This is a genomic window from Microbacterium sp. LB12 (assembly GCF_037150835.1).
GTDB lineage: Bacteria > Actinomycetota > Actinomycetes > Actinomycetales > Microbacteriaceae > Microbacterium.
Window position 1 is genome coordinate 169776 of sequence record NZ_JBBCPF010000004.1, and the last position, 56100, is coordinate 225875.

The 56100-nt window shown below is 69.8% G+C and carries 52 protein-coding genes and 1 tRNA gene (2 of these 53 running past the window's edge); 28 read left to right on the forward strand and 25 right to left on the reverse strand.

Translation table 11 applies throughout. The features are described from left to right. From WFM69_RS09390 to WFM69_RS09435, 10 genes are all read left to right on the forward strand, one after another. On the forward strand, positions 1-337 hold the end of the coding sequence (locus WFM69_RS09390; RefSeq protein WP_337003926.1) for a mannose-1-phosphate guanylyltransferase. 779 nt of this gene lie to the left of the window's left edge; the window shows 337 of its 1116 coding nt (coding positions 780-1116); the start codon falls outside the window, past its left edge; the stop codon is at positions 335-337. A 160-nt stretch (positions 338-497) separates the two neighbouring features. Beyond that, the gene (locus WFM69_RS09395; protein WP_337003929.1) at positions 498-1619 is read left to right on the forward strand and encodes a BMP family lipoprotein; all 1122 of its coding nucleotides are present in this window, start codon (positions 498-500) and stop codon (positions 1617-1619) included. Positions 1620-1727: 108 nt separating this feature from the next. Beyond that, entirely contained in the window at positions 1728-3242 is a 1515-nt protein-coding gene (locus WFM69_RS09400) for an ABC transporter ATP-binding protein (protein ID WP_337003931.1), read from the forward strand. Continuing rightward, complete coding sequence (locus tag WFM69_RS09405) at positions 3239-4558, forward strand: ABC transporter permease (protein WP_337003933.1); 1320 nt, start codon at positions 3239-3241, stop codon at positions 4556-4558. Before WFM69_RS09400 ends, WFM69_RS09405 begins: the two co-directional genes overlap by 4 nt. Next, positions 4558-5841, forward strand: coding sequence for an ABC transporter permease (locus WFM69_RS09410; protein WP_442928394.1), 1284 nt, complete (start codon positions 4558-4560; stop codon positions 5839-5841). The genes WFM69_RS09405 and WFM69_RS09410 overlap by 1 nt, the downstream gene beginning before the upstream one ends. Positions 5842-5852: 11 nt before the next feature. After that, positions 5853-6248, forward strand: coding sequence for a cytidine deaminase (locus WFM69_RS09415; RefSeq protein ID WP_337003937.1), 396 nt, complete (start codon positions 5853-5855; stop codon positions 6246-6248). Then, on the forward strand, positions 6245-7540 hold the full coding sequence (locus WFM69_RS09420) for a thymidine phosphorylase (RefSeq protein WP_337003939.1): 1296 nt from the start codon (positions 6245-6247) through the stop codon (positions 7538-7540). Before WFM69_RS09415 ends, WFM69_RS09420 begins: the two co-directional genes overlap by 4 nt. Positions 7541-7590: 50 nt before the next feature. Further along, the gene (locus tag WFM69_RS09425) at positions 7591-8706 is read left to right on the forward strand and encodes an adenosine deaminase (protein WP_337003941.1); all 1116 of its coding nucleotides are present in this window, start codon (positions 7591-7593) and stop codon (positions 8704-8706) included. A 2-nt stretch (positions 8707-8708) separates the two neighbouring features. Next, positions 8709-9818: a polysaccharide deacetylase family protein gene (locus WFM69_RS09430; protein ID WP_337003943.1), complete on the forward strand. Its 1110-nt coding sequence runs from the start codon at positions 8709-8711 to the stop codon at positions 9816-9818. Positions 9819-9850: 32 nt separating this feature from the next. After that, entirely contained in the window at positions 9851-10717 is an 867-nt protein-coding gene (locus WFM69_RS09435; RefSeq protein WP_337003946.1) for a carbohydrate kinase family protein, read from the forward strand. Positions 10718-10720: 3 nt separating this feature from the next. Here the strand turns inward: WFM69_RS09435 and WFM69_RS09440 are convergent, their stop codons facing one another. From WFM69_RS09440 to WFM69_RS09485, 10 genes are all read right to left on the reverse strand, one after another. Next, on the reverse strand, positions 10721-11467 hold the full coding sequence (locus WFM69_RS09440; RefSeq protein WP_337003948.1) for an alpha/beta hydrolase: 747 nt from the start codon (positions 11465-11467) through the stop codon (positions 10721-10723). 9 nt (positions 11468-11476) lie between these two features. After that, a complete protein-coding gene (locus WFM69_RS09445) occupies positions 11477-12442 on the reverse strand; it encodes an SDR family oxidoreductase (protein WP_337003950.1) in 966 nt (321 codons plus the stop codon). Further along, on the reverse strand, positions 12442-13392 hold the full coding sequence (locus tag WFM69_RS09450) for a bile acid:sodium symporter family protein (RefSeq protein ID WP_337003952.1): 951 nt from the start codon (positions 13390-13392) through the stop codon (positions 12442-12444). Before WFM69_RS09450 ends, WFM69_RS09445 begins: the two co-directional genes overlap by 1 nt. Beyond that, the gene (locus WFM69_RS09455; RefSeq protein ID WP_337003954.1) at positions 13389-14681 is read right to left on the reverse strand and encodes a flavin-containing monooxygenase; all 1293 of its coding nucleotides are present in this window, start codon (positions 14679-14681) and stop codon (positions 13389-13391) included. Before WFM69_RS09455 ends, WFM69_RS09450 begins: the two co-directional genes overlap by 4 nt. Positions 14682-14768: 87 nt before the next feature. Continuing rightward, positions 14769-15926: a mannitol-1-phosphate 5-dehydrogenase gene (locus WFM69_RS09460; RefSeq protein WP_337003956.1), complete on the reverse strand. Its 1158-nt coding sequence runs from the start codon at positions 15924-15926 to the stop codon at positions 14769-14771. After that, positions 15923-16357 (reverse strand): PTS sugar transporter subunit IIA, encoded by a 435-nt coding sequence (locus tag WFM69_RS09465; protein ID WP_337003958.1) that lies wholly within the window; start codon positions 16355-16357, stop codon positions 15923-15925. Before WFM69_RS09465 ends, WFM69_RS09460 begins: the two co-directional genes overlap by 4 nt. After that, positions 16354-17994: a PTS mannitol transporter subunit IICB gene (locus WFM69_RS09470; RefSeq protein WP_337003960.1), complete on the reverse strand. Its 1641-nt coding sequence runs from the start codon at positions 17992-17994 to the stop codon at positions 16354-16356. The genes WFM69_RS09465 and WFM69_RS09470 overlap by 4 nt, the downstream gene beginning before the upstream one ends. After that, complete coding sequence (gene ptsP, locus WFM69_RS09475) at positions 17991-19676, reverse strand: phosphoenolpyruvate--protein phosphotransferase (protein WP_337003962.1); 1686 nt, start codon at positions 19674-19676, stop codon at positions 17991-17993. Before ptsP ends, WFM69_RS09470 begins: the two co-directional genes overlap by 4 nt. Further along, positions 19673-19954 carry an HPr family phosphocarrier protein gene (locus tag WFM69_RS09480; protein WP_337003964.1) on the reverse strand — a complete coding sequence of 94 codons (282 nt, stop codon included), beginning with the start codon at positions 19952-19954 and terminating at the stop codon, positions 19673-19675. The genes ptsP and WFM69_RS09480 overlap by 4 nt, the downstream gene beginning before the upstream one ends. Next, positions 19951-20268 (reverse strand): PTS sugar transporter subunit IIB, encoded by a 318-nt coding sequence (locus WFM69_RS09485; protein WP_337003966.1) that lies wholly within the window; start codon positions 20266-20268, stop codon positions 19951-19953. Before WFM69_RS09485 ends, WFM69_RS09480 begins: the two co-directional genes overlap by 4 nt. Positions 20269-20438: 170 nt before the next feature. Between WFM69_RS09485 and WFM69_RS09490 the strand changes: the two genes are divergently transcribed. Beyond that, on the forward strand, positions 20439-22361 hold the full coding sequence (locus tag WFM69_RS09490) for a BglG family transcription antiterminator (RefSeq protein WP_337003968.1): 1923 nt from the start codon (positions 20439-20441) through the stop codon (positions 22359-22361). A gap of 21 nt (positions 22362-22382) precedes the next feature. On the opposite strand, the gene WFM69_RS09495 is transcribed toward WFM69_RS09490, so the two are convergent. The 3 genes from WFM69_RS09495 to WFM69_RS09505 are packed head-to-tail and all read right to left on the reverse strand — an operon-like array spanning position 22383 to position 25149. Then, positions 22383-22646 (reverse strand): HPr family phosphocarrier protein, encoded by a 264-nt coding sequence (locus tag WFM69_RS09495; RefSeq protein ID WP_337003970.1) that lies wholly within the window; start codon positions 22644-22646, stop codon positions 22383-22385. A gap of 2 nt (positions 22647-22648) precedes the next feature. Further along, a complete protein-coding gene (locus WFM69_RS09500) occupies positions 22649-24319 on the reverse strand; it encodes a phospho-sugar mutase (RefSeq protein WP_337003972.1) in 1671 nt (556 codons plus the stop codon). After that, the gene (locus WFM69_RS09505) at positions 24316-25149 is read right to left on the reverse strand and encodes a purine-nucleoside phosphorylase (RefSeq protein WP_337003974.1); all 834 of its coding nucleotides are present in this window, start codon (positions 25147-25149) and stop codon (positions 24316-24318) included. The genes WFM69_RS09500 and WFM69_RS09505 overlap by 4 nt, the downstream gene beginning before the upstream one ends. Before the next feature lie 48 nt (positions 25150-25197). On the opposite strand from WFM69_RS09505, the gene WFM69_RS09510 reads away from it, so the two are divergent. Beyond that, positions 25198-26646: an NAD(P)H-quinone dehydrogenase gene (locus WFM69_RS09510; RefSeq protein ID WP_337003976.1), complete on the forward strand. Its 1449-nt coding sequence runs from the start codon at positions 25198-25200 to the stop codon at positions 26644-26646. A 65-nt stretch (positions 26647-26711) separates the two neighbouring features. Here WFM69_RS09510 and WFM69_RS09515 read toward each other — a convergent pair whose 3' ends face one another. Both WFM69_RS09515 and WFM69_RS09520 read right to left on the reverse strand, forming a co-directional pair. Beyond that, positions 26712-28478: an acetyl/propionyl/methylcrotonyl-CoA carboxylase subunit alpha gene (locus tag WFM69_RS09515; protein WP_337003978.1), complete on the reverse strand. Its 1767-nt coding sequence runs from the start codon at positions 28476-28478 to the stop codon at positions 26712-26714. A 78-nt stretch (positions 28479-28556) separates the two neighbouring features. After that, positions 28557-29195 carry a Maf family protein gene (locus WFM69_RS09520; RefSeq protein WP_337004231.1) on the reverse strand — a complete coding sequence of 213 codons (639 nt, stop codon included), beginning with the start codon at positions 29193-29195 and terminating at the stop codon, positions 28557-28559. Positions 29196-29218: 23 nt separating this feature from the next. Between WFM69_RS09520 and WFM69_RS09525 the strand changes: the two genes are divergently transcribed. The 5 genes from WFM69_RS09525 to WFM69_RS09545 all read left to right on the forward strand — a co-directional run bounded on the left by WFM69_RS09525 (position 29219) and on the right by WFM69_RS09545 (position 34909). After that, positions 29219-30466, forward strand: coding sequence for a class I SAM-dependent RNA methyltransferase (locus WFM69_RS09525; protein ID WP_337003980.1), 1248 nt, complete (start codon positions 29219-29221; stop codon positions 30464-30466). Positions 30467-30508: 42 nt separating this feature from the next. Next, positions 30509-31168 (forward strand): response regulator transcription factor, encoded by a 660-nt coding sequence (locus tag WFM69_RS09530; RefSeq protein WP_337003982.1) that lies wholly within the window; start codon positions 30509-30511, stop codon positions 31166-31168. After that, positions 31158-32393, forward strand: a complete 1236-nt coding sequence (locus WFM69_RS09535) for an ATP-binding protein (RefSeq protein WP_337003984.1) — start codon at positions 31158-31160, stop codon at positions 32391-32393. The genes WFM69_RS09530 and WFM69_RS09535 overlap by 11 nt, the downstream gene beginning before the upstream one ends. Then, the gene (locus WFM69_RS09540; protein WP_337003986.1) at positions 32390-33397 is read left to right on the forward strand and encodes a hypothetical protein; all 1008 of its coding nucleotides are present in this window, start codon (positions 32390-32392) and stop codon (positions 33395-33397) included. Before WFM69_RS09535 ends, WFM69_RS09540 begins: the two co-directional genes overlap by 4 nt. 312 nt (positions 33398-33709) lie before the next feature. After that, positions 33710-34909 (forward strand): ROK family transcriptional regulator, encoded by a 1200-nt coding sequence (locus tag WFM69_RS09545; RefSeq protein ID WP_337004233.1) that lies wholly within the window; start codon positions 33710-33712, stop codon positions 34907-34909. A gap of 13 nt (positions 34910-34922) precedes the next feature. Here WFM69_RS09545 and WFM69_RS09550 read toward each other — a convergent pair whose 3' ends face one another. From WFM69_RS09550 to WFM69_RS09565, 4 genes are all read right to left on the reverse strand, one after another. Further along, positions 34923-35165: an acyl-CoA carboxylase subunit epsilon gene (locus WFM69_RS09550; RefSeq protein ID WP_337003988.1), complete on the reverse strand. Its 243-nt coding sequence runs from the start codon at positions 35163-35165 to the stop codon at positions 34923-34925. Then, entirely contained in the window at positions 35162-36751 is a 1590-nt protein-coding gene (locus WFM69_RS09555; RefSeq protein ID WP_442928472.1) for an acyl-CoA carboxylase subunit beta, read from the reverse strand. Before WFM69_RS09555 ends, WFM69_RS09550 begins: the two co-directional genes overlap by 4 nt. A gap of 90 nt (positions 36752-36841) precedes the next feature. Then, a complete protein-coding gene (locus WFM69_RS09560) occupies positions 36842-37780 on the reverse strand; it encodes a hypothetical protein (protein WP_337003992.1) in 939 nt (312 codons plus the stop codon). Positions 37781-37858: 78 nt separating this feature from the next. Then, positions 37859-38551, reverse strand: a complete 693-nt coding sequence (locus tag WFM69_RS09565) for a phosphocholine cytidylyltransferase family protein (protein WP_337003994.1) — start codon at positions 38549-38551, stop codon at positions 37859-37861. 238 nt (positions 38552-38789) lie between these two features. Here WFM69_RS09565 and WFM69_RS09570 point away from each other — a divergent pair, with 238 nt between their 5' ends. The 3 genes from WFM69_RS09570 to WFM69_RS09580 are packed head-to-tail and all read left to right on the forward strand — an operon-like array spanning position 38790 to position 42455. After that, positions 38790-40607: an ABC transporter ATP-binding protein gene (locus WFM69_RS09570; protein WP_337003996.1), complete on the forward strand. Its 1818-nt coding sequence runs from the start codon at positions 38790-38792 to the stop codon at positions 40605-40607. After that, entirely contained in the window at positions 40583-42148 is a 1566-nt protein-coding gene (locus WFM69_RS09575) for a hypothetical protein (RefSeq protein ID WP_337003998.1), read from the forward strand. The genes WFM69_RS09570 and WFM69_RS09575 overlap by 25 nt, the downstream gene beginning before the upstream one ends. Positions 42149-42188: 40 nt before the next feature. Next, on the forward strand, positions 42189-42455 hold the full coding sequence (locus WFM69_RS09580) for a DUF3039 domain-containing protein (RefSeq protein WP_028503536.1): 267 nt from the start codon (positions 42189-42191) through the stop codon (positions 42453-42455). Positions 42456-42457: 2 nt separating this feature from the next. Here WFM69_RS09580 and WFM69_RS09585 read toward each other — a convergent pair whose 3' ends face one another. Further along, entirely contained in the window at positions 42458-43783 is a 1326-nt protein-coding gene (locus tag WFM69_RS09585; protein ID WP_337004001.1) for a nicotinate phosphoribosyltransferase, read from the reverse strand. 63 nt (positions 43784-43846) lie between these two features. On the opposite strand from WFM69_RS09585, the gene murI reads away from it, so the two are divergent. The 4 genes from murI to WFM69_RS09605 all read left to right on the forward strand — a co-directional run bounded on the left by murI (position 43847) and on the right by WFM69_RS09605 (position 47089). After that, positions 43847-44677: a glutamate racemase gene (gene murI, locus WFM69_RS09590; RefSeq protein ID WP_337004003.1), complete on the forward strand. Its 831-nt coding sequence runs from the start codon at positions 43847-43849 to the stop codon at positions 44675-44677. Positions 44678-44732: 55 nt separating this feature from the next. Then, a complete protein-coding gene (gene rph / locus WFM69_RS09595; RefSeq protein ID WP_337004005.1) occupies positions 44733-45470 on the forward strand; it encodes a ribonuclease PH in 738 nt (245 codons plus the stop codon). Between the two features lie 2 nt (positions 45471-45472). Then, a complete protein-coding gene (gene rdgB / locus WFM69_RS09600; protein WP_337004007.1) occupies positions 45473-46066 on the forward strand; it encodes an RdgB/HAM1 family non-canonical purine NTP pyrophosphatase in 594 nt (197 codons plus the stop codon). 102 nt (positions 46067-46168) lie between these two features. Then, complete coding sequence (locus WFM69_RS09605) at positions 46169-47089, forward strand: cation diffusion facilitator family transporter (protein ID WP_337004009.1); 921 nt, start codon at positions 46169-46171, stop codon at positions 47087-47089. 17 nt (positions 47090-47106) lie between these two features. On the opposite strand, the gene ligD is transcribed toward WFM69_RS09605, so the two are convergent. Continuing rightward, on the reverse strand, positions 47107-49071 hold the full coding sequence (ligD, locus tag WFM69_RS09610; RefSeq protein WP_337004011.1) for a non-homologous end-joining DNA ligase: 1965 nt from the start codon (positions 49069-49071) through the stop codon (positions 47107-47109). A 58-nt stretch (positions 49072-49129) separates the two neighbouring features. Between ligD and ku the strand changes: the two genes are divergently transcribed. Then, positions 49130-49939, forward strand: coding sequence for a non-homologous end joining protein Ku (gene ku / locus WFM69_RS09615; RefSeq protein ID WP_337004013.1), 810 nt, complete (start codon positions 49130-49132; stop codon positions 49937-49939). Positions 49940-49976: 37 nt separating this feature from the next. Here the strand turns inward: ku and WFM69_RS09620 are convergent, their stop codons facing one another. Together WFM69_RS09620 and WFM69_RS09625 are read right to left on the reverse strand one after the other, a co-directional pair. Next, positions 49977-50756 carry a DedA family protein gene (locus WFM69_RS09620; protein ID WP_337004015.1) on the reverse strand — a complete coding sequence of 260 codons (780 nt, stop codon included), beginning with the start codon at positions 50754-50756 and terminating at the stop codon, positions 49977-49979. A gap of 97 nt (positions 50757-50853) precedes the next feature. Next, positions 50854-50935, reverse strand: a tRNA-Leu gene (locus WFM69_RS09625). A gap of 110 nt (positions 50936-51045) precedes the next feature. Here WFM69_RS09625 and WFM69_RS09630 point away from each other — a divergent pair. The 3 genes from WFM69_RS09630 to WFM69_RS09640 are packed head-to-tail and all read left to right on the forward strand — an operon-like array spanning position 51046 to position 54025. Beyond that, positions 51046-52236 (forward strand): CpaF family protein, encoded by a 1191-nt coding sequence (locus WFM69_RS09630; RefSeq protein ID WP_337004018.1) that lies wholly within the window; start codon positions 51046-51048, stop codon positions 52234-52236. Beyond that, the gene (locus WFM69_RS09635) at positions 52233-53090 is read left to right on the forward strand and encodes a type II secretion system F family protein (RefSeq protein ID WP_337004020.1); all 858 of its coding nucleotides are present in this window, start codon (positions 52233-52235) and stop codon (positions 53088-53090) included. The genes WFM69_RS09630 and WFM69_RS09635 overlap by 4 nt, the downstream gene beginning before the upstream one ends. Further along, complete coding sequence (locus WFM69_RS09640) at positions 53087-54025, forward strand: type II secretion system F family protein (RefSeq protein ID WP_337004022.1); 939 nt, start codon at positions 53087-53089, stop codon at positions 54023-54025. The genes WFM69_RS09635 and WFM69_RS09640 overlap by 4 nt, the downstream gene beginning before the upstream one ends. 172 nt (positions 54026-54197) lie before the next feature. Here WFM69_RS09640 and WFM69_RS09645 read toward each other — a convergent pair whose 3' ends face one another. Then, the gene (locus WFM69_RS09645; RefSeq protein ID WP_337004024.1) at positions 54198-55586 is read right to left on the reverse strand and encodes a recombinase family protein; all 1389 of its coding nucleotides are present in this window, start codon (positions 55584-55586) and stop codon (positions 54198-54200) included. Between the two features lie 56 nt (positions 55587-55642). Then, positions 55643-56100, reverse strand: the 3' portion of a protein-coding gene (locus WFM69_RS09650) for an ImmA/IrrE family metallo-endopeptidase (protein ID WP_337004026.1). The gene runs 1 nt beyond the window's last position; only the last 458 of its 459 coding nucleotides appear in the window; the start codon is cut by the window's right edge — 2 of its three bases fall inside, at positions 56099-56100; its stop codon occupies positions 55643-55645.

The following is a 56100-nucleotide window of genomic DNA, read 5'->3' on the forward strand; positions in this document are numbered from 1 at the left end:
GGTCGCCGAGCCGGCCGCGCGCCGTGGAAAGCTCGCCGTGGTCCCCGGGCACTTCGACTGGGACGACGTGGGCGACTTCGCCTCGCTGACCAAGCTCATCACGAACGGCCGGAAGAACGACCTGGCCGTGCTCGGACCGAATGCGCGGGTGCTCACCGACGGAGCCAGCGGCATCCTCGTGAGTCAGACCACGCGCGTGATCAGCCTCGTCGGGGTGCAGGACATCGTGGTGGTGGACACCCCCGATGCGCTGCTGGTCACCACCGTGCAGCACGCGCAGCGGGTGAAGGGCGTCGTCGAGTCGCTCAAGCTCACCGGTCGCGGCGACGTGCTCTGACGACTGCGCCGATGAGCATCCTCCGACGCTCATCCGGGGGCTTGATTTCAGCTTGGTAACCATTCGCCAGCACGCGCGGCCCAGGAGTGCGAAAACGCCGAAACACTGGGTAACTTTGATCGATCCGCGATGGCCGCGGTTTCGTTGAGGGAGGCATGAGTTGACCATCTCCACCACCAAGAAGCTGCTCGGCGCAACCGTCGCCGCGGGCGTCATCTTCGCACTCGCCGGCTGTGGCCAGGCGCCGACCGACAGCGGATCGGGCTCCGAGAAGCCGGCTGACTCCGACTTCCTCCCCTGCCTCGTCTCCGACGCCGGCGGATGGAACGACAAGTCGTTCAACCAGTCCGCCAAGGAGGGCATGGACGCCGCCGCGAAGGAGCTCGGCGTCAAGCCGCTCGAGTTCGAGTCCGCGAACGACAACGACTACGCCCCGAACCTCGAGACCGCCGTCTCCGAGGGCTGCTCGCTCATCATCTCCGTCGGCTTCAAGCTGTCGGCCGCGACGGTCGAGTCCGCACTCGCGAACCCGAGCCTCAACTACGCGATCATCGACGACTGGGCCGACAACGACTTCGACGGCAACGTCGACGCGCCGAATATCAAGCCCCTCGTCTTCGACACCGCCCAGGCGGCCTACCTCGGCGGCTACGCGGCCGCTGCCTGGTCCGCTGAGGCCGGCGTCAACAAGGTCGGCACCTTCGGTGGCATGAAGATCCCGTCCGTCGCCGTGTTCATGGACGGCTACCAGCTCGGTGTCGAGAAGTACAACGAGGACAAGTCGGCTTCGGTCGAGGTCTTCGGCTGGGACATCGCCACGCAGGAGGGCTCCTTCACCGGTGGCTTCGACGCGAACGACACCGCGAAGCAGACGGCTCAGGGCGTGCTCGACCAGGGCGTCGACGTCATCCTCCCGGTCGGCGGCCCCGTCTACCAGAGCGCGGCTGCGGCGATCGCCGACAGCGGCAAGGACACCCTGATGCTCGGCGTCGACAGCGACCTCGCCGTCGCCGACCCGAGCGTCGCCGGCATCACGCTGGTCTCGATCATGAAGGCCATCGACGTGGCCGTGAAGGACGCGACCCTGGCTGCTGCCAAGGGCGAGTTCGACCCGGCTCCGTACGTGGGCACGCTCGAGAACGAGGGCGTCAAGCTCTCCGGCTTCGGCGACTTCGAGTCGAAGCTCCCGGCCGGCCTGACCGACGAGCTCAAGACTCTGCAGGAGCAGATCATCTCGGGCGACATCAAGGTGGAGTCCCCGAACTCCCCGACCTCCAAGTAATTCCGTCGCAGTTCCCGCACGGGGCGAGTGGTGAGCAGGATGCCACTCGCCCCGTGTCGTGGACGGACGGAGATTCACCTCGATGACTCTTCTGGATAAGGTGCAGACATGAAGCTCGAACTTCGCGGCATCACCAAACGATTCGGCACTCTCGTCGCCAACGATCACATCGATCTGGTGGTCCAACCGGGCGAGATCCACGCGCTCCTCGGTGAGAACGGCGCGGGCAAATCCACCCTCATGAACGTCCTCTACGGCCTGTACCAGGCCGACGAGGGAGAGATCCTCCTCGATGACGAGGTGCAGCGCTTCCGCGGTCCTGGCGACGCGATGGCTGCGGGGATCGGCATGGTCCATCAGCACTTCATGCTCGTCCCGGTCTTCACGGTGGCCGAGAACGTGATGCTCGGCCATGAGCAGACCAAGGCGCTCGGCACGCTCGACATCGCGAAGGCGCGAGAGCACGTGCGGTCGGTCGCGGCACGGTTCGGCTTCGACATCGACCCGGATGCGCTCGTCGGGGACCTCCCCGTGGGTGTGCAGCAGCGCGTCGAGATCATCAAGGCGCTCTCGCGCGACGCGAAGGTGCTCGTGTTCGACGAGCCCACCGCCGTGCTCACGCCGCAGGAGACCGATGAGCTGATGGGCATCATGCGGCAGCTGCGCGACGAGGGCACGGCCATCGTGTTCATCACGCACAAGCTGCGTGAGGTGCGCGAGGTCGCCGACAAGATCACCATCGTCCGCCTCGGCCGGGTCGTGGGTGAGGCGTCGCCGACCGCGACCAACGCCGAGCTGGCGTCACTGATGGTCGGCCGGGCCGTCGAGCTCACCGTGCACAAGGATCCGCCCCGCGTCACCGAAGGCGGTCTCGAGGTCAAGGGCCTGCGCGTGCTCACCCCGTCCGGTGCCATCGTCGTCGACGAGGTCGATTTCGCCGTGCAGCCCGGGGAGGTGCTGGCGATCGCCGGCGTCCAGGGCAACGGCCAGACCGAGCTGGTGGAGGCCATCGTCGGGCTCGCCGCCCGCGTGGAGGGGAGCATCACGCTCGACGGCAAGGAGCTCGTCGGCAAGAGCGTGCGCGCCATCCTCGACGCCGGCGTCGGCTTCGTCCCGGAGGACCGCACGGAAGACGGCCTCGTGGCCGGCTTCTCGGTGGCGGAGAACCTCATCCTCGACCGCTCCGACGACCCGGCGTTCAGTCGCGCAGGAACCCTGCGCCGCGCCGTGCTCGAGGAGTTCGCCCGCGAGCGCATCCGTGAATACGACATCCGTACGCAGGGGCCCCACACTCCCGCAGGGACGCTGTCCGGCGGCAACCAGCAGAAGGTCGTGATCGCCCGTGAGATGAGCCGCGCCCTGCGGCTGCTCGTGGCGGCGCAGCCCACCCGCGGCGTGGACGTCGGCTCGATCGAGTTCATCCACAAGCGGATCATCGAGACGCGCGACGCGGGCATCCCCGTGATCGTCGTCTCCACCGAGCTCGACGAGGTCGCAGCTCTCGCCGATCGGATCGCGGTCATGTACCGCGGCACCATCGTCGGCATCGTCCCCGGCGACACGCCTCGGGAGACGCTCGGACTCATGATGGCCGGAGCGGCCGAAGGGGAGGTGGCCGCGTGAGCGGAGCGACGCCCGGCGCGGGTGATGTGACCAAGGGGATCCCCCCGCAGGAGCTCGCCACGAGCACCGGAACGGTTCCCCGCGATCCCGCCGATGTCCCGCCGCCCCCGCGCGGCAACGTGATCCTCAAGGAGATCCTCCGCGGCAACGCGGTGACCACGATCCTCGCGATCGTGTTGGCGCTGATCGTCGGCGGCATCCTGATCGCGGTGACGAACGAGGATGTGCAGGCGGCTTCCGTCTACTTCTTCGCCCAGCCGGGCGACACCTTCGTCGCCATCTGGAACTCCGTCTACAACGGCTATGAGGCGCTGTTCCGCGGCGCGGTCTTCAACGCCCGAGGGGCCGACTTCGCCGCGCAGATCCGCCCGCTGACGAACACCCTCGGCTTCGCGGCTCCGCTCATCGCGGCCGGCCTCGGCGTCGCCCTCGCGTTCCGCGTCGGCCTGTTCAACATCGGTGCCCGTGGTCAGATGCTCATCGGTGTCGCTGTCGCGGCGCTGCTGACCTTCGGGCTCGATCTGCCGATCTGGCTGCACATCCCGGTCACCCTCATCGCCGGCATCGCGGGCGGTGCGCTGTGGGGAGCGATCGCGGGACTCATCAAGGCGCGCACCGGTGCGCACGAGGTGATCCTCACGATCATGCTCAACTACATCGCGTACTACCTGCTGCTGTGGATGATCCGCACCCCGGGTCTGCTGCAGAAGCCGGGCACGAACCAGGCGCTGGGCTCGCCGACGCCGGAGACCGCGCAGTTCCCGACGCTGCTCGGACCGCAGTTCCCGCTGCTCGACCTCGGCTTCGTGATCGTGATCCTGGCCACCCTGTTCGTGTGGTGGCTCATCGAGCGCTCGTCGCTGGGCATGCGCATGCGTGCCGTCGGCGAGAACCCGCACGCCGCGCGCGCGGCGGGCATCAGCGTGCAGCGCATCTACGTCTACGCGATGCTGTTCGCCGGTGGCCTCGCGGGTCTGGCGGGCATGAACCAGATCCAGGGCGCGGTCACCACGGGCGTCACCGAGACGATCGACGCCGGCATCGGCTTCGACGCGATCACGGTCGCCCTCCTCGGACGCAGCCGCGCCTGGGGCACGTTCGCCGCCGGCATCCTGTTCGGCGCGCTCAAGGCGGGCTCGTTCTCGATGCAGGCACAGGACATCCCGGTCGACATCGTGCTGGTCGTGCAGTCGCTGGTCGTGCTGTTCATCGCCGCGCCGCCGCTGCTGCGCGCGGTGTTCTTCCTGCCCAAGACCGATGTGGAGAAGGCGGCCAAGCTCCGAGCCAAGGCCGCGAAGAAGGCGGTGACGGCATGATGTCGCTCGTGCAGACCCAGGCCGCTGACGGCACCGTGCAGCTGGCGACGGTGAAGGAACGGCACTTCAAGGCGCCGATCGTCCTCGCCGTGGCCGCCGTGCTGCTGGCATGGCTCTTCCTCGCGGTGCCGCGTGACGGCACCAGCACCTTCCTCCTCTCCGGCAGCTCGTCCGACCCCGATCGGTGGGCCGTCGCTCTTCCGACCGCGTCGACCTTCTGGGTTGTGTTCGGCATCCTGATCGTCCTCACCGTGGGGGCGTTCCTTCGGGCGTGGACCTACCGGAAGCCTTCGCTGTGGCTGATGATCGCCTACAGCGTGCTCGCCGTCTTCGGCTTCCTCGTGTGGGCATCGGCCGGCGGCATCGTGCCCGTCACGAGCCTGCTCTTCGGCGCGGTCTCGCTGTCGGTGCCGCTCGTCTTCGGTGCCCTCGGCGGTGTCATCGGTGAACGTGCCGGTGTCGTGAACGTCGCGATCGAGGGTCAGCTGCTGCTCGGAGCGTTCTCCGCCGCACTGCTGTCGAGCATCACCGGCAACCCGTTCGTCGGCCTCCTGGGCGCGATGGTCGGCGGTGTCCTGGTGGCGAGCGTGCTGGCCGCGTTCGCGATCAAGTACCTCGTCGAGCAGGTCATCGTCGGTGTCGTGCTGAACGTGCTGGTCACCGGTCTCACCGGCTTCCTCTACGGCGCACTGCTCGCACCCAACGAGGCGACCCTGAACACCCCCGTGCGGTTCCCCCGCGTCGCGATTCCGCTGCTGAGCGACATCCCGATCATCGGACCGGTGCTGTTCAACCAGACCTTCATCGGGTACCTGATGTTCATCACGGTCGCCGTCGTCGCGTGGGGTCTGTACCGCACCCGCTGGGGACTGCGGCTGCGTGCCGTGGGTGAGCACCCGCAGGCCGCCGACACCGTCGGCATCAAGGTGAACCCGACGCGGTTCTGGAACGTGCTGCTGGCCGGCGCGATCGCGGGCATGGGAGGCGCGTACTTCACGCTCGTCTCGGTGCCGCAGTTCGGCAAGGACATGACGGCCGGCCTCGGCTTCATCGCCCTCGCCGCCGTGATCTTCGGTCGCTGGGACCCGATCCGCGCGACCCTCGCCGCACTGCTCTTCGGGTTCGCGACGAACCTGCAGAATCTGCTCTCGATCCTGAAGACGCCGATCCCCGGTGAGTTCATGCTGATGCTGCCGTACTTGGTGACGCTGCTCGCGGTCGCCGGATTCGCCGGGCAGATCAAGGCGCCAGCGGCAGACGGCAAACCGTACATCAAGTCCTAGGAGAGGAACCGATGGACATCGACTGGGATGAGCTTCGGCAGGTCGCCACGGACGCCATGACGAAGGCCTACGCGCCGTACTCGCGCTACCGCGTCGGGGCGGCGGCACTCGTCGGGGACGGGCGCATCGTGGCCGGCTGCAACGTCGAGAACGCCTCGTACGGCGTGACGCTGTGCGCCGAGTGCGCGCTCGTCGGCGACCTGCACATGTCCGGCGGCGGCCAGCTCGTCGCGTTCGTGTGCGTCAACAACGACGGACAGACGATCATGCCGTGCGGACGTTGTCGTCAGCTGCTGTACGAGCACGCGATGCCCGGGATGCTCCTGGAGACGGTCTCCGGCATCCGCACGATCGACGAGGTGCTGCCCGACGCGTTCGGGCCGCGCGACCTGGAGGATGCACGATGACCACGGTGGAGCCCTTCGACGCGGTGGACGTCATCCGCGCCAAGCGCGACGGCGGTGCCGTCCCGGAGGCGGCACTGCGCTGGATGGTGGACGCGTACACGCGCGGCTACGTCTCCGACGCGCAGATGGCGTCGTTCGCGATGGCGATCTTCCAGCGCGGCATGGAGCGGGACGAGATCCGGGTGCTGACGGACGCGATGATCGCATCGGGGGAGCGGATGAGCTTCGCCTCCCTCGGCAAGCGCACGGTCGACAAGCACTCCACGGGAGGCGTCGGCGACAAGATCACGCTGCCGCTCGCCCCGCTGGTCGCCTCGTTCGGCGTCGCGGTGCCGCAGCTCAGCGGCCGAGGGCTCGGTCACACCGGTGGCACGCTCGACAAGCTCGAGTCGATCCCGGGCTGGCGCGCGGCGCTCAGCAACGAGGAGATGTTCGCGCAGATGCAGGGCGATGTCGGCGCGGTCATCTGCGCCGCGGGCTCCGGCCTCGCTCCTGCCGACAAGAAGCTGTACGCCCTCCGCGACGTCACCGGCACGGTCGAGGCGATCCCGCTGATCGCGTCGAGCATCATGTCGAAGAAGATCGCCGAGGGCACCGATGCTCTGGTGCTCGACGTGAAGTTCGGCTCCGGCGCCTTCATGCAGGACATCGACCGCGCGCGGGAGCTCGCGCGCACGATGGTCGCACTCGGCACCGACTCGGGAGTGGCGACGACCGCACTGCTGACCGACATGAACGTGCCGCTCGGTCTCGCGATCGGCAACGCGAACGAGGTCCGCGAATCCGTGGAGATCCTCGCGGGCGGCGGACCGGCGGACGTGCGGGAGCTGACGCTCGCGCTGGCGCGGGAGATGCTGGCCCTCGCCGGACAGCCGGATGCCGACGTGGAGGCCGCGCTCGACGACGGCCGCGCGATGGACACCTGGAAGGCGATGATCCGCGCGCAGGACGGCGATCCCGATGCCGCGCTGCCGACCGCGCGCGAGACCCACCAGGTGCTCGCCCCGGTCGACGGCATCATGACGCGCATGGACGCCCTCCCGTTCGGCGTCGCCGCCTGGCGTCTCGGAGCCGGTCGTGCGCGTGCCGAGGATCCGGTGATCTTCGAGGCGGGCATCGACCTGCACGCGAAGCCGGGCGACCGCGTCGTCGCCGGACAGTCGCTCTTCACGCTCTCCGCCGCCGACGACGCCCGCTTCGCTCGTGCGCTCGAAGCGCTGGAGGGGTCGTGGGAGATCGGCGACGAGGCTCCCGCAGCGGGTCCCATCGTGCGCGAGCGCATCACGGCCTGAGCGGCGACCGCTAGCCTGGACTGAGCACATCAGCGACCGAGAGGATCACCATGTCGATCGATGCGAACGGCGACGTCACCGTCCAGGGAGTCTCTCTCCGCAGCCTTCCCAAGGTGTCGCTGCACGACCACCTCGACGGCGCGCTGCGTCCGGCCACGATCATCGAGCTCGCGGATGCGATCGGCCTCGAGATCCCGGAGAGCTCGCCCGCAGCCCTGGGCTCCTGGTTCGCCACGCAGAGCGACTCGGGCTCGCTGGTCGAGTACCTCAAGACGTTCGACCTCACGATCGCCGTGATGCAGACCAAGGAGGGACTCACGCGGGTCGCCCGTGAGTTCGTCCAGGACCTCGCCGCGGACGGCGTGATCTACGGCGAGGTGCGCTGGGCACCCGAGCAGCACCTCGGTCGAGGACTCACGCTCGAAGAGACTGTGGAAGCGGTGCAGCAGGGCATCGAGGAGGGCGAGGACGCCGCGGACCGCGACGGGCGCAGCATCCGCGTCGGCCAGCTGATCACCGCCATGCGGCACACCGACCGCGCGCTCGAGATCGCCGAGCTCGCCGTGGACTTCCGCGGCCGTGGCGCCGTCGGCTTCGACATCGCCGGCCCCGAGGACGGATTCCCGCCGTCGAACCATCGCAAGGCGTTCGACTACCTCGCCGAGAACTTCTTCCCGGTCACGGTGCATGCCGGCGAGGCGGCAGGACCGGCCTCCATCCGCTCCGCGCTGCTCGACGGACGCGCACTGCGCCTCGGTCACGGCGTGCGCATCGCCGAGGACCTGCAGGTCATCACGCAGGAGGGCGACGAGGTGCAGGTGCAGTTCGGCGACCTCGCCCGCTGGGTGCGCGACCGGGAGATCCCGCTCGAGCTGTCGCCGTCGTCGAACCTGCAGACGGGCGCGATCGCGGCGTGGGGCAACACGATGGTCGACCACCCGTTCGACCTGCTGTACCAGCTCGGGTTCGCGGTGACCGTGAACGTCGACAACCGCACCATGAGCGCCACCTCTCTCACGCGCGAGCTCGCGCTGCTGGTCGACGCGTTCGAGTACGACCTCGATGATCTCGAGACCTTCCAGTTCAACGCCGCCTCCGCCGCCTTCCTCCCCGTCGAGGAGCGCGAGGAGCTCGTGGAGATCATCGCCGAAGGCTTCGACGCCTGATCATGGCTTCCGGGGGGAAGACGCGGCGCCGGCGCACCGCGATCATCGTCAGCACCATCGTGGCGGTCGTCGTCCTGGGCGGGGGTGCCGCGGCGTTCGCGTGGCTGAACCGCACCACGGAGGATCCGACCCCGAAGGCCCGCGGTCCGGTGCTCGAGCATCCGCTCACGCCCGCCGAGCAGATCGTGGCGGATTCCGATGATCCGCTCGCGTGCGCGGTGACCTTCACAGGGGAGGGCGCTCCGACCGATCCGATGCTGCAGTGGCAGAACGCGCTGTACCAGCATCTGCCGATCCCGCAGGCCGACGGTCGGGTGTTCGCCGGCTGGTATGCGACCGCGGCGGACGCGAGCGCCTACAACGTCGCCGCGCGGATCAACGGCGCCGACCCCGTCGTCTGCCAGGACCAGCAGGTCGAGCTGTTCGCGGCGTGGAAGACCCCCGAGGAGAACGCCGCGGAGGACGTGCAGGTCCCGATCCTGATGTACCACCAGTTCACCGCGAACCCCGACGGCGAGAAGGGGTGGCTGCGCGGGAACTACGCCTACGTCGGCGACTTCGACGCGCACATGAACCACATCGCGACCACGGGGTTCTATCTGCCGACGTGGGACGAGCTCAGCGCCTTCATCGACGGCCGGCTCTCCCTTCCGTCGCGCAGCGTCATCATCACCGACGACGATGCCGACCAGAGCTGGTTCGACCTCGCCGTGCCGATCGTCGACAAGTACAAGGTGCTCTCGACCTCCTTCATGATCACGGCCTATCGGCAGGACCCGGCGCCGTCGATCTATGTGCAGCGCCGTTCGCACACGCATGACATGCATCAGGCCGGCGATAACGGCAAGGGGCGGATGGTCAACTGGACGGCGGATCAGATCGCCGCCGACCTGAACGCCTCCGCCGAGGTCCTCGGCGTGCGCGAGGTCGTCGCCTATCCGTTCGGTCACTACAACGACACCGCCAAGCAGGGTGTCGCACAGGCCGGCTTCGAGATGGCGCGCACGATCGAGCCCGGATACGTGAAGATCGGCACCGACAAGCTCGCCCTTCCGGTGGTGCGCATCAACTACGGCATGGGGCTCGACGCACTGGTGTCGAAGATCGGCTGAGGCGCGGGCGCCCGACACGGCAGGATGGTCGCATGTCCGCCTCCGTCTTCCTCGCCGGTCCCGTCTCGTGGAACCGCATCGTCGTGCTCGATCGGCTGCCGGAGCCGGTGCCGCACATGCAGTTCGCCGAGGACTCGTGGGAGACGATCGGCGGCACGAGCGCGGGCAAGGTACTGAGCCTGACCGGGCTGGGGCGTTCGGCGCGGTTGTACGCGATCGCCGGGAACGACGCGGACGGGATGCGGATGCGCGGTGCGCTGCACGACGCCGGTGTACAGGTGCGCTGGGGTGAGGGCGTCACCGAGCGCCACGTGAACCTGATGACGCGCGCGGGTCAGCGGGTGTCGCTCTACCTCACCGCCCCGCAGGCGACGACGGGCGAGGCTGACGACTGGGCGGGGGAGCAGATGGCGGCGGCTGATGTCGTCGTGCTCGATCTCGCCGCCGAGCCGCTGCGGCTGCTGCCCCTCGCGCGAAAGACGGGCACCCCGATCTGGGTCGACGTGCACGACTACGACGGTGCCGCCGACTTCCACCGACCGTTCCTGGATGCCGCGGACGCGGTGTTCTGCAACGCCGACCGACTCGACGATCCGGTCGCGTTCCTCCGCGCGCGCATCGCTGCGGGCGCGCGACTCGCGGTGTGCACGCTGGGAGCTGACGGTGCGGTCGCGGTGGACGAGCACGGGCAGGAGTATCGCGTGTCGGCGGTGCCTGTGGAGCTTGTCGACACGAACGGTGCAGGGGATGCCTTCTTCGCTGGCGTGCTGGATGCGCGTCTCGCCGGGGCGCGCGTCCCGGCGGCCCTCGAAGCCGGTGCGCGGACGGCTGCCGCGGTGCTCCGGTCGCGGCATCTGCATCCACTGCTCGATGAGGCCGGCGGCCTCTCGCAGGCGTGAGGTTCAGGGGACCAGCGGCGCCAGGAAGTCGTCGGTCTGCGTCGTGACCTCGGCGTGCATGTCCTCGGAGGAGATCGTCGGCGTGCCGTCGCCCGCCTGCGGACCGTAGTCGCCGAACGAGGCGTGGGATGCGCCAGGGATCTCGACCATCTCGGCATCCGCCGGCAGCAGGTGGCGCGCGTCGGCGATCTTCTCCGGCGTGGACAGACCGTCCTCGCTTCCGGACAGGCTGAGCACCGGGAGACCGCTGTCGGAGAGGTCGTTCGCGCAGTAGGAGGCGAACAGCACCAGGGCGTCGGCATCGGTGGCGAGCTGACAGGCGCGCACACCGCCCAGCGAATGCCCGCCCACACCCCACACGTCGATGTCGGGCGCGGCCGAGGTGAACGCATCGAGCCCGCGCGGGTCGAAGAAGGCGAGGTTCAGCCAGGGGCGCGTGATCACGACCGTGACCCCGTCCTCCGCGAGACCCTGCAGGATCGCCGCGTACCCCCAGGGGTCGACCTTCGCACCGGGGATGAAGACCAGTCCGACTTCGGAATCTCCGTCGGCCGGGGCGAGCACGATGCCCTGGTCGGCGTCCGTCACGGTGATCGCCGGGTTCTCCCGCACACTCGCGAGCGGCCCCGGCTCCGCGGGCATCACGCCGATCTGCGTCCACGCGAGCGTGCCGCCGACCGCGAGGACCAGCACGATCGCGAGGCCCCACAGCACCCGCTCCAGGATCCGTCGCCCACGCTTCTTCTGCACGGGCCAACGCTACTCCGCGGCACGCCCCTCCCGGGCCACCGCGGGGTGCGTCGCCAGGTACTCCTCGAAGGCCTCGCGCGTGGTGCGGTGCGGCGTGTAGCCGAACTCCTCCTTCAGCCGGCGGTTCGCGAGCACCGGGCGGTATCGGAGGAACGGCACCTTCTCGGGGCCGTGCTCGGTGAGACGCAGCGCCCGGCCGATGCGCAACGCCGTGGCCAGCATCCACGCCGGGATCACGAGCTGTGGTTTCCCGAGGCGCTCGGCGATCTCGGGCACGGTCATGCGCCCGTCTCCCGCGACGTTGAAGATCCCGGCCGGCCCGTCCGTCGCGGCGCGCACCATCGCCGCCGCGACGTCGTCGACCCAGATGAACACGAAGGGGGAGGAGGACCCGGCGATGCGGAGGATCCGACGCCCGTCCCACAGCGCGGTGATCTGGTTCCGCACCGTCGGACCGAGGATCGTGCCGATCCGGAACACGACCTGCTCCAGACCTGGATGCGCCGTGCGGTACTCGGCGAGCATCTCCTCCACCAGACGCTTGTGCCGGGCGTACGGGAAGGCGTCGTTGCCGCGGAGCGGCTGAGCCTCGTCGATCCACTCCGCGTTGTCGGCGTGGTAGCCGTAGGCCGCCCCGGAGCTCGACACGACGATCCGTCGGACCCCGGCTTCTGCGCATGCGGCGAGGACGTTCGCGGAGCCGGTCACGTCGACGCGGTACTCGAGCGCCACGTCGCGGCCCGGGTTCACGATGGCCGCGAGGTGGACGACCGTGTCGATGCGGTGCTCACGCAGCACCGGGGCGATGGCGGCGGCATCCGTGACATCCAGCGTCGCGTCGACGACGCCCGCCCGGGCCGCTCCGGACCGCAGGTCGGCGGCCACCACGATCTCGACGTCGTCGCGTGCGGCCAGGGCCGCGGCCACGTGCGAGCCGAGGAAGCCGCCGCCGCCCGTGATCAGCACCCGCGCCATCAGGCGGCCTCGACGGCCGTGCGACCGCTGGCGTCTCCGGTCGCCGCCCCCGTGCGCGTGCGGGTATGCCGCGCCCACAGTCCGGCGAGCACGAGCCCCGCGACGATGTCCCAGATGCCCCACCACCCGGCGACGATGGCCATGCCGCCGAGCCCGTCGAAGAACAGGAACACCAGGCCCAGGCCGAGCCCCGCGTTGCGGATGCCGACCTCGAACGTCATGGCCTTGCGCTCGCGGGTGCCGAGCCCGCCGACCACCGCCGTGCCGTAGCCGAGGGCGAGCGCCACCGCGTCGTGCACCGCGACCACGAGCAGGATGATGCCGAGCACCTGCACGAACACGGACCAGTTGCCCACGAGCGCCGCGATGATGAAGCCGAGCAGTGCGATCAGACTGAACCACTTCACGAAGGGCTGCACGCGGGCGCTGAACCCCGGCGCCTTGGCGCGCAGGAGCAGCCCGAGCGCGAACGGGAGCCCGACGATGAGCAGGATCTCCAGCAGCATCCGCCACGGGTCCACGGCGACATCGCGCAGCAGCGTGCGGGCGGTCGGGTGCAGCGAGCCCCAGAAGGTGATGCTGAGCGGCATCACGAAGATGTAGATCAGGTTGCCGACCGCGGTCAGCGACACCGACAGTGCGACGTTGCCGCCCGCGCGATGCGTGAGCACCTGGGAGATGTTCCCCGGCGGGCAGCACGCCACGAGCAGCATGCCCAGGGCCATCGACGCCGTGACGGGCAGCACCAGGGTGAGCAGGAAGGTCGCGATCGGCAGCAGGAGCAACTGCGCGAGGATCGCGATCGCGAACGGCTTCGGGTGCCTCGCCACGACCCGGAAGTCGCTCGGCGACGTGTCCAGCGCGATGCCGAACATGATCAGCCCGAGCACCACGTTCAGGATCGTGAGCGTGCCGGGGGTGAAGGAGAGGACGACATCGTCGACGTTCATGCGGAGGCCTCCAACGCACTCTTCTCCCGCCGGACCGCACCGCGGTAGGCGTCCTTGTTCACGTAGTAGGCCATCCGATCGAGACCCAGGTAGTGGTAACCGCCGGTCAGGTCGGGCCAGGCCGCTCCGGTGACGCGGTCGCGGAAGCGGGCTGCGCGGGGCGGATCGTGCTCGACGGCGTCCAGGTAGGCGGCGAGCAGATCGGCCTGCTCGTAGCGGCCCTGCCAGCCGATGCCGGATGCCTCGATCATGCCCATCACGAACAGGCCGTTGAACGACGAGGGGAACAGGTTCAGGAACAGTCGGGGCGACGCGCCCTGCCAGTGCAGGTGCTCGCGATCCACGAACGGGTAGTCCAGCGTGTATCCGGTCGCGAGGAGCACGAGGTCGTAGTCGTCGCTGCCGCCGTCGCGGAAGTGCACGGTGGTTCCGTCGAAGCGGTCGATGTCGGCGCGGATGCGCAGGTCTCCCTGCCCGAGGTGGTTGAGGATCAGGGTGTTCACGATCGGATGGGACTCGTAGATGCGGTAGTCGGGCTTCGGGAAGCCGAACCGCACGGGGTCGCCGGTGAACGCCCGCAGCACCCGGCTGTCCACGGCCTGCTTGACCCGCGCAGGCAGCGGGCGCCCCTGGTTGAGGGTGTCGCTGGGCTTGCCGAACAGGTAACGGGGCACGAAGTAATACCCGCGGCGCACGCTCATGTCGACCGACACCGCGTGGTGCACGGCATCCACGGCGATGTCGCATCCGGAGTTCCCGGCGCCGATGAGCAGCACCCGCCTGCCGCGGAGCTGATCCGGGGACTTGTAGGCGCTGGTGTGCACGAACTCTCCCGTGAACGTGCCGCGGAAAGTGGGCACGTTCGGCTCCGCGAGGGTGCCGTTGGCGAGCACGACGCCCGCGTACCACCGGGTCTCCTCGCCGTCGGGCCCGCTGCTGGTGAGGTCCCAGCCGCCGTCGCGCGGCTCGAGACGGGTGACCCTGGTGTCGAAGCGGAACAGGTCGGTCAGCCCGAAGTGCGCGGCGTACTCCTCGAAGTACGCGTGCAGCACCCGGTGGCCGGGATAGTCGACCTCGGACCGCATCGGAAACTCGGCGAACTCGGTCGTGGTGCGCGAGGAGATCAGGTGCGCCGACTCATACATCGTGCTGCGCGGATTCGTGATGTCCCAGAGGCCGCCCACGCCGTGCGAGGCCTCGTAGCCGTCCACGGTGATCCCGCGCTTCTGCAGCGCACGCGCCGCGGCCAATCCGGATGGGCCCGCGCCGATCACGGCGTATGTGTTCATGGTGCTCCCCGCACGTCGCTGTGCTCGAAAAAACGCCCCCGCCCACCGATCGTATCGGGTGGGCGGGGGCGTCGAAGGGCGCCGCGGTCAGGCCGCGTCGAGGTGCTGCTGCCGTGTCGCGACGGCCTCCCGGATCGGCGCGAACAGCGGGTGCTCCGGGTCGAGGCCCGTGGCCTGCGCCGTGAACGCGGTGGCGTCCTCGGCGCGCAGCAGCTGCTGCAGCTCTACCGACTGCTCATCGGCCGGATCGTCGAAATCGAGCGCCGCGGCGACGGCCGCGACCAGGGCCTCGGTCGGCAGACCCCGCTCCGCGGCCATGGCGGCCGGTCCCACGAAGCGCTCGTGCCGAGAGATCTTGCGCAGCGGTTGGCGTCCGACCCGCTGCACCGTGTCGACGAGGGCGGGGTTGCGGAACCGCTCCAGGATCGTGGCGCGGTAGTCGGCCAGTTCGGCCGGGTCCAGCCCGTGCTCGGCGACCAGGACGGCAGAGGTCTCCTCGAGGGCTGCGGCCACGCTCGCGGCGATGGCGGGATCGGCCAGGGCGTCCGAGATGCGCTCGATGCCGGCACGCGCACCGAAGTAGGCGGTCGCCGCGTGCCCGGTGTTGACCGTGAACAGCTTGCGCTCGATATACGGTGCCAGGTCGTCGACGAAGTGCGCGCCCGGGATGTTCGGCAGCGTGCTGCCGAACGGCCCGGACTCGATCGCCCACTCGAAGTACGGCTCGACCGTGACGTCGACTCCGCCGCCCGCGGGCTGCGCCGGCACGATGCGATCCACCGCGGTGTTCGCGAACACTGCGCGGGAGAGCAGGGCATCGGCGTCCGCTCCGGCGGCGGCGATGATCTCGCGACGCAGCAGATCGGTGGCGCCGATCGCGTTCTCGCACGCCATCACCTGCAGCGGGGCGGCATCGGGGGAGCGGAGGGCGAGTCCGGCCACGATCGACGGCGCCACGAACCGCAGCACCGTCGGGCCGACCGCGGTGGTGACGACGTCGGCCGAGGCGACCTCTTCCGCCACCGCGGCCGGGTCCGTCCGGCTGTTCACGGCTCGGAAGCCGGAGACGATGTGATCGGTCCCTCCGGGGCCGGCTTCGTGCACGGTGTACGTGTCGACGGCGTTGATCGCGTCGACCAGTGCCTCCGCGACGTCGGAGAACACGACCTCGTAGCCGCCCTGGCGCAGCAGCAGGCCGACGAACCCGCGTCCGATGTTGCCCGCCCCGAAGTGGACCGCCTTCATCCCTCGTTCACCTCCGACAGCAGCGCGTAGAGCTCGTCCGGGGTCTGCGCCGCGGAGAGCCGGGCGACGTCGTCCTCCTCGGAGAACAGGATCGCGATCCGGGAGAGGATCTCCAGGTGCTCGTCGCCGACCCCGGCGATGCCGATCACGAACGTGGCCGGCTCGCCCGACCAGTCCACGCCGCCGTCGTAGCGGACGATCGACAGGGCGGAGGCGAGGATCGCCTCCTTCGCGTCGTTGGTGCCGTGCGGGATGGCCAGGCCGTTGCCCATGAACGTGGACACGGTCTCCTCGCGCTGGCGCATCGCGTCGACGTAGGCCGGGGTGACCGCTCCGGCGGCGACGAGGATGTCCGTCGCCTCCTGAAGGGCCTCGTCCCTGGTCGCTCCGCCGGGATGGATGCGCACCTGCTCGGGGGTGAGAACGCTCATTCCGTGTCCTTTCGCTGCTCGCGCACCATCTCGACGACCTCTTCGTACCGGGGCGAGTTCATGAAGTTGTCCACCGAGACGTGGATCGAGTTCGGCGACTTCGCCGTGGCGCGCTCGGTGAGCTGCTGCTGCGTGATGACCACGTCGGCTGTGCCGTCGAGGTTCGCGATCGCGGCGTTGGTGACCGTGACGTCCTCGATGCCCGCCTTCTTGAGCTTGTTGCGCAGCACGCTGGCGCCCATGGCGGAGGAGCCCATGCCGGCGTCGCAGGCGAACACGATGCGCTCGATGGGTGCGGTGGCGACCGCGGTCGTCGCGGGTGCCGCGGCGGCTTCCGACGAGGCGGCGGCGGTCGAGGTGCGCAGGGCATCCATCGCGGCGGAGGACCTGCCCTTGTTGGCCTCGGTCTGTGCGATGGCGGCGCCGAATGTGTCGCCCTCGGCCTCCAGGTCCCGCTTGCGCGAGGCCCGCAGGATGACCGCGGTGATGAGGAACGTGACGGTCGCGGCCAGCACGACCGAGAGGTACACGACCAGCAGGTTGCCGACGCCCGGTCCGATCGCCGCGGCGGTCACCGCGATGATGCTGCCGGGAGCGGCAGGGAACGCCAGGCCGCCGCCGAGGAGCATGTTGGTGGTGACGCCGGTCGCACCACCGGCGATGAGCGCGAGGATCGTGGTCGGCTTGCTCAGCGCGTACGGGAAGTAGATCTCGTGGATGCCACCGAAGAACTGGATGATGGCCGCGCCGGGAGCCGACGCCTTGGCCGCGCCGACGCCGAAGAAGCTGAACGCCAGGAGCAGGCCGATGCCGGGGCCGGGGTTCGCCTCGATGAGGAACAGGATCGACTTGCCGGTCTCCGCGGCCTGCTCGATGCCGAGCGGGGTGAACACGCCGTGGTTGATGGCGTTGTTCAGGAACAGCACCTTGGCCGGCTCGACGATGATCGACACGAGCGGCAGCAGCTGCAGCGACACGAGCCAGTCGACCGCGGCACCGAGCGCGGCGCTGATGCCGAGCATGACGGGACCGAAGGCGAAGAAGCCGACGATCGCGAGGATCATGCCGAGGATGCCGGCGGAGAAGTTGTTCACCAGCATCTCGAACCCGGGACGGATCTTGCCTTCCCAGAGCCGGTCCATCTGCTTCGTGATCCAGGCCGCGATCGGGCCCATGATCATGGCGCCGAGGAACATCGGGATGTTCGTGCCGACGATCACGCCGACCGTGGCGATCGAGGCGACCACGCCGCCGCGCTCACCGTAGACCATGCGGCCCGCGGTGTTGGCGATGAGCAGCGGGAGCAGGTAGGTGACCATAGGGCCGACCAGGCCGACGTAGGCGAGGATGTTGCCGTTGGCGCCCTCCGCCACCGAGGTCATGGCGCCCTGCCAGCCGATGATGGCCGAATCGCCGCCGCCGCCGATGATCTCGGAGACGCCGGCCCAGTGCCAGGCGGGACCGAACGGGCTCTTCTCGCCGAAGAATCCGGCGGGGATGAAGAGCATCGTGATGAAGCCCCAGGCGATGAAGGCCGCGATGTTCGGCATGATCATGCCGGAGAGGAAGGTGCCGAAGCGCTGCACTCCTACGCGGAGGCCGCCGGGTCTGGTGGCGGCAGGTGACGTCGTCGTCATGATGTCGTCTCTTTCTTGTGAGGGGGGAGGTCCGCGGCGAGCGTCGCCGCGGCGTTTCGGGCGGATGCCGCGCTGTCGGCGGCGAGGGCGACGGCGGCGAGTCGCCGGGCATCGTCCAGGGTGTGTCGGGTGAGGGTGTGCCTGACGTCGGCGAGTGCCGAGGGTGCCATCGAGAGGCTGGTGGCGCCGAGGCCGACCAGCACGACCGCGAGCAGCGGATCCGCAGCGGCCTCGCCGCAGATCCCGACCGGCTTGCCGAGGCGTGCGCCCGCGTCGCCGACCTCGCGCACCAGCCGCAGCACGGCGGGGTGCCACGGGTCCTGGAAGCCGGCGACCGAGCCGAGCATGCGGTCGGCGGCCATCGTGTACTGGGTGAGGTCGTTCGTGCCGATCGAGGCGAAGTCGGCGTGCGCGAGCACGCGATCCGCGAGCAGGGCGCTCGCGGGGATCTCGACCATCACGCCGGCCGTCTGCAGACCGTACTCGCGAGCGAGCGTGGTGAAGTACACGGTCTCCTCGACCGTCGCCACCATCGGGGCCATGACCCACAGGTCGGCCTCGGTCTCGGCGTCAGCCTCGGCGAGGGCGGTCAGCTGTTCACGCAGGATGTCCTCGCTGGCGCGCAGCGACCGCAGACCCCGAAGCCCCAGCGCGGGGTTCTCCTCGTGTGCGTCGTTGAGGAACGCCAGCGGCTTGTCGGCACCGGCATCCAGCATCCGCACCACGACCTTCTTCCCCGGGAAAGCGGCCAGCAGCTCGCGGTAGGCCTCGCGCTGCTGGGCGATCGTGGGTGCCTGGGCGGAGGACAGGAACAGGAACTCGGTGCGGAACAGCCCGACGCCCTCGGCCCCACGAGCGACCGCATCGGCGGCGTCTGCAGGCTTTCCCAGATTCGCCAGCAGCGCGATGGGTGTGTCGTCGGCGAGGGCGCCGGGAGTCAGGGGAGCGGCGTCGGCGGACAGACGGGCGGCGGCGCGCTGGGCCGCACGATCCTTCTCGTCGTCGGTCGGCTCGCGGGTGACGACACCGCTGGCGGCATCGACGATCACGGTCTCGCCCGTCGTCAACTGTGCCCCGTCGGCGACGCCGACGATCGCGACGATGCCCTTCTCGCGCGCGAGGATGGCGGTGTGCGAGGTCGGGCCGCCGTCGGTGGTGATCAGGGCGAGCACCTGGTCCAGATCGAGCAGGGCGGTGTCGGCCGGTGCCAGGTCGCGGGCGACGAGCACGAACGGGTGTCCGGGGCTCGGGACGCCGGGTGCGTCCACGCCACGGAGCCGCGCGAGCACACGCTGGGCGATGTCGTCGAGGTCGGCCGCGCGCTCGCCGAGGTAGCCGCCGACGGCTTCGAGTGTGGCGCGGAAACCGGCGAACGCGTCGTGCACGGCCCACTCGGCGGTGGCGCCGGCATCGATCCGGGTGTCGACCTCGTCCTGGAGCGTCGGGTCCTCGGCGATCATGGCCTGTGCTTCGAGCACCTCCTGCGCCGAGCCTCCTGCCGCTTCGCCGCGCTGGTTCAGCTCTGCCGCGACGGTCGCCACAGCATCGCGCACCCGCGTGCGCTCCGCATCGGCACCGGCCGTGCTGGGCGTGTTGTCGGGGGCCGGCATCGCCTCGGCCATGCGGACGACCGGCCCCTGGGCGACCCCGAGACCGATGCCGACACCGCGCAGCTCGCTCATCCGGCGGCGTCCTGATCGTGGTCGGTGGTCAGCAGCTCGGTGAGCGTGTCGAGCACGCCCTCCGCGCCCTCGCCGTCCGCCGTGAGGGTGACGTAGTCGCCGTACTCGATCGCGAGGGCGATGACGCCGAGGATGCTCGCCGCGTTGACGGGCTTGCCGGAGTCCTTCGCGATCGTCACGGCGATGCCGGAGTCCTTCGCCGCCTGCGCGAACAGCTTCGCCGGGCGGGCGTGCAGTCCGTGGGAGGAGCCGATCCGGACGGTGCGGGTGGCGGTCATGATGTTCCTTTCGGGGTGTCGCCGGCGTCGGCGAGGATCGAGCGGGCGAGGACGAGCGTGCGCGAGCCGTCGCGGTCGGCGAAGACGTCGTCGGGGAGCACGGCGACGGGTACCCGTGCGCTGTCGCGGATGGCCTGGACGCGGTCGCTCAGGTGCGGGCCGACGAGGATGAGGTCATGCTCGGAGCCGGCGACGGAGCTCTCCATGCCGGCGGCGGCGTCCCAGTCGAGACCGGCCGCGGTGGCCGCGGTGCGCAGTCGCTGTGCGACGAAGGTGCTCGACGCGCCCGCGCCGCACACCACGAGAATCCTCATCGATGCCCCACCCTTTCCTGAGAACAGTCTGGGAACGCGAGGGTGCGACACGCCAACAGGTTCCTTTCCGCCCCCGCGGAACGCCCCCTTCCGCCCATCGGCCTCCGGGGGCTGACATCATGGAGTGCACGTCGAGACAGTGCAGTCAGCACGCGGGAGTCGGAGGGATCATGTCGCGCCAGCGCCAGGACCTGCTCCTCGCCGCCCTGCTGCGACAGGAGGGGTGGGCGACGGCCGGGAGCCTCGCCGACCTGCTCGGGGTCACCCCGCGCAGCATCCGCTCCTACGTCGCCGCGCTGAACGCCCGCAACCCGGGCGCCGCGGTCATCGAATCGGGGCCGGCAGGCTATCGCGCGGGCCAGGGTGCGCGCGGCGCCCTGCGGATGCGTCAGTCGGGCGAGTCGGCTCCCCGTGACAGGCTACATGCGCTGGTGCGATCGCTGCTGGATGAGCCCGCGGGCATCGACGTGTACGACACGGCCGATGAGCTGCACGTCAGCGAGGCGACGCTCGAAGCCGACCTGGTGCGCGTGCGCGGCCTGCTCGACGGAGGCGATCTCGTGCTGGAGCGGGACCGGGAGATCGTCCGACTGCGCGGCAACGAGGCGGCGCAGCGGCGGCTGCTGAGCAGGCTCGCACACGACGAGATGGACGACGCCTCCTTCCACCCCGAGACGTTCCGCCGCGCTCTCGCCGGCTCGGCGGTCGCGGCCAGCGCGGTCGGGCCCTTCAAGTCGGCGCTGGTGCGCGAGCTCGGCGAGCTCGGCTACTACGTGAACGAGCTCGCGATCTCCGACGTGCTGCTGCACATCGCCATCGCCGCCGAGCGCGTCGCGGCCGGGCACGCCCTGGAATCGTCACCGGCGGGCACCCGTGCTGAGATCCCGCGCGTCGGCGCCGTGATCGCCGGTCTCGCCGCCGAGCACTTCTCGGTTGTGCTCGGTGAGGGCGACAGCGGTCACCTCGCCTCGCTGGTGCTTACCCGCATCGTCGCGCCGGGTCAGGATGCCACGCGCGAGGTCGCCCGCAGCGGGGTGGACCCGGAGGTGGAGGCGGCCGTGCGGTCCGAGATCGCACGAGCGGCCGACGACTACCAGGTCGACCTGGTCGACGAGACGTTCGTGCTGCGGCTCGCCCTGCACGTGCAGAACCTCCTGCGCCGGGCGGAGGAGAGCGCGCTCACCCGCAACCCGCTCACCCGGTCGCTCAAGACCACCTATCCGATGATCTTCGAGGTGGCGGTGTCGATCGCGAGCGGTCTGCACGACCGCCTCGGCACGCCCATCCACGACGACGAGATCGCCTACATCGCGATGCACGTCGGCGGGCGGCTGGAGCGCAGCAGGAAGGCCGAGTCGATCCTGACGGCGACGATCGTCTGCCCCGGCTACTACGAGCTGCACGAGCTGCTGCGATCCAGCGTCGACCGCTCCCTCGGATCCGCGATCGAGGTCACGAGCGTGGTCACGAACGTCGACCCGGACTGGTCGTCGTTCGACACCGATCTCGTGCTCAGCACGATCGAACCGGGCTCGTCCGGAGACCGGTTCGTGCGCATCCAGCCGTTCCTCACGGATGCCGACGTCGATCGCATCCAGCAGGCCGCAGCCCGCGTGCGCAGGGGCCGTCGTCTCACGCGGCTCCGCGCCGAGCTCGCCCGCTATTTCCATGCCGAGGCCTACGTGTTCCCGCTGCCCGACGAGGGGGAGGAGGCGATAATCCGGCGACTCGGCAGCCTCCTGGTGCAGGCGGGCCTGATCGGCGAGGACTACATCGAGAACACCATCGTGCGCGAGCGGATGTCGTCCACCGCGTTCACCGACGCGCTCGCCGTGCCGCACGCGCTGCAGATGACGGCCACCCGCACCGCGATCGCCATCGGCGTCGCCGACGGGTCGGCCGCATGGGGCGGCGGGCGGGTGCAGGTCGTCGCGCTCGCGGCGTTCAGCGAAGGGGATCGGGCGGCGTTCCAGACCGTGTTCGAGCAGCTGGTCGAGGTGTTCAGCGAGCGCGAGAGCGTGCAGCGGATCGTGCGCAAGGGTGTGACGTTCGAGTCGTTCCTGGACGAGCTCGTCGCGGTGATCGACGGCTGATCGTCGCAGGCTGCGCCCACGTCACTTGCGCGGCGCGAGCACCTCGGCGAGCTGATCCAGCACGGCCTCCGACGTCGCCGACTCGGCGGTCTCGAGCACCACGGCGTCGCCCGGTGCGATCGCCAGATCCATCACGGCCAGCACGCTGCTCAGGTCGACGGTCGTGTCGTCCGAGGTGCGCAACGTCACGGGCGACCCGTGCGACTGCGCGAGCCGGACGAGCTCCGCCACCGGGCGAGCGTGCACACCGTTGTGCGCGCTCACGATCAGGTGTCGGGTGGGCATGCTCAGGAGCGCTCGTCGAGCAGAGCGCGGACGCCTGCTTCGAGCTCTGCCACGGCCTCGCGTGCGCCCTCGGCGGAGTCCGCGCGCGCGTCGATGTAGACCTTGAGCTTCGGTTCGGTGCCGCTCGGGCGCACGATCACGCGCGACCCGTCGGCGAGTCGGTACCGCAGCACGTCGCCGGAAGGCTGCCCCGGTGCCGCCTGCAGCAGGTCCTCGGCAGAGGCGATCGCGCGCCCGGCGATGTGCGTCGGCGGAAGCGTCCGCAGCGCGAGCATCACGTTGCCGATCACGGCGAGGTCCTCGACGCGCACCGACACCTGGCCGCTGGCGAAGTGCCCGTAGGTGTCGCCGAGCTCGGCGAGCAGGTCGACGAGCGTGGCTCCCCGGTCACGTGCCTCGGCGGCGAGGCCGAGCACGGCGACGGCGGCGGAGATCCCGTCCTTGTCGCGCACGGTGTCCGGGTTCACCAGGTAGCCCAGGGCCTCCTCGAAACCGAACACGATGCCCGGGGCGCGGGAGATCCACTTGAAGCCCGTGAGGGTCTCGTGGAAGTCCAGCCCGTGGTGGGCGGCCACCGCACCGAGTCCGGGGGAGGAGACGAGGGAGCAGGCGAGCGAGGCTCCGGGCGTTCCGGCGGCCGCGCGCGCCGCGCGTGCACCGAGCAGGAGGCCGACCTCGTTGCCGGTCAGGCGGCGCCAGCCCTCCGGCGCAGACTCGTCGGGGACGGCCACGGCGAGACGATCCGCATCCGGGTCGTTGGCGAGGATGAAGTCCGCCTTCACGCGGCGGGCTCTCGCGAAGGAGAGGTCCATCGCCCCGGGCTCCTCCGGGTTCGGGAACGACACCGTGCGGAACGTGGCGTCGGGAGCGAGCTGGTCGTCGACGACGAACGGCTGCGGGTAGCCGGCTTCGCGCACGATGCGCGACACCGTCTCCCAGCCCACGCCGTGCATCGCGGTGTAGACCCACCGCATCCCGGTCGAGCCCGCAGGGGCAGGGGACACGGCCGCCGTGGCCGCGACGTAGGCGTCGACGACCTCTTCGCCGGCCGTCTCGTAGTCCGTGGAGCGCGGCAGCGCGCTGACCGCGCCCGCGTCGGCGATCCGCTGGATGTGCGCGGCGATCTCGGCATCGGCCGGAGCGACGATTTGCGAGCCCTGATCGGCACCGCCGAGGTACACCTTGTAGCCGTTGTCGTTCGGCGGATTGTGGCTGGCCGTCACCATCACGCCGGCATCGGCGCCGAAGTGGCGCACCGCGAACGCGAGCACGGGCGTCGGGAGCAGCCGGGGCAGCAGGATCGCGCGCAGACCCGCACCCGCGAACAGTTCGGCGGAGTCCGTCGCGAACACCCGCGAGTTGCGGCGTCCGTCGTACCCGATCACGACCGTGGGGGCGCCGCCGTCGGCCTTCTCGCGCAGGTAGGCAGCGAACCCGGCGGCCGCCTGCGCGACCAGCACCCTGTTCATGCGGTTGCTGCCTGCGCCGAGCTCACCGCGGAGGCCCGCCGTGCCGAACGCGAGTCGCGTGCCGAAGCGGTCGTCCAGATCGGCGATCGCCGCCTCGTCACCGGCCGACGCGCGTGTGATCACCCCGGCGAGCTCGTCGCGGGCCTCGTGGTCCGGGTCCTGCCGCAGCCAGGCGCGGGCCTGGGCCAGCCGCTCGTCGCTCACAGCGCCTCGACCACCCTGGCCAGGAGCGCGGAGATCACCGGTTCGGCCTCGCGTCCGGCTTCGATCACCTCGGCATGGCTGAGCGGCGTCTGCTGGATGCCGGCCGCGAGGTTCGTGATGAGCGAGAAGCCGAGCACCTCCATGCCGGCCTCGCGCGCGGCGATGGCCTCGAGCGCGGTCGACATGCCGACGATGTGGCCGCCGATGTGCTTGGCCATCTGCACCTCGGCCGGCGTCTCGTAGTGCGGTCCGCGGAACTGCGTGTACACGCCCTCGTCGAGCATCGGATCGATGCTGCGGGCGATGTCGCGCAGGCGCTTCGCGTACAGGTCGGTCAGGTCGACGAAGGTGGCGCCCTCGAGCGGGGAGTCGGCGGTGAGGTTGATGTGGTCGCTGATGAGCACGGGCTGGCCGGGCGTCCACGTCTCGCGGATGCCGCCGGCGCCGTTGGTCAGCACCATGATCTTGGCGCCCGTCGCGGCGGCCGTGCGCACGCTGTGCACGACCCGACGCACACCGTGGTCCTCGTAGTAGTGGGTGCGCGCGCCGATCACGAGCACGTTCTTGCCGCCGGGGGTGCGGATGCTGCGCAGGGTGCCGACATGGCCCTCCAGCGCGGGCTTGGAGAACCCGGTGACCTCGGTCGCGGGGATGGTCGCGACCGTCTCGCCGATGAGGTCGGCGGCCTTGCCCCAGCCGCTGCCGAGGGTGAGGGCGATGTCGTGGTGCTCGACGCCGGTGAGACGGGCGATGTCGGCGGCGGCCTGCGCGGCCACCTCGAACGGGTTCGCGGTCGGGGCGTCGAGAGGGTTGCTGTGCGTTTCGGGCATGGATCCACTCTAGGAAGGTGCAGGCTCGGGGGCCAGGATTGCGGAAGAATGGATTGCATGTCTTCCACCACTTTCGAGCGCACTCAGCGCGTCGCCGTCCTCGGCGGCGGTCCCGGCGGTTACGAGGCGGCCCTCGCGGCGGCCCAGCTCGGGGCCGAGGTCACCCTGGTCGAGCGCGTGGGAGTCGGCGGATCGGCTGTCCTCACCGATGTCGTGCCGTCCAAGAGCCTGATCGCCACGGCCGATGCCGCTGTCGCGATCTCCGAGGCGAGCGACCTCGGGGTGAACTTCTACGCCAAGGGCGATCACTCCCGTCCCCTCAAGCCCGAGATCGCGATCAACCTCGCGGCCGTGAACAAGCGCCTCCTCTCCCTCGCCGGCCAGCAGTCGGAGGACATGCGGGCGACGCTCCTCGAAGCAGGCGTGCGCATCCTGTCCGGCCACGGCCGGCTCGAGGGTCCCACCGCGATCGTCGTCTCGACGGGCCAGGGCGGCACCGACTTCGACCGGGTCGAGGCCGACACCATCATCGTCGCGGTCGGCGCCTCGCCGCGCGAGCTGGACTCGGCCAAGCCCGACGGCAAGCGCATCCTCACGTGGACGCAGCTGTACGACATGAAGGCCCTTCCCGAGCACCTCATCGTGGTCGGATCCGGTGTCACGGGTGCGGAGTTCGCCTCCGCCTACATGAACCTGGGTGCCAAGGTCACGCTCATCTCCAGCCGTGACCAGGTGCTCCCCGGCGAGGACCGTGATGCCGCCGGCGTCCTGGAGAAGGTGTTCAAGCGCGGGGGGATGCAGGTGCTGTCCAAGTCCCGCGCCGACCGCGTCGAGGTCACCGATGGCGGCGTCACCGTGACGCTGTCCGACGGGCGCACGGTCGAGGGCAGCCACTGCCTCATGGCGGTCGGGTCGATCCCGAACACCGCGGGCATCGGTCTGGAGGAGGCGGGGGTCGAGCTCGACGAGTCCGGCCATGTCCGGGTGAACCGGGTCGCACGCACCTCCGTGCCGAACGTCTACGCGGTGGGCGACTGCACGAACTTCTTCCCGCTGGCCTCCGTCGCCTCGATGCAGGGACGCACCGCGGTATTCCACGCGCTGGGTGACATCGTGATCCCGCTCGAGCAGATCAAGATCACCTCGAACATCTTCACGGCTCCCGAGATCGCCACGGTCGGCTACGGCGAGAAGGACGTCGAGGAGGGTGTGGCCGACGGCATGGTCTACAAGCTGCCGCTCGCGGCGAACCCGCGCGCCAAGATGATGGGCATCAAGGACGGCTTCGTCAAGCTCATCGCCCGCAAGGGCTCCGGCACGGTGATCGGCGGTGTGATCGTGGCGCCGAAGGCCTCCGAGCTGATCTACCCGATCGCCGTCGCCGTCGAGCGCCGCCTCACGGTCGATCAGGTCTCGCGTGTGTTCGCGGCCTACCCGTCGCTGTCCAGCAGCATCACGGATGCCAGCCGGGCGATGCACCTCGTGAACATCTCCTGACGACAGGAGACGCGAAAAGGCGCCCCACCTCGGTGGGGCGCCTTTTTCGCGTGTGAGGAAGCGCGTCAGCTGATCGTCAGCAGCTGGTGCCCGGCCGACACCGTGGAACCGGCATCCGCGTTGATGTTGCCGACGACGCCGTCCTTGTGCGCCTGCAGCGGCTGCTCCATCTTCATCGCCTCGAGCACGACGACGAGGTCGCCCTTGACGACCTGCTGCCCGTCCTCGACGGCGATCTTGACGACCGTGGCCTGCATGGGCGACTTGACCGCATCGCCGGATGCCCCCGCGTTGGCGTTGGTGGCGTGACTGCGGCGCGACGGCGGAACGGCGGCGGGGCGTCCTGCGGTGCCCGCGGCGACCGCGACCCGGTCGGGCAGGCTCACCTCGAGGCGCTTGCCGGAGACCTCGACGACGACCGTGTGGCGCGCCTCGGCGGCTGCCGGAGCCTCGAGCTCGCCGTCCCATGCCGGGATGTCGTTCACGAACTCGGTCTCGATCCAGCGGGTGAAGATGCCGAACTCGCCGTCCTCTGCCGTGAACGCGGGGTCGCGGACGACCTTGCGGTGGAACGGGATGACGGTGGGGAGTCCGGCGACCTCGAACTCGTCGAGGGCGCGGCGCGAGCGCTCCAGCGCCTCGGCGCGGTCCTTGCCGGTCACGATGATCTTCGCGAGCAGCGAGTCGAAGGCGCCGGAGACGGCGTCGCCGGCCGTGACACCCGAGTCGAGACGGATGCCGGGACCGCCGAAGGTCTTGAAGACGTGGATCGGACCGGGCTGGGGGAGGAACCCGCGACCCGGGTCCTCGCCGTTGATGCGGAACTCGATGGAGTGGCCCTGCGGCTTCGGGTCGTCGTAGTCGATCGTGCCGCCGGCGGCGATGCGGAACTGCTCGCGCACCAGGTCGATGCCGGTGACCTCTTCCGAGACCGGGTGCTCGACCTGCAGACGCGTGTTCACCTCGAGGAACGACACGGTGCCGTCGGCGCCGATCAGGAACTCGCACGTGCCGGCACCGACGTAGCCGACCTCCTTGAGGATCGCCTTGGATGCCGAGTACAGCAGCTCGTTCTGCTCGGCGGTGAGGAACGGCGCGGGGGCCTCCTCGACGAGCTTCTGGTGACGACGCTGCAGCGAGCAGTCGCGCGTCGAGATCACGACGACGTTGCCCGCGGCGTCGGCGAGGCACTGGGTCTCGACGTGACGCGGCTTGTCGAGGTACTTCTCGACGAAGCACTCGCCGCGGCCGAAGGCGGCGACCGCCTCACGGGTGGCGGATTCGAAGAGCTCCGCGACCTCGTCGAGCTCGCGCGCGACCTTGAGGCCGCGTCCGCCGCCGCCGTATGCCGCCTTGATGGCGATCGGAAGGCCGAACTCCTTCGCGAAGGCGATGACCTCGTCGGCTCCTTCCACGGGACCGGGGGTGCCCGGGGCGAGCGGTGCGCCGACCTTCTCGGCCACGTGGCGTGCGGTCACCTTGTCGCCGAGCGCCTCGATCGCCTCGGGCGACGGGCCGATCCAGGTCATCCCCGCATCGATGATGGCGCGGGCGAACTCGGCGTTCTCGGCGAGGAAGCCGTAGCCGGGGTGCACGGCGTCGGCACCGGCGCGGCGGGCGATGGAGAGGATCTTCTCGATCTGGAGGTAGGTCTCGGCGCTGGTCGAGCCGCCGAGCGCGTAGGCCTCGTCGGCGAGACGCGTGTGCAGGGCGTCGCGATCCTGGTCGGCGTAGACAGCGACGGAGGCGATTCCGGAGTCACGGGCGGCGCGGATGATGCGGACGGCGATCTCGCCGCGGTTGGCGATGAGCACCTTGGCGATAGCAGGCATGATTGCCAGCCTAGCGAGAAGGCTCCCGATCCTTTTGACGACTCCCCACAAGAAAGCCGGGAAAACGTGGAGGGGAGTCTACGACCAGAGGTCCGTCCACACGACGCCGAGTTCGGCGGCGAGGCGTCGCACGGTCGAGAGCGACATCCCGACGACCGTGGACGGATCGCCCTCCACGCGGGTGATGAACGCGCCTCCCAGACTGTCGACGGTGAAGGCTCCCGCGACGTGCAGCGGCTCGCCCGAGGCGACGTATGCCGCGATCTCGGCGTCGCTCACGTCGTCCGCGAACGTGACGGCGGCTTCCGCGACAGCGGTCGCCTCGGTCGGCGCGACACCGGGGGACACTCGGAACACCGAGTGACCGGAGTGCAGGATCCCCGTCGCGCCGCGCATCTCCTGCCAGCGTCGGGTGGCCTCCTCCGGGGTGTAGGGCTTGCCGTAGACCCGCCCGCCGAGCGCGAACATCGAGTCCCCGCCGATCACGAGACCATCGAAAGTTCCCTCCTGCGCGAGGCGCTGTGCGACGGCCGCAGCTTTCGCACGGGCAAGCAGCAGCACGAGCTCGGCGGGTGGCAGCGCGGCGCCTCGGTCCGCCTCGGCAGCTGCGGCGACGGCGTCCTCGTCCACGTCGGGGGATTCCGTGAGCGGTTCGATGCCCGCCCGTCGGAGCAGCATGAGACGGGCCGGGGAAGTGGAGGCGAGGCAGACGCGCATGTCCACCACCGTATCCTCGAAGGATGACTTCCTCCCCAGCCGACGTGCTCGAGCTCGACATCACCGGCATCGCGCACGGGGGCACCTTCATCGCCCGCCACGAGGGGCGCGTGGTGTTCGTCTCCGATGCGATCCCCGGTGAGCGCGTCCGCGCCCGCGTGATCCCTCCGCAGGAGGGCACCGACGCCGCGACCCGCAGCTTCTGGCGCGCCGAGACCGTCGAGGTGCTGGAGGCGTCCGAGCATCGGCGACCGCACGTGTGGGCGGAGGCCGACGTGTCGCGCGATCTCGCCGACCGCCCCGGTGGCGCAGACCTCGGACACATCGCGCTCGACCACCAGCGCGAGCTCAAGCGTCGCGTGCTGACCGAGGCGCTCGACCGGTTCGCCGGCGAGGGCTTCGTCGCCCCGGAGATCGAGTCGGTCGAGTCCGGCGACGGTCTGGGATGGCGCACGCGCGTGACACTGCACGTGGACGAGTCGGGGGAGGTGGGACCGTTCGCCGCGCGCAGCCACCGTGTGATCCCGGTGTCCTCGCACCCGCTGGCCCGTCCGGCGATCGCGAAGGCCGCGCTCGCCCTGACCGGGGAGGCCCCCGGCCGCATCGAGCTCGTCGAGCCCGCCGACGGCACGGTGCGCATCATCCGCCGTGAGGAGACCGAGCGCCCGGCGCGCGTCGCCCGCGGCTTCCGTCGCCGCCCTGCGCCCGAGGTGATCGAGGAGGCCGTGAACGACCGTCGTTTCCAGGTCGATGCCACGGGCTTCTGGCAGGTGCATCCGCGCGCGGCTTCCGTGCTCGACGCCGCCGTGTACGGCATCCTCGACGGCCACGTCGATGACGAGAAGACCCACTACGACCTGTACGGCGGTGTCGGTCTGTTCGCCGCGACGCTCGCCGACCTCGGCGGCCGCGACATCGTCACGGTCGAGTCCAGTCCCCGTGCCACGCAGCATGCCGCCGCGAACCTCGCACCGCTCGAGGTGAAGGCTGTGACGGCGCGCGTCGACCGGTTCCTGGCGTCGCAGAAGAGCACGGGCCGCACGGGTGCCGTGGTGCTCGACCCGCCGCGCGCGGGCGCGGGACGCCAGGTCGTCGAGGCCGTGCACGCGCTCGCCCCCGACGCCATCGCGTATGTCGCGTGCGACCCGGTGGCCCTCGCGCGCGACCTCGGCACCTTCCGTGCACTCGGCTGGAACGTCGACCGCCTGCGCGGCTTCGACCTGTTCCCGCATTCGCACCACTTCGAGGTCGTCGCCCTGCTCACCCGCTGACCGGCCCGTCGCCGATCCCGACGGACTCACTAGGCTGGGCGGATGAGCACGGTTGCCCTCATCGATGACCACGAGTCCGTCCGCCTCGGGCTCGAGGCCGCGTGCGCGCGGGATTCGCAGACGGTGGTGTTCTCCGGCAGCACGGTCGTCTCCTACCTCGACTGGCGGAAGACGACCGGTGCGGCACCCGCCGACGTCGTGGTCCTCGATCTCACGCTCGGGGACGGGACCACGGTCACCGAGAACGTGACATCGCTCGTGAGCGACGGAGCGAGCGTCGTGATCCACAGCGTCGCCGATCGGCCGGCCGCGGTGCGCGAGGCGCTCGCCGCAGGTGCCGCCGGTGTCGTGAGCAAGTCCTCCGCACTCGACGACGTGCTGGATGCGATCCGCACCGTCGCGCAGGGCGAGGCCCTCAACAACGTCGAATGGGCGAGTGCGGTCGACGGCGACCGTGCCTTCGCCGACGCCCAGCTGGCCACCCGCGAGCGCGAGGTCCTCCGCCTGTACGCGACGGGGCTGCCGCTGAAAGCCGTCGCCGAGCGTCTCGGCGTCGCCTACTCCACCGCCAAGGAGAACATCACCCGCATCCGCGTGAAGTACGTCGAGGTCGGACGCCCTGCGCCGACCAAGGTCGACCTGCTGCGCCGCGCGATGGAGGACGGGATCGTCGCGGCAGACGAGGCGCCGAGTGACCGCTGAGCCGCTCAGCATCCGTGACGCCTGGAGCAAGATCCCTTCTCCCGGCAGCACGGAGACCGCGTTCGAGCGCTTCACCGGGAAGCGCATGGAGCGCATCCTCGCGATCGTCGTCGCGATCGGCTCGTCCGTGCTCGGGGCACAGGCGCTGACGGCCGCGCTGAGCACCCTCTCGCAGGCCGATGGCGCCCACCTGGTCATGCTCGCCGTGGTGTTCGTGCCGCTCGCGGCGATGCTCGTCGCCTGTGTGATCGGTCGGGGCGTCCGGATCTTCTCGGGTGTCTTCGCCGTGGTCTACGTGCTGGCGCTCGCGGCCTGGCCGACCGTCGTCGATCCCTCCGACAAGAGCGCGGGGGAGCAGCCGTGGATCTTCTTCCTGGTCAATGTCGGCGTCGTCGCGGCGATGCTCGCCTTCCCGTTGCGCCTGCAGTTCGTGTGGGCCGCGGGAATGCCGTTCGTCTACGGCTACGTACGGCTCGTCCAAGGGGAGTTCTCGCGCGAGTTCTGGGTGACGACGGCGTTCGACGTCTCGTTCACGCTCATCCTCGGTGTCGTCATCATCGCGCTTGGGTGGATGTTCCGCTCCGTCGCGGCCGGGGTCGACGAGGCCAGGGGGCAGGCGGTGGCATCGTATGCGGCGGCCGCGGCTGCGGCGGCGGCGGAGGAGGAGCGGGCGGCGATGTCGGCCCTGATGCACGACAGCGTGCTGGCCGCGCTGATCTCCGCGGAGCGCGCCGAGAGCGATCGCGCCAAGGAACTGGCGGTCGCGATGGCGAGGGAGGCGCTCACCCGACTCGCGAACACCGAGGCCGCGGTCGCGCAGGAGGGGAGCGACGAGCCCGTCGGGACGGCGCAGATCGTCGTGGAGCTGCGTCGGGCTCTGTCCGAGCTCGGCGCCGATGCGATCGTCGAGGAGCGCGGGGGCATCGGCCTGATCCCCGGCCGCGCGGCACGGGCGCTGGTGCTCGCTGCGCGACAGGCGATCGGCAACTCCGTGACGCACGCGAACGGGCGGGGGCTGCACATTGTCGCCGAAGGGCATGGCGACGAGGGGATCGGGGTCACGGTGTCCGACACCGGACCGGGTTTCGACGTCGACGCGATCGGTGCGGATCGCCTTGGGATCAGGGCGTCGATCTTCGCCCGCATGGCGGGGATCGCCGGCACGGCGGACATCCAGTCGGACGAGCACGGCACGACGGTCACGCTGGGGTGGGAGCGCTCGTGAACCGCACCGTGCGCAGCGTCGCCACGTCCCTCGCGGTCGGATTCGCGCTGTACTTCGTGGCGCGAGCCGTCTGGTGGATCGAGCAGCCGACGGCGCCGCTGCTGATGGTCCTCGCGATCGGCATCTATCTGGTGGTCGTGAACGTCGCGATCCTCGGCGATGGCGCCACCGTGCGCATGCCGCGGTGGGCGGCCATCATCGCGCTGGTGTCGAGCGCTCTGATCCCCGTCCTTGTCACGTTCTCGCTCGAGCCGGCTGATCGCACGGCGCCGTTCGCGACGTGGTACATCGGCGCGCTGGGACTTCTCGCGGTCGTCTGCGTCGTCCGCCGCCGCTCGCTCATCGGGTGGCTCACCCTGGCGATGCTCGCGCTGACGTCGTCACTGTTCCTGGGCCCCGGCGTGGCGCTCACCCTCGGCCTGGTCGGGTCGATCATGTGGGTCGTGGTCGCGCGACTGCTCGTGATGTTCTGGGATCGCGCGGTCCGCGACACGGAGCGTCTCGCCGAGATCCAGCAGGCGGTGTCCGCCTGGCACGCCACGCAGCGCGTGCGGCAGCGCGAACGCCGGCTGCGCACCCAGTTCGCGCTGGCTGTCGCGGGGCCCGTCCTGAGCCGGGTCGTCGCGGCGCGGGGGTCGCTCGACGAGCAGGAGCGCCTGGATGCGCGACTCGCGGAGGGCCGGCTGCGCGATGAACTCCGCGGGGCCGATCTGCTCAACGACGCGGTGCGCAACGCGATCGAGGACGCCCGCCGCCGTGGCGTCGTCGTGACGGTCTTCGACGAGGGCGGGTTCGACGACATCGACGAGGATCGCCGCGGGGAGATCCGGGACGAACTCGCCGAGGTCCTCACGCGTGCGCAGACGGCGCGCCTCATCATCCGCTCGGCGAGGGATCCCCGCGTCGCGGTGACGATCGTCGGCCGTGCGGGGGCACGCTCTCCCGGCGACGACGATGCGGTCGACCTCTGGCACGAGATCCCGCGGTACGCACCGACTGTCTGACGGATCCGTCCCGGTGCGTGCGTCCTCGGCTCCGGCCGGGGGAGGCGACCGAAGTCGAGGATGGTGAGAGTGGGCGAGGGGCGGCGTGATCGCCAGCCCCTCGCCATGCGGACAGTTACCCGAAAACCATCCGCTGGTGGCCAGTCAGCGCCTGTCTACCCTGGGACAGAGAGACCAGCCGAACGCGAAGCGTCCTCATTAGTCTGATGGGTCGCGCACAGGTTGTCTGTAGGTATTTTGGGGGACACGATTTCTCCGCGGATGGGGGATCATTGGACGATGGCAACGCGTCGGGGCACCAACCTTCCGCGGATGGGCGACTTCAATCAGTCCGTGATCCTCGAGGCGATCCGCCAGTCGGGTGAGGGGCTGAGCCGGATCGAGCTCGCGGCGGCGACCGGCCTGTCCGCGCAGACGGTCACCAACATCACCCGACGCCTCCTCGACGACGGGTTCATCCGCGAGGCCGGACGCACCATCAACGGGCCGGGCAAGCCGCGTGTCACGCTGCGGCTCGTCGCGGACAGCCGGTTCGCGGTGGGGGTGCATCTCGATCCCGCGCTCATGACGTTCGTGCTGCTCGATCTGTCCGGCGCGGTCGTGCGGCGGTTGAGCGTGCGCACACCGGCGAAGGATCCGCGGTTGATCGTCGATGCCATGGCCACCACGATCGAGACGCTGATCGTCGGCTCCGGCGTCGAACGGGCCCGCATCGCGGGCGTGGGCGTCGCCGCTCCCGGACCGCTCGATGCGGAGAAGGGCACCGTGATCGATCCGCCCAAGCTGCTCGGCTGGCACCGGGTCCCCCTGCGCGCGGTGCTCGCTGAGGCGACGGGGCTCCCGGTGGTGCTGGAGAAGGACACCACGTCGGCCGCGGTCGGCGAGCTCTGGACGCGCCGCGGATCGGCCGACGACTCCTTCGTCTTCGTGTACCTCGGCACTGGCATCGGCGCCGCGCTGGCGCGAGACGGCGAGGCGGTGCGCGGAAGCACGCGGAACATCGGCGAGATCGGGCACATCATCGTCGACCCCGATGGGCCCTCCTGCTCGTGCGGAGCGAGGGGATGCGTCGAGGTGGTGTGCACGCCCCAGGCGATCGTCGAACGGGCCGAGCGTGCCGGAGTGTTCGCGGACGACCGCGAGGTGAGCGATGTCGCCGCCGTCGATGCGCGCTTCAGTCAACTCTGCGAACGAGCGGCCGGTGGCGAGGTCCCTGCCGCGGTCGTGCTGCAGCAGGCGGCGGCCCACACGGCGGTGCTGACGGCTGTGCTGACCAACATCCTCGACGTCGATCGGGTGGTGTTCGGGGGGCCGTTCTGGTCGCGGCTCGCCGAGGTGTACCTGCGCGAGATTCCCGACCGGCTCGATCGCGCGAGTGCGACACGGGCCGTGCGTGCGCTGCCGGTCGACGGCACCGTGGTGGGCGACGATGTCGGGGCGGTGGGCGCCGCCTGCGTCGTGCTGGAGTCGGTGCTCGGACCGCGGGCATCGGACCTGCTGCTGGTGCACTGAACCGGCGGGGTCGTCAGCCGGAGAAGCGTCCCCACGGGATGTCGCGGCGCAGCGGGGTGCGCAGCGGCCGCTGTGTGCGGGTCCAGGCCGAGACGACCGGCACGTCGGCGACGGCCGCGGCCGCCTCCGTCGCATAGGCCTCGCTGATCACGGCGATGAGGGCAGCGAGCTCTTCCTCGGTCGCCGCGCCGCGCGTGATGTCGAGCAACGGTGCTTCCTGGCCCGGTGCTGCATCCGAAGTGTCCTTCGCGGTCACAGCGGGATGTTCCCGTGCTTCTTCGGCGGCAGCTCCGCACGCTTGCCGCGCAGGGCCCGCAGCGCCTTCGCGATCGAGACGCGGGTGTTCGCCGGCTCGATGATGCCGTCGAGCTCGCCGCGCTCGGCCGCGAGGAACGGCGAGGCCACGTTGTAGGTGTACTCGTTCGCGAGGCGCGTGCGCACGGCGGCGACGTCCTCTCCGGCTTCCTCGGCCTTCTTGATCTCACCGCGGTACAGGATGTTGACGGCGCCCTGGCCGCCCATCACCGCGATCTCGGCCGTCGGCCAGGCGAGGTTGACGTCGGCGCCGAGCTGCTTCGAGCCCATGACGATGTAGGCGCCGCCGTAGGCCTTGCGCAGGATGACGGTGACGAGCGGCACGGTGGCCTCGGCGTAGGCGTACAGCAGCTTGGCGCCGCGGCGGATCACACCCGTCCACTCCTGGTCGGTGCCGGGCAGGTAGCCGGGAACATCGACGAGGGTGACGATCGGGATGGAGAACGCGTCGCAGAAGCGCACGAACCGGCTGGCCTTCTCGCCGGCCTCGATGTTCAGCGTGCCGGCCATCTGCGAGGGCTGGTTGGCGATGATGCCGACCGAGCGTCCCTCGACGCGGCCGAAGCCGATCACGATGTTCGGGGCGAAGAGCGGCTGGACCTCGAGGAAGTCGCCTTCATCGACGACGTGCTCGATCACCGTGTGGATGTCGTACGGCTGGTTCGTGGAATCCGGGACGATCGTGTTCAGCACGCGATCCGCGTCCGTCGTCTCGAACTCGAACGCGCTCTCGTACGACGGCAGCTCGGCCATGTTGTTGTCGGGGAGGAAGCTGAGGAGCGTGCGGGCATAGTCGATCGCGTCGTCCTCGTCTTCGGCGAGGTAGTGCGCGACGCCGGAGCGGGTGTTGTGCGTGTACGCACCGCCGAGCTCCTCCATGCCCACGTCCTCGCCGGTGACGGTCTTGATCACGTCGGGGCCGGTGACGAACATCTGGCTGGTCTTGTCGACCATGATCACGAAGTCGGTGAGCGCGGGGGAGTACACCGCACCACCGGCAGCCGGACCCATGATGATCGAGATCTGCGGGATGACCCCGGATGCGCGGGTGTTCAGGCGGAAGATCTCGCCGTACTTGCCGAGCGCGACGACACCCTCCTGGATGCGCGCGCCGCCCGAGTCGAGGATGCCGATGCAGGGCATCCCGCCGGCGAGCGCGAACTCCATGACCTTGACGATCTTCTCGCCGGCGACCTCGCCCAGCGAGCCGCCGAAGGTCGAGAAGTCCTGCGAGTACACCGCCACGGTGCGGCCGTTGATCGTGCCGACCCCGGTGACGACCGAGTCGCCGTAGGGGCGGGAGCGGTCCATGCCGAACGCGGTCGTGCGGTGGCGCACGTACTCGTCGAACTCGACGAAGCTGCCGGGATCGACGAGAAGCTGGATGCGCTCGCGGGCGGTCATCTTGCCCTTGGCGTGCTGCTTCTCCTTCGCCTTCGCTTCCGCGTCGACGACGGCTTCGGTGTAGCGAGCGCGCAGGTCCGCGATCTTGCCGGCGGTGGTAGAGAGGTCGGGCTTGTCCGTCACGGATTCCACCCTATCGTCGGGTCGGCTCCGGCTGTTGGATGCTCGGCACAACGGGTCGGCCGATCCTTTGGCGTCCTGCCTGCAGTCGCGTCACCCTTCGGCGTCGCTCTGCTCCAGCGCCGGGTCCTTCTTGGGGGTGCGCCCGAGGGAGAGGGCCTTGCGTCCGACCCATTCCACTCCGCGGACGGTCGTGCCCGCGGCTCCGGCGACCGCGTTGCCGGCGTAGCGCGCCCCGCGCAGCATCCGCAGCTCCAGTTTCTCGGCACCGGGGACGGGTTCCAGCTCGAGCGGCAGGTCGATGGGGGCCGCGCCGAACGCCCTGTGCGACGTGGTGAGCACACGGCGGCCGAGGATGTGGTTGCCTGCGCCGCCGATCGCGGCGCCGATGCCGAACGGCAGCGCCTTGCCGATGACCGAGGCTCCGCCCTTGGCGGCGAACTGCTTCACGAACATGCTCTTGAGCTGATCCACGAGCGGGCCGACGGCCGCGCGGGGGAGCGATTTGGTCACGAGCTCGCCCCAGTAGGCGGATCGGCTGCCTCCGCGACCTGCGGCTTGGCTCGCGAGCTGCCCGACCAGGTCGACGCCTTCCTTGCCGAGCATGAGCGTCATCACCAGCGCGCGGGCGCGGTCGGGGTTCGCGACGGCGATGCCGTGCACCTCGGCGACCGACTGTGCGAACAGCGCGGTCGACTCCACGAAGCCGACCGTCTCCACTCCCGACAGCGCGAGCGTGACGCCGGTGCCGATCCCCGGCACGACGGCGGTCGCGCCGACCGCGGCACCGCCGGCGGTCACGGCGGCGAGGTAGCGCAACTCGAGGATGCGGATGATCTCGGCCGGCGTGGCCTTCGGATTGCGCAGACGGATGCTCCGGATATGCGCCAGGACGAGAGGCCGCTGGATCGACAGCACCCGATCGAGGCCCCGCACCATCATCGGATGCTCGGCGGATCCGACGGGCGGCACGCCCTTGTCCCACGGGGCGTCGTCCGGGAGGGAGTGGATCTTGTGCACCTTGGGGGCCATGGGGCGATCCTAGGGAGCCAGCCCGCGAAAACGCCGAAAGCCCGGCCCCACGAGGGAGTCGGGCTTTCGAAGACGAGATCAGACGAAGAGGTTCGCCCGCTCCAGGTCTTCCGCGAAGTCGACCTCGACCGCGTACAGGTCGGAGACATCCATCGGCTCGAGCAGCAGGCCGTCTTCGGCGATCGCGAGCTCGAGTCCGCGCTCGAAGTAGTCCTGATCCTCGACGCGCTGCAGCTGGCGCATGAACGCCTTCTTCTGCGTGGAGGAGATGTAGTTGATGCCGACCGCTTCACCGAGACCGCCCTTGACGGTCTTGGACAGCTCGTTGATGTATCCCTCGGCGGTGACGGTGTACTTGACCTCTTCATCGCTCACCTTGGAGGTGTTCACGGTGACGAAGGACTGGTCGCGCTCGATGAACTCGAGGGCGCGGCCGAGGATCATCGGGTCGAACACCACGTCGCCGTTCATCCAGAGCACGCCACCGCGTCCGGTCGCCCCGAGGGCGCGCAGGAGGCTCTTGGAGGTGTTGGTCTCGTCGTAGCGCTCGTTGTGCACGTAGTTGACCTGCGGGAACGCTTCGATGATGGTCTCGGCGCGGTAGCCGACCACGGTGGTGATGCGTGCGTCCGAGCCGAACGCGGCGCGGATGTTGTCGTGCTGCTGGCCCATGATCGTGCGGCCATCGTTCAGCTCGGTGAGAGGCTTCGGCAACGCGCGGCCGAGGCGCGAGCCCATGCCGGCGGCGAGGATGACGGTCTGAAGAGTCACGAGTGCTCCTAAGGGAAGTTGTGTTCACGGTCGATTAACCGACCAGACACTTCGTCGTGCCGGATTCATGGTATCGATTCAGTCTGGGAACCTCCGGGCCGAGGGTCCCCTGTTGCCATTTCGTGATCGAGTACACACGGAACGCACAGGGTTCCGAATGCGGCGTGTCTGCGGGATCCTCCGGCCGAATGTTGCGCGGCGGCCTTGGCTTGCGGCAACCCGTTGATACCGTAGGACGGTGACTGCCTCCCCTGACGACCGCACCGCCCAGGTGGACGAGACCGAGACCGCGCCGGAGAAGGCGACGGCGAAGCGCGCGCCGGCTTCGAAGCAGACTCCTGACGCCGCTGACGCGTCCGTGAAGACGTCGCGAACGCCGGCCGCGAAGCGGGCATCGAGCACGAAGCCCGCCACCAAGAAGCAAGCCGCGAAGAAGCCCGCCGCGACGGGGAAGGCGACGGCTGCGAAGAAGCCGGCTGCGGCGCGTGTCGCTGCGAAGCCCGCTGCCTCGAAGGCCCGCCCTGCTGCGGCGCGCACGTCCAAGGCCGCGGCCGAGAAGGCCGCACCGACCGCGGATGTCGTCGTCGAGCCGCTGGCCAAGGCCCTGGCGGATATACCGGAGGCAAAGACCGGTACGGCACGGACCACAACGGCCGCACGGACCGCCGCCGCGAAGAACACGGCAGCAGCGACGACGGCCAAGAAGCCGGCGGCGGCGACCTCGGCCGCACGCGCCGCGTCCGCCCGCACAGCGACATCTCGCGCGACGGGCGCGACCGCGGCGAAGAAGACGGCCGCGTCGAAGACCGCGGCGGCGAAGGCGGCGGCGGCGAAGTCCGCGGCGGCGAAAGCGGCGGCATCCCAGTCCTCGGCGCGTTCCGCGACCGCGAAGACGACAGCGGCCAAGACGGCTGCGGCGAAGTCGGCCGCCACCAAGGCCGCTGCCGCCGCGGCGGCGAAGGCGGCGAAGGAAGAGGCCGAGGCTGCTGCGGTCGTCGAAGCGGGGCCCGTCGTCGAGGCGCCTCCTCTCGTGAAGACACCTGCGAGCGAGCCCACGCCGGCGGTGGTGCCGGAACCGGCGGTCGATCCTGAACCCGTGATCGAAGCGGTGGCTGCGCCCGTCCCTGCGGCGCCGGCGGCCGATGATGAGGTCGAGGTCGTCGAAGTCGTCGAGGCCGAGATCGAGGTCGTCGAAGTCGTCGAGGCCGAGATCGAAGCGGTCGAGATCGTCGAGCCTGTCGCGGAGGCCGGTGATGCGGCATCCGATGCGGTCGGGCCCCTCGATGCGTCCTCCGCAGGCGAGGCGATCAGCATTCGCGGCCTGGTGAAGCAGTTCGGAGACAACCGCGCCGTCGGCGGCATCGACCTCACCGTGTCCGCGGGCTCGTTCTACGGAGTGGTCGGACCGAACGGTGCGGGCAAGACGACCACCCTCTCCATCGTCGCCGGTCTCCTCCGCGCCGATGCGGGCAGCGTGGTGATCTGCGGCATCGATCAGGCGACCCAGCCGCAGGCGGCCAAGCGCCTGATGGGCGTGCTGCCCGATCGTCTGCGCACCTTCGACCGGCTCACCGGGCGGCAGCTGCTCTACTACTACGGTCTCCTCCGCGGGCTCGCCTCGGACGTGATCGAGAAGCGGGCCGCCGATCTCGCCCGCGCGTTCGACCTCGGCGACGCCCTCAGTCGAGTGGTGTCGGACTACTCCGCCGGCATGACCAAGAAGATCATGCTCGCCGGCGCCATGATCCACTCGCCTCGCGTGCTGGTCCTCGACGAGCCCTTCGAATCCGTCGATCCGGTCTCCTCCGCGGTGATCCTCGACATCCTCCGGGCCTACGTGGCGCACGGCGGCACCGTGATCCTGTCCAGCCACGGCATGGACCTCGTCGAGCGGGTGTGCTCCCGGGTCGCGATCATCGTCGGCGGTGAGGTGCTCGCCGAGGGCACGATCGACGAGGTGCGCGCGGGCCAGACGCTCGAATCGCGGTTCGTCGAGCTCGCCGGAACCAGCGGAGAGGTGGAGGGGCTCGAGTGGCTGCACACGTTCTCCGACTGAGGGTCGCGCTGCTCCTCGGCTCATTGCGCGGCGATCGTCGGGTCCGGACGCTCGTCACATTCGGCGCCGTGATCGCGGTCACGGTCGTCGTGTGCATCGCCGTGTTCAGCCTCGCGGGCGCCCCTGTGCCCGTCGCTCGCGCCGTCACCGTCCTCGGCGGGGCCGCTCTTCTCGTCGGCTTCCTCATCGGGCCGATCCTGGTCGGAGCCGTCGATCAACTCGATCCTCGACGGTTCGCGGTGTTCGGCGTGGACGAGCGGACGATGCCGGGCGTGCTCACTCTCGCCGCCTTCGTCAGCGTGCCGAGCTTCGCACTCCTCGCCGTCTACATCAGCGTCTGCATCGTCGCGGTCGGCGCGGGCACTCCGTGGCCGCTCGCCGTGCTGGCGACGATCGTCAGCGTGATCACGACCGTCCTGATCTCGCGCATCGGGATGGCGATCAACGCGCTGCTCCTGCCCGAGCGCCGGTCGCGCGAGCTGACCGCGCTGTTCGCGCTGGCGCTGATCGTGATCGCCTTCCCGGTCGCGGTGTTCCTCGGCTCGCTGCGCTGGGACGGACACGTGCCCGAGTCGCTGGCTGTCCTCACGACCGCGAGCGGCTTCAGTCCGCTGGGGGCATCTCCGGCATTCCTGTTCTCGGTGGCCGCGGGCGAGACGGCATCCGCGTGGACGAGCGGGATCATCGCTCTGGTCACGCTCGGACTGCTCTGGACGGTGTGGACCTGGCTGGTGCGGCGTCTGCTCACCACGACGGAGCGCCCGGTGGCCTCACGGGAGCGCACCGGCCTCGGCTGGTTCGGTCTGCTCCCCTCGAACGCGTTCGGCGCGATCGCGTCGCGAAGCCTCGTGTACTGGCTGCGCGACCGTCGCTACATCATGAACATCATCGTGGTGCCCGTCGCGGGCATCGCCACGATGCTGCCGCTCATCGTCGCCGGGGTCCCTGTCGAGATCGCCGCTCTCGTCCCGGTGCCGGTGATGGCCCTGTTCTTCGGCTGGCTGCCCCACAACGACGTCGCCTACGACTCGACGGCGTTGTGGACCCACGTCGCGAGCGGCGTCCGCGGGCTTCCCGATCGACTCGGGCGGCTCGTGCCGGTGCTCCTCGTCGCGATCCCGGTGCTCGCGATCGCGGTTCCGCTTTCGCTCCTGCTCGCCCGCGACTGGAGCATGCTCCTGCCGCTCGGAGGCCTCGCCGCGAGCCTGCTGTTCTCGGCGCTCGGGCTCTCCAGCATCGTCTCGGTCGTGGCGCCGTACGCCGTCTCGCGCCCGGGAGACAGCCCGTTCCAGCAGCCGCAGCGGCCGACCTCGCGTGGCGCCTACGGACCCGCGGCCGCGTTCCTCGGTGCCATCCTCTTCAGCGCACCGACCATCTGGCTGTTCGTGGCCACGATCGTCGACGGATCGGCGTACGCCCCCGCGACCTTCTGGGTGGGGCTGATCGTCGGGCTCATCGTCCTCGCGGCGGGCGCCGTGATCGGAGGGCGCATCTTCGAGCGCAGCGGCGAGCGGCTGATGGAGTTCGTCGAGACCGCGTGAGGGCCGCCCGCGAGGGTCGCGACGCCGCTAGACTCACGGGATGAGTACTCCGCTGGACAGCCCCGATCAGGGCGGCGTGGCAACGCTTGATCGCGAACTGGAAGAGCTCCTCCGTGAGGAGAATCTCGAACCGGGCGACCATGAGCGCTTCTCGCACTACGTGAAGAAGGACAAGATCCTCGAGTCGGCGATCACCGGCAAGCCCGTGCGCGCACTGTGCGGCAAGAAGTGGACGCCGGGTCGTGACCCGGAGAAGTTCCCGATCTGCCCCACGTGCAAGGAGATCTACGAGTCGATGGTCGGCTGAGGTCAGTCGGCCTCGACGTACACGGTCGGGATCGCCGGGTCGGACTTGCTGAGCGCGAGAGCGCGAACGGGGAGTTCCTCGCGCACGCGCAGGTGATGTGCGCGTGCCGATGCCGTCCCCTCAATCCCCTCGTGAGCGGTGTCGATCTCGCCCGCTTCCACGAACGTGACCTGCAGCGGTCGGCCTTCAGGGTGCTCGGCAGGGGTGTCCAGCTCTTCGAATCCATCGGAGACGGCGATGGTCTCGGCGCTGGCGACACCGTCGGCGAGCGTGCGGAACGCGGCCTTGCGGCCGCCGAACGAGGCCTTGTCTGCCGAGGCTTTGGCGACGCTGATCCACGCGCCCGCGGCATCCTGCCGGGCCACCAGCTTGTAGACCATGCTCGCGGTGGGGTACCCGGACCCGGTCACGACCGAGGTGCCCACACCGTACGCGTCCACGGGTGAGGCAGCGAGAGCGGCGATCGCGTACTCGTCGAGGTCGCTGGTCACGGTGATGCGGGTCTCGGTCGCGCCGAGCTCGTCGAGCTGTGCGCGGACCGCCCCGGCGACGATCGGGAGGTCGCCCGAATCGATGCGCACGCCTCCGAGCCCGGTGCCGGCGACGCGGATCGCGGTCTCGACGCCGGTGCGGATGTCGTAGGTGTCGACGAGCAGGGTCGTGCCCACGCCCATGCTGTCGACCTGGGCGCGGAAAGCTTCCTCCTCGGTGTCGTGCAGCAGCGTCCAGGAGTGGGCGGCCGTGCCCATGGTGGGGATGCCCCAGCTGCGCCCGGCCTCGAGGTTGCTCGTCGCACCGAAGCCGGCGATGTAGGCCGCCCGCGCGGCAGCGACCGCGGAGCGCTCCGCGGCGCGCCGGGACCCCATCTCGGCGAGCGGACGCTCTCCGGCGGCGATGCTCATGCGCGAGGCTGCCGTGGCGACCGCGGAGTCGTGGTTGAGCACGCTGAGCGCGAGGGTCTCCAGCACGACGGCGTCCGCGAACGTGCCCTCGACCGTGAGGATGGGGGAGCCGGGGAAGTACAGCTCGCCCTCGCGGTAGCCGCGGATGGAGCCGGTGAAACGGTAGTTCTCCAGGTGCGTGAGCGAGGCGGCGTCGACGACCTTCTGATCCCGGAGGAAACGCAGCTCGTCCTCGCCGAAGCGGAAGTCGCGCAGCAGCCCGAGGAGGCGGCCGGTGCCCGCGACGACGCCGAAGCGACGACCTCCCGACAATCGTCGGGAGAACAGCTCGAACACGCTCGGGCGGAAGGCCGTGCCATCGCGGAGGGAGGCGGCGAGCATCGTCAGCTCGTAGCGGTCGGTGAGCAGCGCCGTCGACGAGGTCATGCGCTCAGCTTAGTGAGCGCAACAGGCGTGTCGCGGGGTCGCACGCGGGTAGGCTGGGTAGTCATGAACGACGCGCCCATCGGGATCTTCGACTCCGGTGTCGGCGGGCTCACGGTGGCTCGGGCCATCCGCGCCCAGCTGCCCCGTGAGTCGTTCGTCTACATCGGCGACACCGCGCACTCGCCCTACGGGCCGAAGCCCATCGCCGACGTCCGTCGATACTCGCTCGAGGTGCTCGACACGCTCGTCGAGCAGGGCGTGAAGATGCTGGTGATCGCGTGCAACACGGCCTCCGCGGCGATGCTCCGCGATGCGCGGGAGCGCTACGACGTCCCGGTGGTCGAGGTGATCGGTCCCGCGGTCCGCCGGGCGGTCTCGACGACGCGCAACGGTCGCGTCGGGGTGATCGGCACGGTCGGCACGATCGGGTCCCGGGCCTACCAGGACATGCTCGAGGTCAATGAGCGACTGCAGGTCTTCACCGCCGCGTGCCCGCGCTTCGTGGAGTTCGTCGAGGCGGGCATCACGGGCACCCCCGAGGTGCTCGCGGTCGCGGAGGAGTACCTCGCGCCGCTTCGCGAGGCCGAGGTCGACACCCTCGTGCTCGGCTGCACGCACTATCCGTTCCTTCGCGGCGCGATCAGCTACGTCATGGGCGAGGGCGTCACTCTCGTCTCCAGTGACGATGAGACCGCCGGCGACGTGTACCGGCAGCTGGTGCGCGGCGATCTGCTCGCCTCGCCCGATGCCACCGCGTCCTGCGTCTACGAGGCGACCGGTGCATCGACCGACGACTTCACCGCTCTGGCGAACCGGCTGATGGGTCGCGAGGTCCGCGACGTCCAGCTCGTGCAGACCGGAGTGATCTCCCTTCCCGAATCCGTTCTCGAGTGACACCCTTCGCGAATCGGCCTGACCCGATTCGTCCATCCCGACCTGAGAGAAGCACATGACCGATATCGTCCGCGTCGACGGCCGTTCCACCGATCAGCTGCGCGAGATCACCATCGAGCGTGGCTGGAGCGCGCAGGCCGAGGGATCGGCTCTGATCAGCTTCGGCGGCACCAAGGTGCTCTGCACTGCGTCCTTCACCAACGGCGTGCCGCGCTGGCTGACCGGCAAGGGCAAGGGCTGGGTGACCGCGGAGTACGCGATGCTCCCGCGTGCCACCAACAGCCGCAACGACCGCGAGAGCGTGAAGGGCCGCATCGGCGGGCGCACCCACGAGATCTCCCGCCTCATCGGTCGTGCCCTGCGCGCGGTGGTCGACACGAAGGCTCTCGGCGAGAACACCATCGTGATCGACTGCGACGTGCTGCAGGCCGATGGCGGCACGCGTACCGCAGCCATCACGGGCGCCTACGTCGCACTCGCCGATGCGATCGAGTGGGGTCGCGAGAAGAAGTTCATCGGCAAGAACTCGACCCCGCTGCTCGACTCGGTCGCCGCCGTGTCGGTCGGCATCATCGACGGCGAACCCATGCTCGATCTGGCATACACCGAGGACGTTCGCGCAGAGACCGACATGAACGTCGTCGTCACCGGCCGCGGTCTCTTCGTCGAGGTGCAGGGCACGGCGGAGGGTGCTCCCTTCGACAAGCGTGAGCTCGACGCGCTGCTCGAGCTCGGCGTGGCCGGATGCGCGGATCTGAAGGGCCTGCAGCTCGCCGCGCTGGCGGGGGAGTGACGATGCAGGTCATCCTCGCCACGCACAACCCGCACAAGGTCGCGGAGTTCCAGCAGATCGTCGCGTCGACGCGTCCCGACCTCGAGGTCGTCGGCTACGACGGCCCCGAGCCGGTCGAGGACGGGGTGACCTTCGCCGAGAACGCGCTCATCAAGGCACGGGCGGCGGCCGCCCACACCGGCCTCGCGGCCCTCGCCGACGACTCCGGCATCTGCGTCGACGTGCTCGGCGGGTCGCCCGGTGTGTTCTCCGCCTACTGGGCAGGACAGAAGAAGGACGCCGTGGCCAACCTCGAGCTGCTGCTGGATCAGCTCCGCGACATCGCCGACCCGCACCGGACGGCGCACTTCACCTCGACCATCGCTCTCGTCTTCCCGGACGGGCGCGAGCAGGTGGTGGAGGGATGCTGGCCGGGGCGCCTCGCGCATGCGCCCTCGGGGGCGGGCGGCTTCGGCTATGACCCGATCTTCCTCCCCGACGGCCAGCCGCAGGGAGCGGAACGATCCGTGGGCGAGTTCACCGCAGAGGAGAAGCAGGCGCAGTCGCACCGTGCCCGCGCCTTCGCCGAGCTCGCGCCGCTGCTCGCCGGGCTCTGATCGTCGACCGTCGATGAAGCGCTGGTGACGCTGAGAATCGTTACCCTTCCCGACTAGCCGGAACAAGCCTCAGAGCACCGTTCTCCGGTCTAGCCTGGGGGCATGCACGATCACGCACCCGCGCCCGGCGGCATCCGTTCGGCCAGCAGCCGACGCCTGCTGGCTATCTCCCTGTCCCTGACCGCGACCGTCATGGTCGTGCAGGTCGTCGGCGCGCTGCTGACCGGTTCGCTCGCTCTGCTTGCGGACGCGGCGCACATGTTCACGGACGCCTCCGCGCTCGTGATCGCGCTCATCGCGGCCTCGGTCGCCGCCCGTCCCGCGGACGACCGGCGGACGTTCGGGTATCAGCGAGCCGAGGTCTTCGGCGCGCTGATCAACGCCGTGATCCTGATCGCTCTCGCCACCTGGGTCGCGATCGAGGGCATCGGACGACTGCTGAACCCCGGCGAGGTCGAGGTGGCCGGCGGACTGATGCTGATCGTCGCCGTGGTCGGTCTGCTCGCGAACGCGGTCTCCATGTGGCTGCTGAGCCGCGCGCAGCGCACCAGCATCAACGTGCGCGGCGCCTACCTCGAGGTGATGGGGGACCTGATCGGTTCTGCGGCGGTGATCGTGGCGGCGATCGTGATCCTCGCGACCGGATGGATGCCGGCGGACGCGATCGCCTCGCTGTTCATCGCGGCGATGATCATCCCGCGCGCGATCGCCCTCCTGCGCGAGGTGTTCTCGGTGCTCGCGGAGTCGGCACCCAAGGGCACGGCCGTGAGCGAGATCCGCACGCACCTGCTCGGCTACGACGGTGTCGTCGGAGTGCATGACGTGCACGTCTGGCAGCTGACGCGGGGCGCCCCGGTGTTCACGGCCCACGTCAGCATCGATCCGGCGCTGTTCGCGGACGGACGATCGACGCAGTTGCTCACCGAGATGCAGGCGTGCCTGGCGGATCACTTCGACGTGGAGCACTCGACGTTCCAGATCGAACCCGCCGAGCAGTCGGACTGCGAACCGCACCACGCCTGATCCGTGCCGCGCGGGCGTCAGTCCTCGACGACGATCTCGTCGATCGACTTGTCGGTGCGCACACCGCGCCAGCGGGCGTGGCGCAGAACGCCGTCCGGAGTCCAGTTCGCGAACTCGACCTCGCCGATGATCTCCGGACGCACCCACAGCGCATCGGAGGCGTCCGCCGCAGGGACACCGTCGAGAGGTGCCGTCGGCACCCGGAGCGGTTCGAGTCGTGCCAGCAGCTCGCGCAGAGTGCGATCGGAGAACCCGGTGCCCACCCGGCCCACGTAGCGGAGCTCCCCGCCGCGGCGCGGTTCGGGCACGGCGAGCAGCAGCGACCCGAGCGTGCTCTCCCGATCGCCCTTGCCCGGGCGGATCCCGACGATGACGGCCTCCTGCATGCGCGTGTGCTTGAGCTTGAGCCAGGAGGGTGAGCGCTGCCCCGGCCGGTACCGCGACTGCGGATCCTTGACCACGACACCCTCGAGGCCGAACTCCCGACTGGCGGCGAGAGCGGCGTCGACGTCGTCGAACACCGGCGGGATCCGGACCGGGGCGTCGAGACCGGCGATCACGTCGTCGAGCAGCGTGCGACGCTCGCGCAGGGGCATGCCGGTGAGGTCGTGGCCGTCGAGGCGCAGCAGATCGAACAGCATGTACACGATGGGCGTGCGCACGACCTCGCGCTCGATCTCCCGAGGGCGGGTGAGGTGCATGCGGTTCTGCAGCAGCGAGAAGCTCGGTCGCCCACGGGCGTCGAAGGCGACGATCTCGCCGTCGACGACCGCGTCGGAGACCGGGAGGAACGGGGCGCCGTCGGCGGTGAGCTCGGGGTAGCGGGCGGTGATGTCGGTGCCGCGGCGCGCGTGCAGGAGCATCCGCCCCTCCGTCCAGGTGCCCATCGCGCGGATGCCGTCCCACTTCACCTCGACCCAGGACGGGTCGCTCAGGCTGCGCGCGACGCCCGGAGAGCCGTTCTCGGCGAGCATCGGGGCGGGCGGGGCGGCAGTCAGCGGGGGCGCCGCGGGCGGGGTGGTCCGTGGGTACCTCTTCGCGTGGCTGGTCTTTGCGGGGCTGGTCTTCGCAGGGGCAGCGAGCGGGGCGGCAGACGACGGCCGCAGCGCCGCGAGCGGGTCGATCCCCGCGGCGGCGCGCGCGAGCACATCGTCGAGGTCGAGCTGTGCGAGGCGAGGGTCGTCGAGCTCCTCCCACGTGCGGGGTGCCGCGACCCATGGCTGCGCCCTGCCCCGAAGCGAGTACGGCGAGATGGTCGTCTTCTTGCCGTTGTTCTGGCTCCAGTCCAGGAACACCCTGCCGCCGCGGACCGCCTTCGCCATCACGCTGGTGGCGAGGTCGGGGTGGTCGTTCTCGATGAGACGGGCGAGCTCCTTGACCACGGCCGACACCTCGTCGCTCGTCTGTTCGCCGGGGAGGGCGGCGTAGAGTTGGATGCCCTTGCTCCCGCTCGTGACCGGCAAGGGGTCGAGGCCCATGTCGGACAGCACCGCGCGGGCGAGCCGGGCCACCTCGGCACACTGCGCGAGCCCGACCCCCGGTCCGGGGTCGAGGTCGAGCACGAGCCGATCGGGCCGCCCGGGCCGGCCATCCGACGTGAATCGCCATTGCGGCACGTGCAGCTCGATCGCCGCGACCTGGGCGAGCCACACCAGGGTCGGCACGTCCTCGACGAGCGGGTACTCCTTGGGGCCGTCCGAGTGCTGGATCGCCTGTCGCGGGATCCACGACGGGGCGCCGGGTTCGAGCTGCTTCGTGAAGAACGAGTCCGCCGGAGCATCCGTGGTGCCGACCCCCTCCACCCAGCGCTTGCGGGTCACCGGCCTGCCATCGAGCAGCGGGAGCAGAAGCGGGGCGATGGCCGTGTGGTAGGAGATGACCTCGCCCTTGGTGGTGCCGGTCTCGGGGTACACGACCTTGTCGAGATTCGTCACGCGCAGACGGCGGCCGTCAACCTGCACCAGCTGCGCTTCTCCGACCATGGGGCCAGCGTAGTCAAGGGACTGGTCCCGACCACGGCGGCTGGTGTTCACTGGTGTCATGAGGACGATCTGGAAGGGTGCCCTGACGTTCGGGCTCGTGAACGTTCCGGTCAAGGTGTACTCCGCGACCGAGGATCACGACGTTCCCCTGCATCAGGTGCACGAGAAGGATGGCGGGCGCATCCGGTACCAGCGCACGTGCGAGGTATGCGGCGAGACGGTCGCCTATGCCGACATCGACCGGGCCTACGTGGACGAGGGTCAGACCGTCGTGCTCACCAAGGACGACCTCGCGGCCCTCCCGGCGGAGAAGAGCAGGGAGATCGACGTCGTCGAGTTCGTGCCGTCGGAGCAGGTCGATCTGCTCACCCTGGACAAGCCCTACTACCTCGAGCCGGACTCCAAATCCCCGAAGGCCTACGTGCTGCTGCGCAAGACGCTCGAGCAGACGGATCGGACGGCGATCGTCCGCTTCACCCTGCGGCAGAAGACGCGGCTCGCCGCGCTCCGCGTGCGGGGGAAGGTGCTCGTGCTGCAGACGCTGCTGTGGGCCGATGAGGTGCGCGAGGCCGAGTTCCCCGTGCTGGATGAGGACGTGTCCATCTCGAAGAAGGAGCTCGAGCTGTCGGCATCCCTGGTCGACAGCTACTCGGCCGACTTCGACCCGAAGGAGTTCGTCGACGAGTATCAGAAGGAGCTGCGCACACTCATCGACGCCAAGATCGAGGCCGGTGACACGTTCGACGTGGCGGAGACCTTCGGTGAGTCGGAGAAGGCCGCCGAGGGTGGCGAGGTCATCGATCTGATGGAGGCGCTGCGCGCCAGCGTCGCCCGCTCCAAGGAGGAACGCGCGAAGAACGCGGGCTGACTCAGCGGCGCCGAGCGACCCGGCCCCGACCCGCCGATCAGTGCGTGCCGTCGCCGTCCAGGTCGGGGGCGCGGTCGAACACCTCGGGGTTCAGGGCGAGGTGCTGTGCCTCTTCGGCATCCGTCACGACGTCTTCGCCCGCTTCGGCAGCCTTCTTCGCCTTGTGCCGCTCGGACAGGTAGTGCCACAGCGTCACGAGCGCGGTGCCGCCGACCGCTGCGAGCAGGATCAGGTCGATGTAGCTCTCGACGAAGTGCGCCACCGGCGGGATGAAGCCGATGAGGTAGCCGAACATCGTCAGGCCGAAGCCCCACAGGACCGCGCCGATCAGGTTGTACAGCGTGTATTTGCGCCATGGCATGTGGCCGACGCCGGCCGCGACGGGAGCGAAGGTGCGCACGATGGGCACGAAGCGCGCGAGGATCACGGTGATGCCGCCGAAGCGCTCGAAGAACGCGTTCGTGCGCTCGACGTTCTTCCTGCTGAACAAGCCGGATTCCTTGCGCTCGAAGACCGCCGGTCCGCCCTTGTGGCCGATGATGTAGCCGACCTCGCCGCCGACGAATGCGGCGAGCCCGATCAGCAGGGCGACCCACCAGACGTTGATGCCGAACACTCCGTGCTCCGCGCCCGCGATCGGGTGCGAGAGCAGACCCGCGATGACGAGGAGCGTGTCGCCCGGGAGGAGGAAGCCCACCAGCAGGCCGGTCTCGGCGAAGACGATGAAGCACACCACGAGGAGTGCCCACGGACCTGCCGACCCGATGATCGTCGCGGGGTCGAGCCAGGGGATGAGGGCGGTCGGTGCGTGCAGCATGGATTCGAGCACTGGCGGAGGTCCCGTCGGTCGTGAACAGTCGGCGGTCGAGTCGAGCAACGTCACGGCGTTCTGCGAACGGCATGATCGTCTCTCGTGCGGAAGGTGGGACTTGAACCCACACGCCCTGAGGCACAGGAACCTAAATCCTGCGTGTCTGCCAATTCCACCACTCCCGCGCGGTGGAATCAGTCTACTGATGCCCCGGCCCGCGTTTCTGGGGATCGGCCCGCAGTCCGGCTGTGGATAACTTCGAGGACCGGTGCCGGATTGTTGCGAGGATTCCCGGGTGAGTCATCTGCCTGCCCTGATCGCCGACCGTGTGCGACTGCGACTGCGCTCCGACGGCATCGACCCGTCCATCGATCCGGATGCGGCCTGGCGCATCACCCATGCCGAGGTGCGGCGCCACGACGACCTCGCGCTGGCCCGCGGAGAAGCGCTGATCGATGACGAGGCGACCTGCGTGCGCGAGGTGCTGGCGTCGCTCAGCGGATTCGGGGCGCTGCAGCCGCTGCTGGACGACCCGGAGATCGAGGAGATCTGGCTCAACGGCGCGGGACACGTGCACGTCGCCCGCGAAGGCACGGCGGAGCGGACCGCGCTCCGCCTCGATGAGGGGACCGTGCGCGACCTCGTCGAGAGGATGCTGCAGTCCACCGGACGACGCGTCGACATCAGCCAGCCGTTCGTCGACGCCTCCCTGCCCGACGGATCTCGCCTGCACGTGGCGATCGCCGATGTCGTGCGCGGCTCGTGGGCCGTGAACATCCGCAAGTTCCTCCCGAAGTACCGCTCGCTCGACGCGTTGACGGCGCAGGGCATGATGCCGCCGACGGTCGCCGAGCTGCTGCGTACCGCGATGAACGAGGGGCGTAGCGTGATCGTCTCCGGGGCGACGCACGCGGGCAAGACGACCATGCTCGGTGCTCTGCTCCACTCCTGCGCCGAGTCGCAGCGGATCGTGACGGTGGAGGAGACGTTCGAGCTGTCCGTCGTCGGACCCGACCTGGTCGCACTGCAGGGACGCCAGGCGAGCCTGGAGGGAACTGGCGAGATCACCCTGCGCCGTCTCGTGAAGGAGGCGCTCCGGATGCGTCCGGATCGCCTCGTCGTGGGGGAGGTCCGTGATGCTGAGGCGCTCGATCTGGTGCTCGCGCTCAACACCGGCGTGCCGGGGGCGTGCACCGTGCATGCGAACTCCGCCGTCGAGGCGGTCGAGAAGCTGAGCATCCTCCCGCTGCTCGCCGGACGGAACATCGACCGGTCGTTCATCGCCCCTGCGCTCGCCGCATCGATCGACCTGGTCGTGCACTGCGTCCGTGACGGCGCGGGGCGGCGTCGGGTGCACGAGATCATCGCACCCACGGGAGACGTCGAGCACGGGCGTGTCCGCACGCGGACGGTGTACCGCGCTCAGCCGGAGGAGTCGCCTGACGTCGATCGCCGGAGTCTGCGCCGCCTGGGGGCGGCCTCGTGACGGTCCTCATCGGCGCCGTGCTCGCCGCGGGTGTGCTCCTGTGTCTCTCGCCGTGGATGTGGCCGCGGCGGCCGGATGCGACGCCCGCGGTTCGGCACGGGCGGCTGGAGCGACTGATCGAAGAGGCGGGGCTCGACGGCGTCTCGTCCCGTGCGCTCGTGGTCGTCGGCATCGCGCTCGGTCTGATCGCGGCGTCCGCCGCCTGGCTTCTGACCGGGATCGTCGTGCTCGCAGGGCTGGCGGGCGTGGCTGGAGCCGTGGCACCAGTGGCGTACCTCCGCGGACGGCGACTCCGCCTGCTCCGGCTTCGACGTCAGCTCTGGCCGGATGTATGCGACCTTCTGATCGCCGCGATCCGCGTCGGGCTCTCGCTTCCCGACGCCGTTGCCAGCCTGGCGGAGTCCGCGCCGAGCATGGTGAGGCCGGCTTTCGCGGTGTTCGCGCGCGACCTGCGCGCGAGCGGCCGGTTCGAGACGAGCCTGGATCGCCTCAAGTCCACGCTGGCCGACCCGATCGGCGACCGCATCGCCGAGACGCTGCGGATGGCGCGTCAGGTGGGTGGCACCGAGCTGATCGGTGTCCTCCGGGCCCTGTCGAGCTCGGTGCGGGCGGACGCGGCGCTTCGTGGAGAGGTCGAGGCGCGGCAGTCGTGGATCCGTGGCGCCGCGGTTCTCGGTGCCGTCGCGCCCTGGGTCATCCTGGGACTGCTCGTGATGCGACCGGAAGGTTCTGAGGCGTACGGCACACCGGAGGGTGTGGTGGTGATCTGCGTGGGTGCTGCGGTATCGGTCCTCGCTTTTCACATCATGGTCCGCATCGGGCGGCTGCCTGAGCCCCGCCGGTGGTTCGGATGAACGGTCTGTCGATGATCGCCGGTGCCGTGCTCATCGGCGGTGGTTTCGCGGCCGGGGTGCTGAGCATCCTCTCGGCTCTTCCCCGGTGGCGCGCCGCGTCTCTGGGTGTGCGCATCGGTCCGTACGTGCGCGATGTCGTGCCCGATGCGAGCCTCCCACCGGGCGTCCTTCCCGTCGCCGGCGCTCTTCCCGCACGGGGATGGACGGTGTGGGAAGCAGTCCGCGGCGGATTCGAACGCCTGCTGGGCGGGGGAGAGGCGCTTCGCCAGCGTCTGTCGCAGGCCGGCGTGCCGCTGGAGCCGACGACGTTCCGCGGACGGCAGTTGGGGTGGGGTCTCGCCGGGATCGGTGCAGGTGCGGTCGTGCTGACCGTTCTGGCGGTGGCGGGACGATGGTCCACCCCGACGGTGGTCCTCCCGGCGCTGTGCGGGGCCGCTGCCGCCGCGGTCTACGACATGCAGCTCTCGGCACGGGCCAAAGCGCGACGCGCGCGGCTCACCGATGAGCTCCCGACGACTCTGGAGTTCCTCGCGCTCTGCCTCTCGGCCGGGGAAGGGTTCCTCGATTCCCTGCGGAGGGTCTCATCAGTCGGCTCGGGTGAACTCACCGCCGAACTGCGGGTCGTCGTCCTCGCCGTGGGCACCGGGTCGCCGCTGGCCGATGCACTGGCGGAGATGGCCGCACGTCTTCGGCTCCCTGGGCTGTCTCGCGCGGTGGACCAGATCGTCGCCGCTCTCGAACACGGTGCGCCTCTCGCGGCAGTGCTGCACGCGCAGGCCGGAGACGCGCGGGAAGACGCCAAGCGCGTCCTCATCGAGCAGGCGGGACGCAAGGAGATCCTGATGCTCCTGCCGCTCGTGTTCCTCATCCTCCCGCTCTCGGTGCTGTTCGCGATCTACCCGGGACTGTTCATCCTGCGACTCGGCATCGGTTGATCGGCGGCCCTGTGGATAACTCCCGGGGCCGCATCGCGTCTCCGGGCAGACTGGCCGGATGATCACACGCATGCGCTCGGCCGTTCGGAATCTGACAGAGGACGAAGCCGGTGATGTGCCGGGGTGGGTGCTCGTGACTCTCGTGACTATGTCCTGATCCCACAGCGGGAAGTCAGGACTCGTGCGGGACGATCTCGACCCGGGCGCGCGGTCGTCCAGGCGTGACCTCGATTCGCGCGATGAGTGAGCGCAGATACTCCCTGCGTTCCTCAACGGTGAGATCGTTCCACCGCTCTAGAAGGACCGGCAGTACCCGCAACGGCGCGGACTGCTGAACCTCGGTCGTTCGGAGCTCCTGCTCGAGCGCAACTGCTTGAGCAGCGTACCGGTCGCGCAACGTCTCGTAAGCCGCCTGCGGCATCCCCATGGTGAGGCGCTGCTCCGCGAGAATCACCTGCCGATTTGCGATGTCCGCGAGTTGTCGTTTCAGATCGGCAGTGGGGTCCGTGCCGACACGGCGAGGGCGTCGCTCGATGCCGGCGCGAATCTCGGCGCGGACCCGCGCCTCGTGCTCTCGCAACCAGCCGCGCACCGCGTCGTCGATCAGCGACTCAGCAACGTAGCCGCCGTCGTGGGTGCCCTTCTCCTTGCCGTCCTTGCACCGATACGACTGTGCGCGGTCCTGCCCGTGCGTGCCTCCGTGCATCTTCGACCCACACGTACACCAGACCATGCCGGAAAATGCGTAGGTCGAGCGCTCCGATCGGCGGTAGACGCGGCGCCGGCCGCGGGCCTCGAGATAGGCGTCCCATTCCGCGTCGGTGATCAGTCGTTCATGGACGCCACGCTTCTGTTCACCCTGATAGGTGATCATCCCCGCGGCGAACCCCGAGTCGAGCACGCGCCGCAGAGTGCGCTCTGACCAAAGACCGTCCCCAGAGCCTCCGTAGCCACCGACGGGCCGCGTCGGGCCGCTGTTCAGCCATCGCACCAGGGCATAGACGCTCTCGCCAGAGATGTAGCGGCGGTACGTCTCGGCGAGCACTGCGCCCGTGATCGGGTCGGGCACGAAGCCGTCGGCGGGGGAATAGGCATAGCCGAACCGCGGCTTGCCGTTGATCGGCTTACCCTCTCGGAAACGCCGGGCGTGCGCTTCACGCCAAGTGTCCCCGATGAGGTCCGCCTGATAGGCATTGAACTCGCCGACCATGCCGCGGGCGAGGCGCCCGTGCGACGTACGATCGTCGATCGGTTCCGTCGCAGAGAGAAGGCCGCCTCCAAGCGCGTCAACGCGGTCGAGCGCGACCGCCCACCGAAGACGATGACGCGCGGTGCGCGAGAACTTCCATACAACGATGACCTCGAACTCGCCCGCCTCGAGCCGCTCGATCGACTGATCGAGTCGCGGCCACCACGCCGACCGAGCACGCGAACCGGTCTCGTCGATGCCCTCGACCCAGTCGACGATGTCGATTCCGTTCGAGGCGGCGTACGACTCGATCGCGTGTCGCTGCACCTCCGGCGACGTCATGCCGTCGCGCTCGCGGGAGACGCGGATCATCCCGAGTCCTCGCCGCCGCGACGGCGTGGCGGCGAGCCGTCGGCGAACGCTCGACACTATGCCACCCCGATACGGTGCGCCCACTGCCCGGCGCCCATCTTCGGCGCGACGTAGACGTCCTCGCCAATGCGGACGAGCACTCGGCGAAATGCTTCGACGAGATCCGTCGTGACGCGGAGGGCAATCGCCATCGCCTCGAGGTGGCCCTCGTGCCGCGCTTCCTCGACGCGATAGTCGTGCGGGTCGATCAAGCGCATCGCAGCCCATTCGTCCGCACGGCGTTCCTGCTTCGCGTTCAGCGGACCAAACATCGACGGGGTGTCTCCGAAAACCGCATGGCAGCACTCGTGCGCGAGCGTGCTGACGTATCGCCGAAAGGGCAGATCATGCTGGATCCGGATCAACCGCTCGTCGTGCAGATATTCTCCGTCGCGATCGGGCGGCATGTCGCAGAACTCGACTTGCACTCCGAGATCGTCGAGTGCCGCGTAGATCCCAAGAATCTTCGAGTCCA

Bases quoted from the DNA above. Each gene is read 5' to 3' on its own strand.
- WFM69_RS09400 (WP_337003931.1), top strand. From the start codon at position 1,728: ATGAAGCTCGAACTTCGCGGCATCACCAAACGATTCGGCACTCTCGTC.
- WFM69_RS09410 (WP_442928394.1), top strand. From the start codon at position 4,558: ATGTCGCTCGTGCAGACCCAGGCCGCTGACGGCACCGTGCAGCTGGCG.
- WFM69_RS09415 (WP_337003937.1), top strand. From the start codon at position 5,853: ATGGACATCGACTGGGATGAGCTTCGGCAGGTCGCCACGGACGCCATG.
- WFM69_RS09420 (WP_337003939.1), top strand. From the start codon at position 6,245: ATGACCACGGTGGAGCCCTTCGACGCGGTGGACGTCATCCGCGCCAAG.
- WFM69_RS09425 (WP_337003941.1), top strand. From the start codon at position 7,591: ATGTCGATCGATGCGAACGGCGACGTCACCGTCCAGGGAGTCTCTCTC.
- WFM69_RS09430 (WP_337003943.1), top strand. From the start codon at position 8,709: ATGGCTTCCGGGGGGAAGACGCGGCGCCGGCGCACCGCGATCATCGTC.
- WFM69_RS09435 (WP_337003946.1), top strand. From the start codon at position 9,851: ATGTCCGCCTCCGTCTTCCTCGCCGGTCCCGTCTCGTGGAACCGCATC.
- WFM69_RS09445 (WP_337003950.1), bottom strand. From the start codon at position 12,442: ATGGCGCGGGTGCTGATCACGGGCGGCGGCGGCTTCCTCGGCTCGCAC.
- WFM69_RS09450 (WP_337003952.1), bottom strand. From the start codon at position 13,392: ATGAACGTCGACGATGTCGTCCTCTCCTTCACCCCCGGCACGCTCACG.
- WFM69_RS09455 (WP_337003954.1), bottom strand. From the start codon at position 14,681: ATGAACACATACGCCGTGATCGGCGCGGGCCCATCCGGATTGGCCGCG.
- WFM69_RS09460 (WP_337003956.1), bottom strand. From the start codon at position 15,926: ATGAAGGCGGTCCACTTCGGGGCGGGCAACATCGGACGCGGGTTCGTC.
- WFM69_RS09465 (WP_337003958.1), bottom strand. From the start codon at position 16,357: ATGAGCGTTCTCACCCCCGAGCAGGTGCGCATCCATCCCGGCGGAGCG.
- WFM69_RS09470 (WP_337003960.1), bottom strand. From the start codon at position 17,994: ATGACGACGACGTCACCTGCCGCCACCAGACCCGGCGGCCTCCGCGTA.
- ptsP (WP_337003962.1), bottom strand. From the start codon at position 19,676: ATGAGCGAGCTGCGCGGTGTCGGCATCGGTCTCGGGGTCGCCCAGGGG.
- WFM69_RS09480 (WP_337003964.1), bottom strand. From the start codon at position 19,954: ATGACCGCCACCCGCACCGTCCGGATCGGCTCCTCCCACGGACTGCAC.
- WFM69_RS09485 (WP_337003966.1), bottom strand. From the start codon at position 20,268: ATGAGGATTCTCGTGGTGTGCGGCGCGGGCGCGTCGAGCACCTTCGTC.
- WFM69_RS09490 (WP_337003968.1), top strand. From the start codon at position 20,439: ATGTCGCGCCAGCGCCAGGACCTGCTCCTCGCCGCCCTGCTGCGACAG.
- WFM69_RS09495 (WP_337003970.1), bottom strand. From the start codon at position 22,646: ATGCCCACCCGACACCTGATCGTGAGCGCGCACAACGGTGTGCACGCT.
- WFM69_RS09505 (WP_337003974.1), bottom strand. From the start codon at position 25,149: ATGCCCGAAACGCACAGCAACCCTCTCGACGCCCCGACCGCGAACCCG.
- WFM69_RS09510 (WP_337003976.1), top strand. From the start codon at position 25,198: ATGGATTGCATGTCTTCCACCACTTTCGAGCGCACTCAGCGCGTCGCC.
- WFM69_RS09515 (WP_337003978.1), bottom strand. From the start codon at position 28,478: ATGCCTGCTATCGCCAAGGTGCTCATCGCCAACCGCGGCGAGATCGCC.
- WFM69_RS09520 (WP_337004231.1), bottom strand. From the start codon at position 29,195: ATGCGCGTCTGCCTCGCCTCCACTTCCCCGGCCCGTCTCATGCTGCTC.
- WFM69_RS09525 (WP_337003980.1), top strand. From the start codon at position 29,219: ATGACTTCCTCCCCAGCCGACGTGCTCGAGCTCGACATCACCGGCATC.
- WFM69_RS09530 (WP_337003982.1), top strand. From the start codon at position 30,509: ATGAGCACGGTTGCCCTCATCGATGACCACGAGTCCGTCCGCCTCGGG.
- WFM69_RS09545 (WP_337004233.1), top strand. From the start codon at position 33,710: ATGGGCGACTTCAATCAGTCCGTGATCCTCGAGGCGATCCGCCAGTCG.
- WFM69_RS09560 (WP_337003992.1), bottom strand. From the start codon at position 37,780: ATGGCCCCCAAGGTGCACAAGATCCACTCCCTCCCGGACGACGCCCCG.
- WFM69_RS09580 (WP_028503536.1), top strand. From the start codon at position 42,189: ATGAGTACTCCGCTGGACAGCCCCGATCAGGGCGGCGTGGCAACGCTT.
- WFM69_RS09585 (WP_337004001.1), bottom strand. From the start codon at position 43,783: ATGACCTCGTCGACGGCGCTGCTCACCGACCGCTACGAGCTGACGATG.
- murI (WP_337004003.1), top strand. From the start codon at position 43,847: ATGAACGACGCGCCCATCGGGATCTTCGACTCCGGTGTCGGCGGGCTC.
- rph (WP_337004005.1), top strand. From the start codon at position 44,733: ATGACCGATATCGTCCGCGTCGACGGCCGTTCCACCGATCAGCTGCGC.
- rdgB (WP_337004007.1), top strand. From the start codon at position 45,473: ATGCAGGTCATCCTCGCCACGCACAACCCGCACAAGGTCGCGGAGTTC.
- WFM69_RS09605 (WP_337004009.1), top strand. From the start codon at position 46,169: ATGCACGATCACGCACCCGCGCCCGGCGGCATCCGTTCGGCCAGCAGC.
- ligD (WP_337004011.1), bottom strand. From the start codon at position 49,071: ATGGTCGGAGAAGCGCAGCTGGTGCAGGTTGACGGCCGCCGTCTGCGC.
- ku (WP_337004013.1), top strand. From the start codon at position 49,130: ATGAGGACGATCTGGAAGGGTGCCCTGACGTTCGGGCTCGTGAACGTT.
- WFM69_RS09620 (WP_337004015.1), bottom strand. From the start codon at position 50,756: ATGCTGCACGCACCGACCGCCCTCATCCCCTGGCTCGACCCCGCGACG.
- WFM69_RS09640 (WP_337004022.1), top strand. From the start codon at position 53,087: ATGAACGGTCTGTCGATGATCGCCGGTGCCGTGCTCATCGGCGGTGGT.
- WFM69_RS09645 (WP_337004024.1), bottom strand. From the start codon at position 55,586: ATGATCCGCGTCTCCCGCGAGCGCGACGGCATGACGTCGCCGGAGGTG.